The organism is Edaphovirga cremea (assembly GCF_003332275.1).
GTDB classification, from domain to species: domain Bacteria; phylum Pseudomonadota; class Gammaproteobacteria; order Enterobacterales; family Enterobacteriaceae; genus Edaphovirga; species Edaphovirga cremea.
The window spans coordinates 1-57,671 of the sequence record NZ_QOVA01000021.1 but is presented as its reverse complement, the minus strand read 5'-3'; the positions used below and the strand labels follow the sequence as shown (position 1 = coordinate 57,671).

The 57,671-nt window shown below is 52.5% G+C and carries 52 protein-coding genes and 1 pseudogene (1 of these 53 running past the window's edge); 37 read left to right on the top strand and 16 right to left on the bottom strand.

Annotation, left to right across the window (positions count from 1 at the left end; all coding sequences use genetic code 11):
* From mdtG to DRI82_RS19565, 3 genes are all read right to left on the bottom strand, one after another.
* Window positions 1-1,048, bottom strand: the 5' portion of a protein-coding gene (gene mdtG, locus DRI82_RS19575) for a multidrug efflux MFS transporter MdtG (RefSeq protein ID WP_114195593.1). It extends 179 nt beyond the left edge of the window; 1,048 of the gene's 1,227 nt are visible here — the first part of the coding sequence; it begins with the start codon at window positions 1,046-1,048; its stop codon lies beyond the left edge, outside the window.
* A 230-nt stretch (window positions 1,049-1,278) separates the two neighbouring features.
* Window positions 1,279-1,713: a DoxX family protein gene (locus tag DRI82_RS19570; RefSeq protein ID WP_114195592.1), complete on the bottom strand. Its 435-nt coding sequence runs from the start codon at window positions 1,711-1,713 to the stop codon at window positions 1,279-1,281.
* A 296-nt stretch (window positions 1,714-2,009) separates the two neighbouring features.
* On the bottom strand, window positions 2,010-2,930 hold the full coding sequence (locus DRI82_RS19565) for a Kdo(2)-lipid IV(A) acyltransferase (protein WP_114195591.1): 921 nt from the start codon (window positions 2,928-2,930) through the stop codon (window positions 2,010-2,012).
* 457 nt (window positions 2,931-3,387) lie between these two features.
* Between DRI82_RS19565 and trhO the strand changes: the two genes are divergently transcribed.
* The 4 genes and pseudogenes from trhO (at window position 3,388) to DRI82_RS19545 (ending at window position 10,278) form a co-directional block, all read left to right on the top strand.
* Window positions 3,388-4,455: an oxygen-dependent tRNA uridine(34) hydroxylase TrhO gene (trhO, locus tag DRI82_RS19560; RefSeq protein ID WP_114195590.1), complete on the top strand. Its 1,068-nt coding sequence runs from the start codon at window positions 3,388-3,390 to the stop codon at window positions 4,453-4,455.
* 301 nt (window positions 4,456-4,756) lie between these two features.
* On the top strand, window positions 4,757-5,932 hold the full coding sequence (locus DRI82_RS19555) for an efflux RND transporter periplasmic adaptor subunit (protein ID WP_114195604.1): 1,176 nt from the start codon (window positions 4,757-4,759) through the stop codon (window positions 5,930-5,932).
* A gap of 17 nt (window positions 5,933-5,949) precedes the next feature.
* Window positions 5,950-9,048: pseudogene (locus tag DRI82_RS19550) on the top strand (efflux RND transporter permease subunit).
* Between the two features lie 192 nt (window positions 9,049-9,240).
* Window positions 9,241-10,278, top strand: a complete 1,038-nt coding sequence (locus tag DRI82_RS19545; RefSeq protein WP_114195589.1) for an AI-2E family transporter — start codon at window positions 9,241-9,243, stop codon at window positions 10,276-10,278.
* Window positions 10,279-10,325: 47 nt separating this feature from the next.
* Here DRI82_RS19545 and DRI82_RS19540 read toward each other — a convergent pair whose 3' ends face one another.
* The 6 genes from DRI82_RS19540 to pyrC all read right to left on the bottom strand — a co-directional run bounded on the left by DRI82_RS19540 (window position 10,326) and on the right by pyrC (window position 14,772).
* Window positions 10,326-10,451 carry a DUF2770 family protein gene (locus DRI82_RS19540; RefSeq protein ID WP_114195588.1) on the bottom strand — a complete coding sequence of 42 codons (126 nt, stop codon included), beginning with the start codon at window positions 10,449-10,451 and terminating at the stop codon, window positions 10,326-10,328.
* A 148-nt stretch (window positions 10,452-10,599) separates the two neighbouring features.
* Window positions 10,600-11,229, bottom strand: a complete 630-nt coding sequence (locus DRI82_RS19535; protein WP_114195587.1) for a LuxR C-terminal-related transcriptional regulator — start codon at window positions 11,227-11,229, stop codon at window positions 10,600-10,602.
* A 246-nt stretch (window positions 11,230-11,475) separates the two neighbouring features.
* Window positions 11,476-12,591 (bottom strand): N-methyl-L-tryptophan oxidase, encoded by a 1,116-nt coding sequence (gene solA / locus DRI82_RS19530; RefSeq protein WP_114195586.1) that lies wholly within the window; start codon window positions 12,589-12,591, stop codon window positions 11,476-11,478.
* Window positions 12,592-12,793: 202 nt separating this feature from the next.
* A complete protein-coding gene (gene bssS, locus DRI82_RS19525; RefSeq protein WP_114195585.1) occupies window positions 12,794-13,048 on the bottom strand; it encodes a biofilm formation regulator BssS in 255 nt (84 codons plus the stop codon).
* 320 nt (window positions 13,049-13,368) lie between these two features.
* On the bottom strand, window positions 13,369-13,614 hold the full coding sequence (gene dinI, locus DRI82_RS19520; protein WP_114195584.1) for a DNA damage-inducible protein I: 246 nt from the start codon (window positions 13,612-13,614) through the stop codon (window positions 13,369-13,371).
* Window positions 13,615-13,722: 108 nt separating this feature from the next.
* Window positions 13,723-14,772, bottom strand: coding sequence for a dihydroorotase (pyrC, locus tag DRI82_RS19515; protein ID WP_114195583.1), 1,050 nt, complete (start codon window positions 14,770-14,772; stop codon window positions 13,723-13,725).
* Window positions 14,773-14,984: 212 nt separating this feature from the next.
* Between pyrC and DRI82_RS19510 the strand changes: the two genes are divergently transcribed.
* Window positions 14,985-15,272 (top strand): putative quinol monooxygenase, encoded by a 288-nt coding sequence (locus DRI82_RS19510; RefSeq protein ID WP_114195582.1) that lies wholly within the window; start codon window positions 14,985-14,987, stop codon window positions 15,270-15,272.
* Window positions 15,273-15,369: 97 nt separating this feature from the next.
* Here the strand turns inward: DRI82_RS19510 and rne are convergent, their stop codons facing one another.
* Window positions 15,370-18,957: a ribonuclease E gene (rne, locus tag DRI82_RS19505; RefSeq protein ID WP_211317690.1), complete on the bottom strand. Its 3,588-nt coding sequence runs from the start codon at window positions 18,955-18,957 to the stop codon at window positions 15,370-15,372.
* Between the two features lie 572 nt (window positions 18,958-19,529).
* Here rne and rluC point away from each other — a divergent pair.
* Entirely contained in the window at window positions 19,530-20,492 is a 963-nt protein-coding gene (gene rluC / locus DRI82_RS19495; RefSeq protein WP_114195580.1) for a 23S rRNA pseudouridine(955/2504/2580) synthase RluC, read from the top strand.
* A 65-nt stretch (window positions 20,493-20,557) separates the two neighbouring features.
* On the opposite strand, the gene DRI82_RS19490 is transcribed toward rluC, so the two are convergent.
* Window positions 20,558-21,154, bottom strand: a complete 597-nt coding sequence (locus DRI82_RS19490) for a Maf family protein (RefSeq protein ID WP_114195602.1) — start codon at window positions 21,152-21,154, stop codon at window positions 20,558-20,560.
* A 159-nt stretch (window positions 21,155-21,313) separates the two neighbouring features.
* Between DRI82_RS19490 and yceD the strand changes: the two genes are divergently transcribed.
* The 25 genes from yceD to DRI82_RS19365 all read left to right on the top strand — a co-directional run bounded on the left by yceD (window position 21,314) and on the right by DRI82_RS19365 (window position 42,561).
* Window positions 21,314-21,838, top strand: a complete 525-nt coding sequence (gene yceD / locus DRI82_RS19485; protein ID WP_114195579.1) for a 23S rRNA accumulation protein YceD — start codon at window positions 21,314-21,316, stop codon at window positions 21,836-21,838.
* A 12-nt stretch (window positions 21,839-21,850) separates the two neighbouring features.
* Window positions 21,851-22,018 carry a 50S ribosomal protein L32 gene (rpmF, locus tag DRI82_RS19480; RefSeq protein ID WP_114195578.1) on the top strand — a complete coding sequence of 56 codons (168 nt, stop codon included), beginning with the start codon at window positions 21,851-21,853 and terminating at the stop codon, window positions 22,016-22,018.
* A 33-nt stretch (window positions 22,019-22,051) separates the two neighbouring features.
* The gene (plsX, locus tag DRI82_RS19475) at window positions 22,052-23,086 is read left to right on the top strand and encodes a phosphate acyltransferase PlsX (RefSeq protein ID WP_114195577.1); all 1,035 of its coding nucleotides are present in this window, start codon (window positions 22,052-22,054) and stop codon (window positions 23,084-23,086) included.
* 6 nt (window positions 23,087-23,092) lie between these two features.
* Window positions 23,093-24,046 (top strand): beta-ketoacyl-ACP synthase III, encoded by a 954-nt coding sequence (locus DRI82_RS19470; protein ID WP_114195576.1) that lies wholly within the window; start codon window positions 23,093-23,095, stop codon window positions 24,044-24,046.
* 38 nt (window positions 24,047-24,084) lie between these two features.
* Window positions 24,085-25,014 (top strand): ACP S-malonyltransferase, encoded by a 930-nt coding sequence (gene fabD / locus DRI82_RS19465; RefSeq protein WP_114195575.1) that lies wholly within the window; start codon window positions 24,085-24,087, stop codon window positions 25,012-25,014.
* An 11-nt stretch (window positions 25,015-25,025) separates the two neighbouring features.
* Complete coding sequence (fabG, locus tag DRI82_RS19460; protein ID WP_114195574.1) at window positions 25,026-25,760, top strand: 3-oxoacyl-ACP reductase FabG; 735 nt, start codon at window positions 25,026-25,028, stop codon at window positions 25,758-25,760.
* A 153-nt stretch (window positions 25,761-25,913) separates the two neighbouring features.
* The gene (acpP, locus tag DRI82_RS19455) at window positions 25,914-26,159 is read left to right on the top strand and encodes an acyl carrier protein (protein WP_114195573.1); all 246 of its coding nucleotides are present in this window, start codon (window positions 25,914-25,916) and stop codon (window positions 26,157-26,159) included.
* 83 nt (window positions 26,160-26,242) lie between these two features.
* Window positions 26,243-27,484, top strand: a complete 1,242-nt coding sequence (fabF, locus tag DRI82_RS19450; protein ID WP_114195572.1) for a beta-ketoacyl-ACP synthase II — start codon at window positions 26,243-26,245, stop codon at window positions 27,482-27,484.
* Window positions 27,485-27,601: 117 nt separating this feature from the next.
* Entirely contained in the window at window positions 27,602-28,414 is an 813-nt protein-coding gene (gene pabC, locus DRI82_RS19445) for an aminodeoxychorismate lyase (protein WP_114195571.1), read from the top strand.
* A gap of 14 nt (window positions 28,415-28,428) precedes the next feature.
* Window positions 28,429-29,454: an endolytic transglycosylase MltG gene (mltG, locus tag DRI82_RS19440; protein WP_114195570.1), complete on the top strand. Its 1,026-nt coding sequence runs from the start codon at window positions 28,429-28,431 to the stop codon at window positions 29,452-29,454.
* The gene (gene tmk, locus DRI82_RS19435) at window positions 29,444-30,082 is read left to right on the top strand and encodes a dTMP kinase (protein WP_114195569.1); all 639 of its coding nucleotides are present in this window, start codon (window positions 29,444-29,446) and stop codon (window positions 30,080-30,082) included. Before mltG ends, tmk begins: the two co-directional genes overlap by 11 nt.
* Window positions 30,082-31,074, top strand: coding sequence for a DNA polymerase III subunit delta' (gene holB / locus DRI82_RS19430; protein ID WP_114195568.1), 993 nt, complete (start codon window positions 30,082-30,084; stop codon window positions 31,072-31,074). The genes tmk and holB overlap by 1 nt, the downstream gene beginning before the upstream one ends.
* Before the next feature lie 27 nt (window positions 31,075-31,101).
* Window positions 31,102-31,890, top strand: a complete 789-nt coding sequence (locus tag DRI82_RS19425) for a metal-dependent hydrolase (protein WP_114195567.1) — start codon at window positions 31,102-31,104, stop codon at window positions 31,888-31,890.
* A 325-nt stretch (window positions 31,891-32,215) separates the two neighbouring features.
* Entirely contained in the window at window positions 32,216-33,649 is a 1,434-nt protein-coding gene (ptsG, locus tag DRI82_RS19420) for a PTS glucose transporter subunit IIBC (RefSeq protein WP_114195566.1), read from the top strand.
* Window positions 33,650-33,845: 196 nt separating this feature from the next.
* Window positions 33,846-35,234, top strand: coding sequence for a Fic family protein (locus tag DRI82_RS19415; protein WP_114195565.1), 1,389 nt, complete (start codon window positions 33,846-33,848; stop codon window positions 35,232-35,234).
* 112 nt (window positions 35,235-35,346) lie between these two features.
* The gene (locus tag DRI82_RS19410) at window positions 35,347-35,625 is read left to right on the top strand and encodes a type II toxin-antitoxin system RelE/ParE family toxin (protein WP_114195564.1); all 279 of its coding nucleotides are present in this window, start codon (window positions 35,347-35,349) and stop codon (window positions 35,623-35,625) included.
* On the top strand, window positions 35,625-35,927 hold the full coding sequence (locus tag DRI82_RS19405) for a HigA family addiction module antitoxin (protein ID WP_114195563.1): 303 nt from the start codon (window positions 35,625-35,627) through the stop codon (window positions 35,925-35,927). Before DRI82_RS19410 ends, DRI82_RS19405 begins: the two co-directional genes overlap by 1 nt.
* Before the next feature lie 142 nt (window positions 35,928-36,069).
* Window positions 36,070-36,420, top strand: coding sequence for a purine nucleoside phosphoramidase (gene hinT / locus DRI82_RS19400; protein ID WP_114195562.1), 351 nt, complete (start codon window positions 36,070-36,072; stop codon window positions 36,418-36,420).
* 9 nt (window positions 36,421-36,429) lie between these two features.
* The gene (locus tag DRI82_RS19395; RefSeq protein ID WP_114195561.1) at window positions 36,430-36,804 is read left to right on the top strand and encodes a YcfL family putative periplasmic lipoprotein; all 375 of its coding nucleotides are present in this window, start codon (window positions 36,430-36,432) and stop codon (window positions 36,802-36,804) included.
* A 29-nt stretch (window positions 36,805-36,833) separates the two neighbouring features.
* On the top strand, window positions 36,834-37,415 hold the full coding sequence (gene lpoB, locus DRI82_RS19390; protein WP_114195560.1) for a penicillin-binding protein activator LpoB: 582 nt from the start codon (window positions 36,834-36,836) through the stop codon (window positions 37,413-37,415).
* A gap of 22 nt (window positions 37,416-37,437) precedes the next feature.
* The gene (gene thiK, locus DRI82_RS19385) at window positions 37,438-38,253 is read left to right on the top strand and encodes a thiamine kinase (RefSeq protein WP_114195559.1); all 816 of its coding nucleotides are present in this window, start codon (window positions 37,438-37,440) and stop codon (window positions 38,251-38,253) included.
* A 118-nt stretch (window positions 38,254-38,371) separates the two neighbouring features.
* On the top strand, window positions 38,372-39,403 hold the full coding sequence (nagZ, locus tag DRI82_RS19380) for a beta-N-acetylhexosaminidase (protein ID WP_211317689.1): 1,032 nt from the start codon (window positions 38,372-38,374) through the stop codon (window positions 39,401-39,403).
* Between the two features lie 54 nt (window positions 39,404-39,457).
* Window positions 39,458-40,000 carry an alpha/beta hydrolase YcfP gene (gene ycfP, locus DRI82_RS19375; protein WP_114195557.1) on the top strand — a complete coding sequence of 181 codons (543 nt, stop codon included), beginning with the start codon at window positions 39,458-39,460 and terminating at the stop codon, window positions 39,998-40,000.
* A 321-nt stretch (window positions 40,001-40,321) separates the two neighbouring features.
* A complete protein-coding gene (locus tag DRI82_RS19370; RefSeq protein ID WP_114195556.1) occupies window positions 40,322-41,632 on the top strand; it encodes an NAD(P)/FAD-dependent oxidoreductase in 1,311 nt (436 codons plus the stop codon).
* 389 nt (window positions 41,633-42,021) lie between these two features.
* Window positions 42,022-42,561, top strand: coding sequence for a glycine zipper 2TM domain-containing protein (locus tag DRI82_RS19365; RefSeq protein ID WP_114195555.1), 540 nt, complete (start codon window positions 42,022-42,024; stop codon window positions 42,559-42,561).
* A gap of 157 nt (window positions 42,562-42,718) precedes the next feature.
* Here the strand turns inward: DRI82_RS19365 and mfd are convergent, their stop codons facing one another.
* Entirely contained in the window at window positions 42,719-46,162 is a 3,444-nt protein-coding gene (gene mfd, locus DRI82_RS19360; RefSeq protein ID WP_114195554.1) for a transcription-repair coupling factor, read from the bottom strand.
* A 200-nt stretch (window positions 46,163-46,362) separates the two neighbouring features.
* On the opposite strand from mfd, the gene lolC reads away from it, so the two are divergent.
* From lolC to cobB, 5 genes are all read left to right on the top strand, one after another.
* Window positions 46,363-47,565: a lipoprotein-releasing ABC transporter permease subunit LolC gene (lolC, locus tag DRI82_RS19355; RefSeq protein ID WP_114195553.1), complete on the top strand. Its 1,203-nt coding sequence runs from the start codon at window positions 46,363-46,365 to the stop codon at window positions 47,563-47,565.
* Complete coding sequence (gene lolD / locus DRI82_RS19350; protein ID WP_114195552.1) at window positions 47,558-48,262, top strand: lipoprotein-releasing ABC transporter ATP-binding protein LolD; 705 nt, start codon at window positions 47,558-47,560, stop codon at window positions 48,260-48,262. Before lolC ends, lolD begins: the two co-directional genes overlap by 8 nt.
* Window positions 48,262-49,512: a lipoprotein-releasing ABC transporter permease subunit LolE gene (gene lolE / locus DRI82_RS19345; RefSeq protein WP_114195551.1), complete on the top strand. Its 1,251-nt coding sequence runs from the start codon at window positions 48,262-48,264 to the stop codon at window positions 49,510-49,512. The genes lolD and lolE overlap by 1 nt, the downstream gene beginning before the upstream one ends.
* A gap of 83 nt (window positions 49,513-49,595) precedes the next feature.
* Window positions 49,596-50,504, top strand: a complete 909-nt coding sequence (gene nagK, locus DRI82_RS19340; RefSeq protein WP_114195550.1) for an N-acetylglucosamine kinase — start codon at window positions 49,596-49,598, stop codon at window positions 50,502-50,504.
* Between the two features lie 30 nt (window positions 50,505-50,534).
* Entirely contained in the window at window positions 50,535-51,353 is an 819-nt protein-coding gene (gene cobB / locus DRI82_RS19335) for a Sir2 family NAD+-dependent deacetylase (RefSeq protein WP_114195549.1), read from the top strand.
* 116 nt (window positions 51,354-51,469) lie between these two features.
* Here the strand turns inward: cobB and potD are convergent, their stop codons facing one another.
* From potD to potA, 4 genes are read right to left on the bottom strand one after another with little or no spacing between them, the layout of a single operon-like run.
* On the bottom strand, window positions 51,470-52,513 hold the full coding sequence (gene potD, locus DRI82_RS19330; protein ID WP_114195548.1) for a spermidine/putrescine ABC transporter substrate-binding protein PotD: 1,044 nt from the start codon (window positions 52,511-52,513) through the stop codon (window positions 51,470-51,472).
* A gap of 52 nt (window positions 52,514-52,565) precedes the next feature.
* Window positions 52,566-53,342: a spermidine/putrescine ABC transporter permease PotC gene (gene potC / locus DRI82_RS19325; RefSeq protein ID WP_114195547.1), complete on the bottom strand. Its 777-nt coding sequence runs from the start codon at window positions 53,340-53,342 to the stop codon at window positions 52,566-52,568.
* On the bottom strand, window positions 53,339-54,199 hold the full coding sequence (gene potB, locus DRI82_RS19320; protein ID WP_114195546.1) for a spermidine/putrescine ABC transporter permease PotB: 861 nt from the start codon (window positions 54,197-54,199) through the stop codon (window positions 53,339-53,341). Before potB ends, potC begins: the two co-directional genes overlap by 4 nt.
* On the bottom strand, window positions 54,183-55,301 hold the full coding sequence (gene potA / locus DRI82_RS19315) for a spermidine/putrescine ABC transporter ATP-binding protein PotA (protein ID WP_114195545.1): 1,119 nt from the start codon (window positions 55,299-55,301) through the stop codon (window positions 54,183-54,185). Before potA ends, potB begins: the two co-directional genes overlap by 17 nt.
* 985 nt (window positions 55,302-56,286) lie before the next feature.
* Between potA and pepT the strand changes: the two genes are divergently transcribed.
* Entirely contained in the window at window positions 56,287-57,519 is a 1,233-nt protein-coding gene (pepT, locus tag DRI82_RS19310; protein ID WP_114195544.1) for a peptidase T, read from the top strand.
* Window positions 57,520-57,671 lie beyond the last annotated feature (152 nt).

The window sequence follows — 57,671 nt, the reverse complement described above, 5'->3', positions numbered from 1 at the left end:
TATAACTGAAAATCCGCCCTGCAACCTGATTGGTACAGTTGTAAATCAGCAATGTTTGCACGGCGGGTAACAGTGCGCCGTCACAGGCACCGAGCATAAAACGCAATACACCCAACTGGAAGGGTGATTGCACAAAAGCCATCGGGATCAGTACCAGAATCGACAGTGCCATCATCGCAATCAAAATACGTTCCGGCCCTATTCTATCGCCAAGCTTGCCCAGTCGCGGGGCGCTCATCAACGCGGCAACGCCGGGCACGGAAGCAATCATCCCGCTGATAAATGCCAGATTATGGGTAGTTCCCGCCAATTCCCTGACATAGAGCGTCAGAATGGGGGCGATAGATCCGGTGGCAACCTGAATGATCATTGTAGTGACAAACAGACACAGCACCAATTTGGGATTTTTGAGTGAAGCAAACACCTGCCGACCGTTCAGCATGTCTTTCTTCTTGACGGGGACAAACTGTTCCTTGATGAAAAACAGGGTCAGCAGAAAACAGAGGAACAGAACCGTTGCGGTAATAAAAAAGACCGGACGCAAGCCGTAGAGGTCGGCCAGCACGCCACCAATCAGCGGGCCAATCAATGCGCCGCTCACCGCACCCGTTGACAGCGTTCCCAAAGCCCAACCACTTTTGTTTCTGGGGATTTGCGTGGCGATCAACGCGTTGGCGTTGGGGACAAATCCACCCAAAAGTCCGAGTACGGCGCGCAGCCCAAGAAATTGCCAGATATTTTGCGCCATGCCCATCAGGACCATCACGATCGCCATACCCAGCGCTGAACGCAGCAGCATCAATTTACGGCCCTTGCGATCGGCGAGTCCGCCCCAGAACGGTGAGGCGATGGCGGAAAACAGAAAGGTGATACTGAACACCAGTCCAGACCACATATTCAGTTCTTCATGGCCGGTTATACCGAGGACTTCGACGTAAAGCGGCAGAAAAGGCATGACCAGACTAAAAGCAGCACCAGTAAGGAAGCATCCCAGCCAGGTAACTACAAGATTACGTTTCCAGTTAATGGGTTCTGTAGATGAAGTCATAAATTACCGGGAGAAAAGGCATTGGCGCTGGGCAAAATGCATGTCCAAAAAAACAGAGTAGAGTAAACAAACAGTTAGCCTGTTAAGTATGCGCCCGATTGGTCAGGATATCAACAAACAGCCGAGGAATAGGATTAATTTGAAAAGCGGGTTTGAATTTTCCAGAAGGGATGTTGCCTTGACCCCAAGCGGATCAAGGCAGATAAACGATAATCAACGGGAGCAAAACATTACCGATAGGATTCGTTTTTCATTACTGAATAACGACCACTGCCTAACAGCATGATGATCAGACCACCAAAGAAGTAGAGCGCTTCGGTTTCGAGTGCCCAGGCACCGACTTGGGTTAGGGTGTAAAACTTGCCCATTCCGACCAGCAGCGTCGCCACCAGTAAGTTAATGGCGTACACAAAACCGGCTGGGCGGGTGAAAATCCCCAGCAGGATCAGGATTGGGGCAACGATTTCCCCAATGAATACGCCGTAGGCAACAAAACCCGGCACGCCCTGAGCCTGCAACATACCGGAGATCCAGCCAATGCCATGCTCCACTTTTGCGACACCATGAAACAGCATCAAAATGGCAAATGTTGCCCTGAGTAATAATTTCCCGGCGTCTGGATGATCGGTAAGACGTGTGAATGCTCTGTTTGCGATGGCCAACATGATGTGTTCCTTTCTAAAAAGTAAAGTAATTGCCAGATCAATAACAACATTGATAACTACATGAATAACTACATTAATAACGCAGGTAAATTATAGGTTAAGTATGGTCGGCTAGGAGGCAGGTTGTAATTAGATAAGTTTGAAAGAGTTATTCAAAAAAACTGTTGTTGAAATGTTATCAGGACGTTTCAGTCGGCATTGCCGACTGAACACAAGATTCGGCCATAAAAATCCCACCGGCTGCGAGTGGGATTTTTATGCATCGGAATTCGTCGTTGGTCGATACCTTTAAATCATCAATACAACGAAGGCTCTCCCGGCGGACGGGTCTTAAAGCGGCGGTGCAGCCACATATATTGATCCTTGGCCTGCAAGATCTCATGCTCGACAATTTTGTTCATAAAGGCCGCGGCCTCAACCTCATTATCCAGCGGGAAATTCTCTACGGCTGGTTGCATGATCAATTCATAGCCGCGCCCATTTGGCAATCTGCGCGGGGTAAAAGGAATGATGGCCGGTTTGCCCATACGTGCCAGAAGGTAGCTTCCCGTCGTTGTGGCGGCGTTATCGACCGCAAACAGCGGGACAAACACACTGCTGCGCGGGCCATAGTCATGATCCGGGGCATACCAGATGATTTCCCCCTGTTTGAGGCTGCGAACCATGCCTTTCAGATCCTTGCGGTCGAGCATGGATTTGTTGGAGCGCATCCGTCCCCACGTCTGGACCCAATCCATCAGTTTATTGTCGTGTGGCCGATAAACACCAATACCTGGGTTATGGATGCCGAAGATACGGGCACCGAGTTCCAGCGTAAGAAAGTGAACGCCGATCAACAAAATACCCTGGTGGTTATCTTTAGCTTTTTGAATGTGCTCCAGGCCGCGCACGGTAAACCAGCGCTCCACGCGCCAGTCTGGCCAAAACCACGCCATCCCCGTTTCAATCAAACCCATCCCGACCGATTCAAAATTCTGTCGCACCAGAACATCACGCTCTGCTTTGCCCATTTGCGGGAAACACAGCTCCAGATTTCTTTGCGCAATCATCAGCCTGCGCTTGAGAAAACGCATGGAGAAGCGACCCAGCCCCGTGCCCAAACGGTACAGCAGCGGATACGGCAGCAGAACCAGCAAATAGAGAAGGCCCAGACCCAGCCAGGTCGGCCAATAGCGTGGATGTAATAATGAACGGTTGAATGAAGGAACGTGCGTCATTTTTTCTCGGGTTCATAAAGTGGTTTGAGGCAGTACGATCTTTTAGCGCGCATGCCGCGAACAGTGGCGTCATGGCATGGCAGTGTATACGGGTCGATCTCTCTGCTGACTGTTTTGCTATTGTGCCATTTTTCCTGTCCCAGGTGAAAACCGACAGGATTAATAGACAATTATAGCCCGTGAAAAGGTTAATTACCCTGTTTCACGGTTATTTTATACCCAGACATCTGGTTTGAAGGTGGGTGCAAAACATAAAATAACAAGGGATTTGAGGAAAGATGAGCAAATTCTGATGCGACGTCACCGCACCAGTACTGCTTCGGTACTGACGATTTAACGCCCAATTTTGCGGCGGCCTGTGACGAAATGGCATGAAATGTAAAATGAAATAACGCTATGTGATGGGCTTGTTTGCTGTATCATATTGCCGCCTCAAACAGAACCAGGAAAGTACACCATGCCAGTGTTACATAACCGAATTTCAAATGAGGAACTGAAGGCGCGAATGTTGGCCGAGACCGAGCCGCGCACCACAGTTTCTTTCTATAAATATTTCCATATCGATGATCCGCAGACCTTTCGCGATTGTCTGTACACATTATTTGTTGATTTGCAGGTCTTTGGCCGGATTTATGTGGCGAAAGAAGGTATCAACGCGCAAGTCAGCGTACCGCAAAGCCGTTTTGACGAGTTCAGGCAAACGCTGTTCACGAGCCACCCGGCGCTCGATCAGGTGCGGTTGAATATTGCCCTGGAAGATGACGGTAAATCATTCTGGGTTCTGCGCCTCAAAGTGCGCGAGCGGATTGTGGCGGATGGTATCGATGACGACGCGTTCGATGCGTCCAATGTAGGGTATTATCTGCGGGCGGAGGAGGTCAATCAGATGATTGACGATCCGGATACGCTGTTTGTCGATATGCGCAATCATTATGAATATGAAGTCGGGCATTTCGAAAACGCGGTAGAAGTTCCTTCTGATACTTTCCGTGACCAACTGCCGATGGCGGTTGATATGCTGCAACACGATAAAGAAAAAAACATCGTGATGTACTGCACGGGTGGAATTCGCTGCGAAAAAGCCAGTGCGTATATGCTGCACAACGGATTCAAGAATGTTTACCACGTCGAAGGTGGCATCATTGAGTATGCCCGCCGCGCCAAAGAGCAGGGTTTACCGGTTAAATTTATCGGCAAGAATTTCGTTTTTGACGAAAGAATGGGCGAGCGTATTTCTGATGATGTCATTGCCCATTGCCACCAATGCGGAACACCGTGCGATACCCATACCAATTGTCTGAATGATGGATGTCATCTGCTGTTTATCCAATGTCCGGCGTGCGCCGCGAAATTTGCAGGATGCTGTAGTGATATTTGTCAGGAAGAGCTGAAATTACCCGCAGAAGAACAGCGTGCGCGCCGCGCAGGGCGGGAAAATGGCAGTAAAATATTCAATAAATCCAGAGGATTATTGCAAGCAACCCTGCGTATTCCTGCACCGCAGGATCCACAGCAACCCGAGTAGAATTAAACGTGTCAGACGTCTCCCGTGTGGGAACCGTCTGACCTCACCTTCAGTTCCAAAACCTGCCCCTTCATGATTCACCCCGCACGTAAACGAACCCTAAACAAGATTTTGTTAACTCGCCCTCTGCTGCCAAAAACCGATCGCGATCGGTCCAGGTGTATGAAATGAAAATAAAATACCGGAAAAATTCCCAATCGGCTTCTAAGCTCAATTTATGCTCCAGGTTTTCTTACGTTCGTTACAGCATGCGCCGGAAGTAACGCTCGCGGTCAAACATCTTGAGGTTGAAGGCCAGATTATGAGTAAAATACATCGCATCGCACAGATTCTGCGCTTCACCACCGCCATTACGTTAAGCGCCTGGGCATTCACTTCCTATGTTGCTACCTCACAGGCTGCCACCTCGCAGGCCGTCACCGCGAACGCTGCGCCTCGACCGGCCGTGACGGTATCCATCATCGAGCAACAACAGCCGTCACGTGCGCTGCAATATCTGGGGCGAATCGAAGCCATTCAGGCTGTGGATGTCACCACGCGTACCGAAGGATTTATCGCCCATCGCCATTTCACCGAAGGCCAAATGGTGAAAGCGGGCGATCTGCTCTATGAAATCGACCCGGTATTGCATCACGCCACTGTCGCGCAAGCGCAGGCGCAACTGGACAGCGCGCAAGCCACCGCCAGGCATGCGCAAGTCAATCTGAGCCGTTTACAGCAACTGGGCGCGAATCGCTCGGTCAGCAAAGCAGATATCGATGCGGCGCAATCCCAGCGTGATACCGCCCGCGCCGCCGTGGCACAAGCGGAAGCCAGCCTGAAAGTCCAGCAATTGCAACTCGGTTTTACGCGCATCACCGCACCTATTTCCGGGCGAATTGGGCACAGCAATTTTAATACCGGCAGCCTGATCAATCCCGCCAGTGGCGCGTTGGTACATATTGTTCAACTGGATCCTATTCGCGTGACGATAGCGATCAATGAACGTGACTACATTGCCGCCGCTTATCAACAACCGAAGGGGGCGGAGGATCTCTCCGCCAGTCGATTTGTACCGCGTATTCAACTGGCGAACGGCAAACGTTTTTCTGAGGCCGGTACTTTTGAGTCAGTGGATAACCGCATCGACAGCCAGACGGGCACCGTGGCCGTCCGGGCGCGATTTGCCAATCCCCGGCATTTGCTGCTGCCGGGAGGCGTGGTGAATGTTGAATTGATGTCTGAAGAACAGAACGCGGTGATTATGGTGCCGATTGCGGCGCTGCAACAGGATAAGCAAGGTTTCTCGGTGCTGGTGGTGGATGCTGAGGACCGCGTGGTCGTGCGGCCGATTCAGGTCGGCGCGCAGCATCAGCAATATTACGAAGTGAAAGAAGGGTTAAGCGTGGGCGAGCGGGTCATCGTGGCCGGGTTGCAGCGCGTGCAGCCCGGCATGCTGGTCAGCGTGAGCCTGTCGGCTCCGGCTTCGGCGCAATAAAATAAGGGGAAATACCGATGCTGCATTTCTTCATTCGCCGACCGAAATTCGCCATTGTCATTGCTCTGGTGATTACGCTGGTTGGAATAGTCGCGCTGAAAGTGATACCGGTTGAGCAATACCCGGATATCACCCCGCCAGTGGTATCGGTTAGCGCGATTTATCCCGGCGCCAGCGCCCGTGACGTGGCCGAAGCGGTGGCGTCGCCCATCGAAGCGCAGGTCAACGGCGTCAGCCACATGCTGTATATGGAATCCAACAGTTCGAACAATGGCGGATATCAGCTCAATATCACTTTTGCCAGCGGCACCGATCCGGATATGGCGGCGGTCGAGGTACAGAACCGCATCTCGCAGGTCAGCGCCCAGCTTCCGGCGGAGGTGAACAACAATGGCGTGTCGGTGCGCAAACGGGCATCAAACATTCTGCTTGGGGTCAGTATTCTATCGCCGAAAGGCTCGCACAGTAATCTGTTTCTCAGTAACTACACCAGCATTCAACTGCGTGATGCTATCGCCCGTATTGATGGCGTTGGCGACGTTCAAGTATTTGGTGCCCGTGACTTCAGCATGCGCGTTTGGCTCGACCCGCAAAAGATGGAAGCGCTGAATGTCAGCGTGCAAGACCTCGTTCAGGCGTTGCAGCAACAGAACGTGCAGGCCGCCGCAGGGCAGATTGGTTCGCCGCCCAATCCCTCGCAGCAGCAACAAACCTTGACCATCAGCGGTCAGGGGCGATTGCAGGATCCGCGAGAGTTCGCGAATGTGGTGGTGCGAACCAACACTCAGGGCGGTATGGTGCGGATTGGTGATGTGGCGCGGGTGGAACTGGGGGCGCAGAATTATCAGGTCAATTCTACCCTGAACCAGATTGAGTCCGCCTTTTTGGTGGTTTATCCCACGCCGGGCGCCAATGCGCTCAACGTCGCTTCTGCTGTGCGTCAGGAGATGGCGCGCCTGTCGCAATCATTTCCTGAAGACATGGTTTATGAAATCAAATTCGATTCAACCACCTCCGTCACCGCCACGCTGGAAGAAATTACCATTGCGCTGGTATTGACGCTCAGCGTTGTACTGATCGTTGTCTATCTGTTCCTGCAAAGTTTGAGGGCGACATTCATTGTCGCGTTGACCATTCCTGTTGCACTGCTGGGGACGTTCGCGGTGCTGTATGCCTTTGGTTATTCAGCCAATACGCTGAGCCTGTTCGCGATTATTCTCGCATTGACGGTGGTGGTTGATGACGCCATCGTGGTCGTTGAAAACGTCGAGCGGTTGATGTCGCAGGATGAAACGCTGACGCCCGCCGCCGCAACCCGTCAGGCCATTACGCAAATCGCGGGTCCCATTATTGCCACCACGCTGGTATTGATGGCCGTTTTTGTGCCGATTGCGGTACTGCCGGGAATTACCGGGGAGTTATATCGCCAATTTGCCGTCACCCTCTCGGCGGCAGTCATTCTTTCGAGTATCAACGCATTGACCCTGTCGCCCGCACTCTGTGCGGCACTGCTCAAAAGACGCTCATTATCGACGCAGGGATTTTTTGGCCGGTTCAATGGCGGATTGGATCGCCTGCGCGATGGTTATGTCAATGTCACGATGCGTGCCAGCCGACGTGCGATAACCAGCGTTATCGCGCTGCTGCTGGTGGGATTTGTCACCTGGTTCGGATACAGCAAATTGCCGACGGCGTTCCTGCCGGATGAGGATCAGGGATATTTCTTCGTCAATGTGCAACTGCCGGACGGGGCCTCGCTGGACCGCACGCAGCAGGTGATGGATCAAATGAATCAGCAGGTTGCCGCGAATCCAGCGGTAGAGGATGTGATAAAAATTACCGGCTTCAGCCTGTTGAGCGGCGGGAGTTCAACCAACGCCGGGTTTGCGATCGTGCATCTTAAGCCCTGGGGCGAACGTCAGCATGTGGATACGGTTCTGGCCGATGTTCAGGCTCACCTCGCGGCGATCCCGTCGGCGATGATCATGGCGATAAACCCGCCAGCCATCAGCGGCCTGGGCAGCGCCTCCGGCTTTGATTTGCGGATTCAGGCGCTGGAAGGGCAGTCGCCGCAAGCATTGGCGCAAGTGAGTCAGGGGATTATTTTTGCCGCCAACCAAAATCCGCAACTCAGCCGCGTGTTTACCACCTTCAGCGCCTCGGTACCGCAAGTGAGTCTGGTCGTGGACAGGGATCGCGCCGCGCTGTTGCAAGTGCCCGTCAGCCGCATTTTCCAGACCCTGCAAACGTCATTGGGCGGTATGAACGTGGGTGATTTCACCATCAATAACCGGATGTTCAACGTCCAGTTGCAAAACGACATGGACTTCCGCCAACGGGCAGATCAGATTGGCCGGATCAATGTGCGCAGTGAGACGGGGGCGTTGGTGAGTCTGGCGAATCTGGTGACGCTGACGCCGTCAGTGGGCGCGCCGTTTATCGCCAACTTTAACCAGTTCCCGTCCGTGGCGGTGAGCGGTTCCGCGGCAGAGGGCGTGAGTTAGGGGCAGGCGATGCAGTCAATGGAAGCGCTCCTGGCCCAGCATCTGCCGCCGGGATATGGCTATGCCTGGAGCGGGATGTCCTGGCAAGAACAGCAGACGGGGGATCAGGCGCTATTAATTTATGTCGCCGCCCTGGTTTTTGCCTATCTGTTCCTGGTCGCCCAGTACGAAAGCTGGAGCATTCCTCTGGTGGTGATGCTTTCAGTGATCTTCGCCATTGCGGGCGCAGTGGCGGGATTGCACGCCATGGGTTTTGCCAACGATGTGTATGCGCAAATCGGTTTGGTACTGCTGATAGGCTTGGCAGCCAAGAACGCGATACTTATTGTGGAATTCTCCAAGGCGCGCCGTGAAGAGGGCGCAACGATTCTCGATGCGGCGCGGGACGGGGCGAAACAGCGCTTCCGCGCGGTGATGATGACGGCGATCTCCTTCATTCTCGGCGTATTGCCTCTGGTTTTGGCGACGGGAGCGGGGGCGCTGAGTCGGCAAATTATCGGGATTACGGTATTTGGTGGCATATTGATGGCGACAGCGGTGGGCATCGTGTTTATTCCCGCGCTGTATTTCCATATGCAACGGCTGCGCGAGTGGGTGAAAAGACCACGCTAGTGCTGCTGCCGAATATTACGCGCATGGCTGTAGATGTCGTGCGCGTCGTGCGCAGCTCATGTGAATAGCGTAAATAGCGTAAATAGCGTAAATCGTGTCATTGGGCGGGAAACTCGCTACACTGATTACCATGATAAATCATCTCCACTGAATATCTTTTCGGGCGCGTAGCCTGTTGATCAAGGAAAGGAAATGTCAAAACCAATTGTGACGCCGAGTGGCTTTAGGGTCGCCATCATGCTGGGAATGATCGTGGTTATTCTGGCGGGGGTGAAGGCGGCTTCGGAAATACTTGTCCCGTTCATTTTGGCGCTGTTTCTCGCAATTGTCCTTAATCCGCTGATCACTCTGTTAGGCAAACTGCGCGTACCGCGTGGCATCGCAATCACACTGGTTATTGTCCTGATTGTGATGATGATGCTGATGCTGATCACTATGCTTGGCTCCACGCTCAATGATTTTGCCCGCACGTTACCGCAGTATCGCGGCATGATGTTTGAAAAACTGCGCGAATTACAACAATCGGCGGATCGGGTGAATATCGATATTTCCGCAGAAGAACTGGTCAAACTCCTTGATCCCAGCCTCGCAATGAATTTCGTCACGCGTTTGCTCAGTCATCTTTCTGGTGCGCTGATGGGGATATTTATCTTACTGATGACGGTGGTATTCATGCTGTTTGAAGTGCCGCAAATCCCCAATAAACTCCAGCAAACCCTTGAGGAACCAAAAAAAGGGATGTCAGCAATCCAACGGGCGCTGGACAGCGTAACCCAATATCTGGTGATTAAAACGGTGGTGAGTGTCGTTACCGGACTGGTGATCTGGGTGATGCTGGCATTGCTTGGTATCCGCTTCGCCTTTCTCTGGGGAATGCTGGCTTTCGCGCTGAACTATATTCCAAACATAGGATCGGTCATTGCTGCCGTGCCCGCTATTATTCAGGCGCTGTTGTTCAATGGTTTTTCCGAGGGACTTGCGGTGGCGTGTGGTTATATTGCGGTCAATCTGCTGTTTGGGAATATCCTTGAACCGCGCGTCATGGGCCGCGGATTGGGTTTATCGACGCTGGTGGTTTTCATGTCATTGATATTCTGGGGATGGCTGATGGGGCCGATCGGTATGCTGCTGTCGGTGCCACTGACGATTGTCGTGAAGATAGCGCTGGAACAGACGGAGGGGGGCCAAAAATTTGCCATTATTTTAGGCGATGGAAAGATTCGGGTATAAATCGACACTGGCGAGTGCTGCGTCGTAAGGCGCGTGCCAACTTCCGCTTACTCTTGATAGATATAGATATAATACAGATCCAGGATCAATAGAATCACCCACAAGACCAGATAAATAGCCAAATGCATGCGAACGTTATTGATCAATGCGGAGATCAATTTCCTAAAGATCATCCTATAACCTTGGGTTTTGAACGGGAAAGACGATTTTATCTTTAATCACAAGGCTTTGACACCTGTTTTAACAAGCCTGCCCTCGGAGTTGCGTTGACGCCAGAGTTTACTTTTCAGTAAACCTTGGCGTTTTCAACGCGGGGCAGTGTCAGAGGGGCAACAGGCTGAATGAAGGGTTGGTTACGGGTACTGGCAGGAAGTATTTGAGAACATTATATAAGAAGCAAAATTCCAGTCGGTTACGCACCGCCGTTTTCTCAGTGATGTGCCGTTTATGGACATAGACCGTTCGGCCACTGATTGCCAATTTTTTGGCAATACGGTAATTGGGCACTTCATTCATCCATAATGAAATAATGGCCAATTCTTGTAACGTGAAGAGATTATGCTCGATATCGGGAATGTATAATGGAAAGTTGGATGGAACCGTATTGCGTAATTGCGTCAAAACAGCCGGTAACAGATTTTTATTCAAGATAAAAACTCGCTCCGTTAACATAATAGGTTGGTTTGTGATGGGGTAGGGCAAATCAATATAGATATAAAGTCTTGCGCGTTGACTGGCGGTAATGAACTCTTTGAGAACATGACACTCATCAACCTGATGACAGTAATTGCTCAAGTTTAAAAGAATAATATCAGGACAGAATTCTTTTAAAAACGGCTTGGCACTTTCAATGCTAAGCTTATGTTCCATATCTATATTTTTGATATCATTGAGAAAACAACTTGCGCCGAGACAAGTGTAATTGCATTCATCAACCATTAATACACGCATTAGACCTCCTTGTATTAAATTGAATCGATAGCCATATCCCGGAGACTTTCGAATCTGCAAAATAAAAGGTTGCGCTTATGGTGTCAATTCGGAAAAGAAAGGAAAGAAATGTGCGTTTTTACGAATATATATTTACGGTAAATGGTTCTTTATGAAGTATTTAATATGTCGATTTGTTTGTAGCCTGACAATTATCAGGCTACAACTTTTGAGTTAGGGAATAGAGAATGCAGGTGGTAAATAAGATCACTTAAAACGGCTGAGACGGAAAGGGCTCAAATCGAAGCTGCTCTCTTTGTCTTGGGCAAATTGCGTGACGATTTCGCCGAGCACGGTAGAGAATTTAAAACCATGACCACTTAACCCGGTAATAATCAGCGTATTTACCCGCTCCGGAAGGGTATCAATGATAAAATCTTCATCGGAGGTGAGATCGTAAGTGCAGGCTGCGCCACGCAGACATCCGCCTATACCCGGCAGGAAATTGCGCAGGAAATTGAAAACTTCGGTTCCATCACTGGCTACGCGACCAAAGGCTTTGCGTTGTTCAGGCCGTTCAATGGCTTGACCCCCATTGTGTTTGCCCAGTTTCAGGCCGTCTTTCCCAGCCGGAAAACCATAGAATTGATCATCATCAGATGTCTCGGCTGTAAACGCCGGGAAATGGTTTTCCTCACTGTAACGTCCGTCGGCCTGATGCCACGAGAACACTTTGCGCACCGGTTGTACGGGGAGCTCAGGGAAGAGTGCTTTCACCCAGGTTCCGGCAGTGACCGCCACTTTGCGCGCCGTATAGATTCCTTCCGGCGTGGTCACACTGACTTGCGTGCCGTCATCCGTGATATCGGTGACAGCGCAGTTGAACAATTGAGCGCATCCGGCTTCTCTGGCGAGGGTGATCAGTGTCTTGATGGCTTTCTCGCACTGCAAGAAACCGGACTGAGGTTCGAAAATGCCGACAAAATCTTCTGGCAGCGTAAATACCGGCCACTTCTCTTCGACCTGCGCGGCATCCAGAGACTGAACATTCAAGGCAAATTTTTGCGCACTCTCTTGCACGTTACAGATAAACTCTGAATGGCGATGACCAATATTCAGCACGCCACACTGATGGAATAACTGTTCTTCCGTTAGCGCATCAAGTTCATTCCACAGTTGTTGCGCCCGCAGCACCATTGGTACATAACGTTCGCCTTCGCCATACGCGTGACGAATGATTCGGGTTTCGCCGTGGTGACTTGCCGCCTGATGGGGAGGCATGGCGCTGTCGATCATCAATACCCGCAGGCCAGCTTGTGTCGCATAGTATCCTGCCGCAGAGCCTACTGAACCGCTCCCGACAACAATTAAATCATAATCCATCTTTTATTGGCTCCTCGCGGTTTTATCCGGTGATGTATTCATGATAAAGATGATTACCTGCTGATGGCAATCGCTGTCACTGTATCCCCCGCGATTCAGGGGAAATAGTAGGTTAACGGTCGCTAAAAATGTTTTGACGGGCATTAAAAAGCAAAAAGGCACCCGGTGTTAACGGTGCCTTTAAGAGATATAACCGGTGAGCCTAGTGTTTACGTCGATCAAGATCCTGGTACTCGGTTGATTCAATTTTTGCAATGCCAGCTTCTAATATTGAGATAAATTGTCTTGCAACATCAGTAGTCAACCATAGGGTTCTGTCTACCTGCGCCTCTTCCGGCGGTTGATCTGTAGAAGACAGGTAATGAAGACGGATCATCATGGCATCATAGACATCGACAGTGCTGATATCCCAACCTACTAGCGGGTGTGTCTGAATAACTTCATCTTTTCTGTCCATATAGACCCCTTATCTTGCAGTGACTAACGTGAGTGACTTGCTGAGGATCAATGCGGCTCTTTATTTAATGAGCAATTTCAGTATAAGCGTTTTAAAAGTTATTTTTAAAGAGAATCAAAATATTTACACAAAAAAACAATAATTTGTTTAATTATTGTTCAGGGATAGAAGGTTTTCGCGGCAATTACGTATTAAAAGTGCTTAACACTATAATTAGTATGGATATGATGTTTATGGCGATGGCGGCCCTGAACGAACCAAAAGTGTGCAGGGATAAAAAAGCCGGGAAGCGACGCCCGGCAAAAGTTACATCTCAGTGGTTAATCAGTCACAAACCAATCGTCCGCGCTTTCCCACGTTTCTTGTAAGATTTCTTCAATAATATCTTTATCTGTTTTCGCGCCACCCAGGACGGAAAGGTTGTTGGCACCCGCATAGCGGACCTGAACCTGAACAGGAATATCTGGAAACTGTTTAGTGATGCGTTTATTCAGCTCACCGGTAAGGGCTTCAATGGCACCCACGGGAAGAGGCTTGGTTTTATCGATTGTCACTTCAACACGCATGATTGCTCCAGCAATTGTGTATTACTGGATATTTATACAGGTTATTGATGCGCTCTTCAAGAGGCAAATGAAAAGAATGGGAAGGGCGCTTGCGCGCCCAAGACCAAATCAGACTTTACTGACTGACCAGTTCAGTTCCTGACCAGCAAGGAAAGGCACAACCGATTCGTCCCCGATCGCGATTTCTTCAGGCTGCGTGACCGGTTTGCGCACCAATTCGATGAAATCCTCATTGACTGGCAGATCGTAGAAACGCGGGCCGTTAAGGGACGTGAAGGCTTCGAAATGCTGCAACGCATTAAGCTCTTCAAACACGGTTGCATAGGCCGGAATTGCCAGCGGTGCATTGAAAACACCGGCACAACCGCAGCTCGACTCTTTGCGCAGACGCGTATGCGGCGCGGAGTCGGTGCCAAGGAAGAAACGGTCTGAACCACTGGCGACGGCTTCGCGCAGCGCCTGCTGGTGGATATTGCGTTTCAGTATAGGCAGGCAGAACAGGTGCGGACGAACCCCGCCGACCAGCATATGGTTACGGTTGAACATCAAATGCTGCGGGGTAATGGTGGCGGCGAGGTAACGATCGCCACTTTGCACATATTGCGCCGCTTCTTTGGTAGTGACGTGTTCAAAAACGATTTTCAGCTCAGGGAAATGACGGCGAATCGGATCCATCACCTCATCAATAAAACGTGCTTCACGATCGAAAATATCCACCTCTGTGTGGGTGACTTCGCCATGGATCAGCAGCGGCATACCCAGGGTTTGCATCCGCTCGAACAGTGGATAGATAGACGGGACATGCGTTACGCCATGCGTTGAATTGGTGGTCGCATTGGCGGGATAGAGCTTGGCGGCGGTAAATACACCCTCTTCGAAACCACGGGCCAGTTCGTTGACGTCCAGCGAGTCAGTCAGATAGCAGGTCATCAGCGGCGTGAAATTATGCCCGGCGGGTACGGCGGCTAAAATTCGCTCGCGGTAAGCCACGGCCTGCGCCACGGTAGCGATCGGTGGAACCAGGTTTGGCATCACAATCGCCCGGCCAAAAACCTCGCTGGTAAAAGGTACGACCGTTTTCAGCATATCGTCATCACGCAGATGGATATGCCAATCATCAGGTCGGCGGATTCTCAGAACTTGGGCATGTGAGGTCATTAAACAAAACTCCGGCATTGAATGAGAGGGCGGCCTTTATCAACAGGCGTGTTTCTGGCGGGGAGTAAGAATAAGCGTAAAGCACTTTTGATGCATCTGTTTGTTAATCCCAAGTTGAAATTGAGGTGTCGTTAGCGGCATAGTGTGGGCATCAGTTTTTTTGGTCGACGTTTCTTGTCGGCCAGTCACTATCGTTCAATGGGAGTATTATTATGGAAGTTCGTGTTGTAGCCAGTTTGACTGCAAAACCTGAGTTTATCGACGATGTTTCCGCAGCCGTCCACGAAATTATCGAGCCTAGCCGTCTTGAAATGGGGTGTTTGCAATATGATTTGCATCGGGAGAGCGAAACCACGGCGTCGTTTGTGTTCTTTGAGCGCTGGACGTCGACTGAAGCACTGGAGAAGCATAACGCCAGTGAACACTTTGCTCGCTTTGCCAAACAACTGGAAGGCAAACTGGACATACTGGATATCAAGAAACTCAAGCTGATCGCCTGAAAAGAGTTATTTGCACACGTGAGCGTATAACCAACCTTGGTTGAAAGCGATAAAAAACCCGCCGATTTTTGGCGGGTTTTTCAGTGCTGAAGGCAAACTACTCGACAGGATTCGGCTTGGTTGCTGGAGCCGATGCAGTATTCACTGCCGCGTGGCCGCCTGCGGAGCCTTTGCCGTCAAAGTCATACGACGGACGCTGCCAATCGCTTTGAGCCTTGGGTTCAGAAACGTAAACCGGTGCCGGTGCCTTGGTCATCGGGGCCGCTGCATGATGTTTGTACAGTAGGCCAGGCGTAGCAGGTTTCGCATCAATCTCCTGCGCAACGACAGCGTCTTTAGCCACAGCGACGTCTTCTACCGCTTCGGCGGTTTCAACTGCTGCGACTGAATCAGCCGGTACGTCTTCCGCTGCTTCAACCTTGGCTTCTTCCGCTGCTTCAACAGTCTCTGCGACGGTTTCATGGGCATCAGCTTCTGCAATGTCGGCTTGCGTTTGCACGTTAACTTCTTCGTGTTCAACGATTTGCTCAGCCACTTCAGTCTGTTCTACAGGCGTTTCGACCGCCGCTGCTTCTACCGTTGAGGATTCTGCCGCTGCTGGTGTTTCAGCAATGTCAGTTTCAACAACATCAGTTTCGACAACATCAGTTTCAACGACAGTAGCCTCAACAACATCTGCGTTAACAACATCAGTGTTAACAACGTCAGTGTTAATAAAAACAGTCTCAGCGGCAGGTTCTGGCTCAATCGCGGGTTGCGGTTTTACTTCTGCAACGGGCGTTTCTACGGCTGGCGTTTTTGCAACTTCCGCATCTACTGTTTCTACCGATGTCTCTGCTGTTTCAGCAGGGGCAACGGTTTCAGCCGGAGCAGAAGGTTCTGCTGGAGCAAAAACAGTCTCTTCGACCGCAACAGGTTTGGACTGTGCAGCGCTTAACTGCTGCGCAGCGGCCAGTGAGGCGGCGGCCAGTAACTCTTCCTGCTGGGCGATAGTTTCCACGTCGACAAAAGGTTGGTCGTCATGTTGACCGTTCTGCGCAACCGGGTAGCTGATCCACACTTTGCCTGAGGCCATTTCTGGTGACGCAAATGCGCCTGCAAGCTGAACCGGAGACTGTGACGGATAACGCTCATCGCGATAACGACGACGACGCTGACCACTGACACGCAAGTGGCGCGGTGAACGACGTGAGCGGCGAGGCATGCCATTCTCACCGTTAGCGCGCGAATCATCCTCAGGCTGTGCCGGTGCGGCATACTGTGCAGGCTGTTCGACCTGAACGGCAGGCAACGCCACAGCGGTAACCGCTGGCAATGACACTGGCGCGGCAATGGACTGCATTGCGACAGACGGTGCAGAAACAGACGTATTTTCAGTGACCAAATCGTTGGCGCGTTCTTCAGCAGTCAGGCGGACCTTCTTGCTCATAGGACGGCGTTCACGACGGACCATCACCTGATGTTGACGCTCTTCTGCATCACCGTCATCACCAGCGACTTCAAGTACGGCTTCCTGCACTGCCGGTTCTTGCACTTCAGGATTTTTACGCTTCTCTTCCTGACGGCGACGCTGGCGCTCAGCACGCTGTTCACGGCGCTGTTGCTGCTCTTCGCGCAATGCCTTTTCAGCTTCTTCACTGCGAGGCTCTGCTGCAACGTCCTCTACCGGACGCTTATTACGACGCTGATCTTCACGTGGCTCGCGATTTTCACGCGGTTCACGGTTCTCACGTGGCTCACGATTGTCGCGAGGTTCACGGCTTTCGCGCGGCTCACGGTTTTCACGCGGTTCACGATCGTCACGTTGCCTGCGATCGCCATTACGATCCTTGCGGTTGTTGTTCTGGCGGCGTGGATTACGGCGGTCGTTACGACGGGTTTCACTGGCTTCCGGTTTGACTTCAACTTCTTCTGCCGGTTTTGCTTCAGGCTGTGGCTCAGAGGCAAACAGATTTTTCAGGCCACTCAAGAAACGGCTGACCAGACCTGGTCCTGCTGGTGCTTTCTCCTGAACCGGAGGAGCCGCCACGGGCTGAGGTTCGGCATCGGGCTGTTCAAAGGCTGGCGGAGGCGTGTCATCGGACAGCGCAAAGGTGGCAAGAGCCGGTTGCTCAGGGCGCTTGCGTTCTGCAGGTGCATCTTCCGACGGTTGCGCCATCTCAGCTTCATGCAATTGCGGCAGCAGGTAGCTCAGCGTTGGTGTTTCTTCGCCTTTACGCACGCGTAAAACCGAGTAGTGCGGGGTATGCATCTGATCGTTTGGCACGATGATGGCACGCACACCGCCCTGACGTTTTTCAATCGCATTCACCGACTCACGCTTCTCGTTAAGCAGGTACGATGCAATCTGTACCGGCACAATGGCGTGGACTTCTTTGGTGTTCTCTTTCAGCGCTTCTTCTTCAATCAGGCGCAGAATGGAGAGCGACAGGGATTCATTATCACGGATAGTCCCGGTGCCGCCGCAACGCGGACAGACATGGTGACTGGATTCACCCAGTGATGGGCTGAGGCGCTGACGTGACATCTCCAGCAGGCCAAAACGTGAAATCCGGCCAATCTGGATGCGGGCACGGTCCTGACGAACGGCATCGCGAAGACGGTTTTCCACTTCGCGCTGATGGCGAACCGGCGTCATATCGATGTAGTCGATGACAATCAAACCACCCAGGTCGCGCAAGCGCAGTTGGCGAGCGATTTCATCGGCAGCTTCAAGGTTGGTATTGAACGCGGTTTCTTCGATATCACCGCCACGGGTAGCGCGGGCGGAGTTGATATCAATGGCGGTCAACGCTTCTGTGGTATCAATAACGATGGAGCCACCCGACGGCAGGCGCACTTCGCGCTGGAAGGCGGACTCAATCTGGGACTCAATCTGATAGTGGCTGAATAACGGAATTTCGCCGCTATACAGTTTTATTTTACTGCTGAAATCCGGACGGCCCAGCGCAGCAATATGCTCTCTGGCCAGATCGAGGACTTTCGGGTTATCAATCAGAATCTCGCCAATGTCCGGACGCAGATAATCACGGAAAGCACGGACAATCACGTTGCTTTCCTGATGAATCAGGAACGGGGCAGGGCGGCCTTCAGCGGCTTTCTTGATCGCATCCCAGTGCTTGAGGCGGAATGAGAGGTCCCATTGCAGTGCATCGGCAGACTTGCCTACGCCCGCAGTACGGACAATCAAACCCATGCCATCAGGCAATTGAAGTGAGGAAAGCGCTTCTTTCAACTCGGTACGGTCGTCACCTTCAATCCGGCGCGAGATACCGCCAGCGCGCGGGTTGTTGGGCATCAGAACCAGATAGCTCCCCGCCAGACTGATAAATGTAGTGAGTGCAGCACCTTTGTTGCCGCGCTCTTCTTTATCGACCTGGACAATAACTTCCTGACCTTCGCGCAAAACGTCTTTGATGTTCGGGCGACCGTGGGAGGAGTAATTACTGGGGAAATATTCGCGAGCGATTTCTTTGAGGGGGAGGAAACCATGTCTTTCAGCGCCGTAATCAACGAAGGCTGCTTCAAGGCTGGGTTCGATTCGGGTGATTTTACCTTTATAGATATTGGCTTTCTTCTGTTCATGGCCTGGGCTTTCAATATCCAGGTCATACAACCGCTGTCCATCCACAAGGGCGACACGCAACTCTTCCTGCTGAGTTGCGTTAATCAACATTCTTTTCATCTTAACTTACTCGTTATTTTCGCATTATCATTAGAGCTGCGGGCAAAATAACCTCGTGACCGGAGTAACCGTTGGCCCCGAGTCTTCTCGCAAAGTCGTCAACCTCCCGGTTGTCGCCTGCATAGGGGCGCATTATTTCGGTAAGCCTGGTTTTCTTTGTGAAAAACAGCGCTTTTTATAAGGGAATAGCCTCTGAACTACGACGACAGATCACATTCCATTTGCCGGCCAAGCTGCAACCCGCAGCCCGCTAATTACTTGATTTCACATTACGTCTTACGCCATTGCTGCGTTTTTGTGCTATCAGGCAAAGTTTAAAATTCCGCAATTTACCCTGTCTAAATGAGATTAATGCGGAAAGTGAATGCATTATTCCATTGCTGACAGGGTGATAGCAAGGTGACTTTACCCGCGCAGACAAAGAATCTTATGTCTGCAGATTCGTTACTGGCTGAATTGCTGCGATATTAAGCAGAAAGAGCAGGAAAACGATATCTTCTGATAGCTAACATTTAGTTAAGCACATAAAAATCAGTGGCGCGAATCGTGTCTGATATTTAGAATCGCCAGCCATGAAAACAGAGAATCCCACAGTACAAATAGTCGCTATTTCTGCCGATCAGGCGGGTCAGCGCATCGACAACTTTTTGCGTACGCAACTTAAAGGCGTACCAAAAAGCATGATTTATCGCATCGTGCGCAAAGGCGAAGTGCGGGTTAACAAAAAGCGCATTAAGCCGGAATACAAGCTCGAAGAGGGCGATCAGGTGCGTATTCCGCCCGTTCGCGTCGCAGAACGTGAAGATAACGCCGTCTCCGCCAAGCTGGACAAAGTCGCCGCGCTGGAAGCGTATATTCTCTATGAAGATGATTACCTGCTGATTCTGAACAAGCCATCGGGTACCGCGGTTCACGGCGGCAGTGGATTGAGTTTTGGCGTGATTGAGGGGCTGCGTGCGCTGCGCCCGGATGCGCGTTTCCTTGAGCTGGTGCATCGCCTCGATCGCGATACCTCGGGCGTGCTGCTGGTGGCGAAAAAGCGCTCCGCGCTGCGTTCGCTGCATGAGCAACTGCGCCTGAAAGGGATGCAAAAGGATTATCTGGCGCTGGTGCGTGGCCAGTGGCAGTCGCACTGCAAGGTCGTTCAGGCACCGTTGCTGAAAAATATCCTGCAAAGCGGTGAACGTATTGTGCGGGTTAACAGCGAAGGCAAACCGTCAGAAACGCGTTTTAAAGTGGAAGAGCGCTTTGAGCATGCGACGCTGGTGAAGGCCAGTCCGGTGACCGGGCGTACCCATCAGATCCGCGTTCATGCCCAGCACGCGGGCCATCCAATCGCCTTTGACGACCGTTATGGCGATCGCGAGTTCGACCAGCAATTGCGCGGCACCGGCCTGAAGCGTCTGTTCCTGCATGCGGCGGCGCTGCGTTTTGAGCACCCGAATACCGGCGAAACCGTGCGCATCGAGGCACCGTTGGATACCCAATTGCGCTACTGCCTGCAAATGCTGCGCAAAGATGCCAAGCCGCAGTAATCTGTGCGGGCATGAAAAAGAAAAAAGAGGGCGTCTGCGCAAGCCCTCTCCCGATCCCGGCGGGCTTAATCAGCGGCGTTGGCGAGCAGCGGATTGATACCTTCTGCGCGTAGCATCTCCAGCAGGGCAATCAACGGCAAACCGATCAGGGTATTGGGATCGCGCCCGCTGAGTTTGTCGAACAGGGCAATCCCCAGCCCTTCGCACATAAAGCTTCCCGCACAATTCAGCGGTTGTTCAATCCTGATATAGCCGCGGATTTCCTCGTCGGTCAGGGTTCTGAACCACACATCAAAAGACTCACAGATAACGTTGACGCGCTGGTTGGCGCTGTTAAGCAATGCCAGACCGGTATAAAATGTCACGCATTGCCCGCTGGCTTGCTGCAGTTGCCTTACCGCGTTTTCAGTCGTGTGGGGCTTGCCGGTAATCTGCCCGTTGATGACGCAAACCTGATCGGAACCGATAATCAGGTGGTCGGGGAAACGTGCTGCCAGCGCCCTGGCTTTGGCCTCTGCCAGCCGCATCACCAACTGGCGTGCGTCTTCACCCGGTTGGGTTGATTCATCGACTTCGGGAGCCGCATGGCTGAAAGGGATCCCGAGCTTGTCGAGCAAGGCGCGGCGATAGGGTGATGTGGAGGCTAAAACAACTTTGTTCATAAAAACAGCTCTGTTCATATTTTTTTTCACAAACCATGGCGAAAATGAATGCGGCATTTTAAACTGTCCGCCGCTGTGGAAGCGAATATTGGTGAAAGGTGCGGTTTTACGGCCTTTTTCTTTGACTCTATGTCGTTACAAAGTTAATATGCGCGCCCTATGCAAAAGGTAAAATTACCCTTGACCGTTGATGCGGTTCGTACTGCCCAGAAACGTTTGGACTACATTGGAGTCTATACGCCTGATCAGGTTACACGAGTTGCCGAATCCGTGGTCAGTGTGGATAGCGATGTCCAGAGCTCCTTGTCGTTTAATATCGACAACCAGCGACTGGCGGTAATCTCCGGCTCTTCGGACGTCACGGTAACGTTGATGTGCCAGCGCTGTGGGAAAACCTTTGAGCATCAGGTTCACACAACATATTGTTTCAGCCCGGTTGTCAGTGATGAACAGGCTGAGGCATTACCGGAAGCTTACGAACCGGTCGAAGTCGATGGTTTTGGCGAAGTCGATCTGTTGGCAATGATAGAAGACGAAATTATTCTTTCGCTGCCGGTTGTTCCGGTACATGATTCTGAACACTGTGAAGTGTCCGACGCGGACATGGTCTTTGGTAAATTGCCTGAAGAGGCGGAAAAACCAAACCCATTTGCCGTATTAGCCAGTTTAAAGAAAAGTAATTGAGGAGTAAGGTCCATGGCCGTACAACAGAATAAACCAACCCGTTCCAAACGTGGCATGCGTCGTTCTCATGATGCACTGACTACCACCACTCTTTCCGTGGACAAAACTTCTGGTGAAACTCACCGTCGTCACCACATCACTGCCGACGGTTTCTACCGCGGTCGCAAAGTTATCGGCTGAGTAGTATTTGCTAATTTTTAGCAAGGCGATAACTTGGCACATCTAACCCTTGCGTTAGATGCAATGGGCGGGGATTTCGGTCCATCCGTCACAGTGCCTGCTTCATTGCAGGCACTGGCCTCCAATAAAAAACTCACTCTTCTTCTGGTCGGGTTTCCTGACGCCATCCAACCCTTTTTGAACAAAGCCGATCCTTCCCTGTTGGAAAGATTACGGGTGATTCCTGCCGAGTCGGTTATCGCCGGCGACGCCAAACTGTCGCAGGCAATCCGTGCCAGCCGGGGCAGTTCCATGCGCGTTGCGCTGGAGTTGATCAAACAGGGCGACGCACAGGCGTGTGTCAGTGCCGGGAATACCGGTGCGCTGATGGGATTGGCGAAATTGATGCTCAAACCCCTTGAAGGGATTGAGCGGCCCGCGTTGATGACGGTATTGCCGCATCAGCAGCGTGGAAAAACCGTGGTCCTGGATTTGGGGGCGAACGTCGACTGCGACAGTACGATGCTGATTCAGTTTGCCGTCATGGGATCCGTGGTGGCTGAAGAAGTACTGGGTATCAGCAATCCACGTGTTGCTTTGCTGAATATCGGGGAAGAAGAGACCAAGGGCCTCGACACTATCCGCGAAGCTGCCGCCGTACTAAAAAAAACGCCAACGATAAATTATATCGGCTATCTTGAAGGCAATGACCTGTTGACAGGCAAGACCGATGTTATGGTGTGTGACGGCTTCGTGGGTAACGTTACCCTTAAAACCATGGAAGGTGTGATAAGGCTCTTTTTGTCACTGCTGAAACCCTCTGGTGAGGGGAAAAAGCGCTCCTGGTGGATGAAACTTTTGGGGCGATGGCTGCAGAAACGAGTGGCAAAACGGTTCGGCCATCTGAACCCCGACCAGTATAATGGCGCATGTCTGTTAGGATTACGGGGCACCGTTATCAAAAGCCACGGCGCAGCGAACCAACGTGCGTTTGCTGTCGCTATCGAACAGGCTGTGCAGGCGGTGCAGCGGCAGCTCCCTGAAAGGATTGCCGCGCGCCTTGAGGCTGTATTACCCAAGAGTGACTGATCTTACATGTATACTAAGATTCTCGGTACGGGGAGTTATCTGCCCGTACAAGTGCGTACTAACGCCGATCTGGAAAAAATGGTAGAAACTTCGGACGAGTGGATTGTCACCCGGACGGGCATTCGCGAACGCCGAATTGCCGGACCTGACGAAAATGTGGCCACGATGGGCCTGCATGCGGCAGAGAAAGCGCTGGAAATGGCGGGCGTCTCTGTTGAGGAGATTGGTCTGATCATCGTTGCGACCACCTCATCTACCCATGCTTTCCCCAGTTCTGCCTGTCAGATTCAGCAAAAGCTGGGTATCAAAGATTGTGCTGCCTTCGATTTGGCCGCCGCATGCGCCGGATTCACTTACGCGCTGAGCGTGGCCGATCAATACATTAAAAATGGTGCTGTACGTTATGCGTTGGTGATCGGTTCCGATACCCTGGCGCGTACCCTCGATCCTGAAGATCGCGGTACAGTGATTCTGTTTGGCGATGGCTCGGGCGCGGTGGTGCTCGGCGCGTCAGAAGAGCAAGGCATCCTCTCAACCCACCTGCATGCGGATGGCCGCTATGGCGAGCTGCTGACGTTGCCCTATCCCGATCGCCTGGATGCTGAAAAGCCGTCTTATCTCACGATGGCCGGCAACGAAGTGTTTAAAGTGGCGGTGACTGAACTCGCCCACATCGTTGATGAGACCCTGCAAGCCAATAATCTTGACCGTTCCCAGTTGGACTGGCTGGTTCCGCACCAGGCCAACCTGCGCATTATCAGCGCAACGGCTAAAAAATTAGGCATGGGCATGGAAAAAGTGGTGATCACATTGGATCGTCACGGCAATACGTCAGCCGCGTCTGTTCCTGCTGCGTTGGATGAAGCGGTGCGTGATGGCCGTATTCAGCGCGGGCAATTAGTGCTGCTTGAAGCATTTGGCGGCGGTTTTACCTGGGGCTCGGCGCTGGTTCGTTTTTGATTGGACAGGAAAAAACTTTAATTGGACTGGAAAAAACAATGACCCAATTTGCAATGGTTTTCCCTGGGCAAGGTTCCCAGGCGCTGGGAATGCTGGCCGATTTGGCTGCACAGTACCCGATAGTTGAAGAGACATTTGCCGAAGCTTCTGACGCGCTGGGCTATGACTTGTGGGCTCTCGTCCAGCAAGGCCCGGCTGAAGAACTGAACAAGACCTGGCAGACCCAACCGGCCCTTTTGGCCGCTTCTGTGGCGATATGGCGCGTTTGGCAGCAACAGGGCAGCAAAATGCCTGCCATGCTGGCGGGTCACAGTCTGGGTGAGTATTCTGCACTGGTCTGTGCTGGCGTGCTGGATTTCAAGCAAGCCATCAGTCTGGTGGAATTGCGTGGTAAATTGATGCAGGAAGCTGTTCCTGAAGGCACTGGCGCGATGTCCGCGATTATCGGTTTGGATAACGACGCCATCGCCAAAGCCTGTAAAGAGTCTGAGCAAGGGCAGGTGGTTTCTCCCGTGAACTTCAATTCTCCGGGACAGGTGGTTATTGCCGGGAATAAAGAGGCCGTAGAGCGTGCAGGCGCAGCCTGTAAGGCTGCCGGGGCAAAACGGGCGTTACCGTTGCCTGTCAGCGTTCCGTCCCACTGTGCGTTGATGAAACCGGCTGCTGACAAGCTGGCTATGGCACTTGAGAAGATTACATTCAATGCACCGGCGTTGCCGGTAGTGAATAACGTCGACGTAAAAATTGAAACGTCCCCGGAGGCGATCCGCAGTGCGCTGGTGCGCCAGCTTTATAGCCCGGTGCGCTGGACGGAAAGCGTTGAATTCATGGCCGGACAGGGCGTTGCACAGTTATATGAGGTTGGGCCAGGTAAAGTGCTGACCGGCTTGGCCAAACGTATTGTTGACACCATGGCAGCGGCAGCAGTGAATGATTCTGCCAGCCTGTCAGCGGCGCTTGAGCAATAAAGAGGAAAACCATGAGCTTTGAAGGAAAAATCGCACTGGTTACGGGTGCAAGCCGCGGTATAGGACGTGCTATCGCAGAGACATTGGTCGCACGCGGTGCCTTTGTGATTGGTACCGCGACCAGTGAGAAAGGGGCTGAGGCAATCAGTGCTTACCTGGGCGAAAAGGGTAAAGGTTTAATGCTGAACGTGGTAGATTCTGCCTCGATTGAATCAGTTTTAAACTCGATCCGAGCTGAATTTGGCGAAATTGATATTCTGGTCAATAATGCAGGTATCACTCGTGATAACATTCTTATGCGTATGAAGGATGATGAGTGGCAAGACATTATTGACACGAACCTGACTTCGGTATTCCGCCTGTCAAAGGCGGTAATGCGCGCTATGATGAAAAAGCGGTTTGGCCGGATCATCACCATCGGTTCTGTTATCGGAACGATGGGGAATGCAGGACAGGCGAACTACGCGGCGGCTAAAGCTGGCCTGATTGGCTTTAGTAAGTCTTTGGCACGGGAAATTGCTTCCCGTGGCATTACTGTCAACGTCGTGGCTCCTGGCTTTATTGAAACGGACATGACACAGGCGTTGACAGATGATCAACGTGCTGGCATTTTGACGCAAGTTCCAGCCAACCGGCTTGGCACTGCCAAAGAAATCGCCAGTGCCGTTGCTTTTTTAGCCTCAGACGAGGCCGGCTACATTACCGGTGAAACGTTACATGTCAATGGCGGCATGTATATGATTTAAAAATCACGAAACTATTTGCGTTGTTTGAGGTAAAACCCGCAAAATAGAATAAAATCGTGGTTTGACCAGCCGGGATTTAGTTGCATCTTTTTCAACATTTTATACACTACGAAAACCATCGCGAAAGCGAGTTTTGATAGGAAATTTAAGAGTATGAGCACTAGTATCGAAGAACGTGTTAAGAAAATCATCATTGAACAGCTTGGCGTAAGCGAAGAAGAAGTTAAGAACAGCTCTTCTTTTGTTGATGACCTGGGCGCTGATTCTCTTGACACCGTTGAGCTGGTAATGGCTCTGGAAGAAGAGTTTGATACTGAGATTCCAGACGAAGAAGCTGAGAAAATCACTACTGTTCAAATCGCCATTGATTTTATCAATGCGCATCAGAATCAGAAGTAATAAGCGAACATATCTAGGCGGTCATTCGACCGCCTAAGTTTTTTATTCCAGATGTCCTATTTACCCCTCCCTGGAGGACAAACGTGTCTAAGCGTCGAGTTGTTGTGACCGGACTTGGCATGTTGTCTCCTGTCGGCAATACAGTAGAGTCCACTTGGAGCGCTCTTCTTGCCGGTCAGAGTGGCATCAGCCTGATCGACCATTTCGATACTAGTGCCTATGCAACGCGTTTTGCTGGCTTAGTAAAGGATTTTAACTGTGAAGAGTTCATTTCGCGTAAAGATGCTCGCAAAATGGATGCCTTCATACAATATGGAATTGTTGCCGGTATCCAGGCAATGCAGGATTCGGGAATTGAGGTCACTGACGAAAACGCCTGTCGTTTCGGTGCCGCTATCGGTTCCGGCATTGGTGGCCTTGGTCTGATTGAAGAAAACCATAGCTCGCTGGTCAACGGCGGACCACGGAAAATCAGTCCTTTCTTTGTTCCTTCCACCATCGTCAACATGATCGCGGGTCATTTAAGCATCATGTATGGTTTGCGCGGCCCCAGTATTTCAATTGCGACAGCCTGTACATCAGGTGTGCACAATATCGGCCATGCAGCCCGTATTATTGCTTATGATGATGCGGACATTATGTTGGCAGGTGGGGCAGAAAAAGCGAGTACCCCATTGGGCGTCGGTGGCTTCGGTGCTGCCCGGGCGCTCTCAACCCGTAACGATAATCCACAAGCGGCAAGCCGTCCGTGGGACAAAGATCGCGATGGGTTCGTTTTGGGCGACGGTGCCGGTATCATGGTACTTGAAGAGTACGAGCATGCTAAAAAACGCGGTGCAAAAATTTATGCTGAAGTGATCGGTTTCGGCATGAGCAGCGATGCGTACCACATGACATCTCCACCAGAAGATGGTGCTGGTGCCGCATCCGCAATGAAAAATGCGCTGCGTGACGCAGGGCTTTCCGTTGAGCAGATTGGCTACATCAACGCACACGGAACGTCTACGCCAGCGGGTGATAAAGCCGAAACACAGGCCGTGAAGTCTGTCTTTGGCAATTATGCCCAGCGCGTGATGGTCAGTTCAACAAAATCCATGACGGGTCACCTGTTGGGTGCCGCGGGTGCGGTTGAGTCGATCTTCAGCATCCTGGCATTGCGTGATCAGGTGGTCCCTCCTACCATTAATCTGGATAATCCGGATGAAGGGTGCGATCTGGACTTCGTTCCGCATGAAGCGCGCCAGGTGACAGACCTGGAATATACATTGTGTAATTCATTTGGCTTCGGTGGAACCAACGGTTCGTTGGTATTCCGCAGGGTTTAGCTGTCAGCGCGCCAATGCAGAAAATAAAAGGGCCCGGTTCACTCTCCGGGCTTTTTTATTTGCTGAAAATCATCCCCTTGCAGCACTAAAACAGGGTCTTAACGGGATAGCGTGGCGATGCATAAGATCAACAGGTATTGGATAAACGGCGTTGAACAGTCACTGATCGCGGTCAGCGATCGGGCGGTGCAATTTGGTGACGGCTGTTTCACCACCGCGCGGGCGGCGGAAGGAAAAATCCTCAGGTTGGACGATCACCTCCGTCGTTTACACTCGGCTGCGCAGCGCCTGCTGATGCCTGAGATAGCCTGGGCAGAATTATCAAGCGAGATGCAGTTTGCCGCGGAATCAGTTGGTGATGGCGTGGTCAAAGCCACGATCACCCGCGGGAGTGGCGGTCGAGGCTACAGTGCGGCAGGGTGTGATTCGCCCAACCGCATTGTGGCAACATCAGCTTATCCGCAGCACTACCTTGCACTTGCTGAACAGGGTGCCACGCTGGCGTTGAGTCCTATCGCCTTAGCGCGTAATCCTCTGCTGGCGGGCGTAAAGCATCTCAACCGACTGGAGCAAGTGTTGATCCGCCTGCACCTTGACCAGACAACGGCTGACGAGGCGCTGGTGCTTGACACCTCAGGCGTGCTGGTGGAATGCTGTGCGGCTAATTTATTCTGGCGCAAGGGGAAGCAGGTTTTTACACCCGATTTAACGCAGGCGGGCGTTGATGGCATCATGAGGCAGCACATTATCAGGCTGCTGAGGCAATCGGATTACCAGATTGCCGTGGTCGCTGCCGCGCCTGACGCTTTGGCTGATGCAGATGAAGTACTGATCTGCAATGCATTGATGCCAGTATTGCCTGTTATTCGCGCTGCTACATGGACTTATGGCTCAAGGGAGTTGTACGACTTCTTGCGTCAACATTGCTAATAGATGGCTGTTTAATGACAAAAAAAACATTGAAGATCGTTTCGATCCTGATGATTATCGTGCTCGGTGCCCTGCTGTTTGGCTATCAACAGGTAGAGAAATACGCCGATCGTCCCTTGACGATCAAACAGGAAAAAATATTCACGTTGCCAGCGGGAACCGGGCGGGTCGCCCTTGAGACGTTGTTGATAAAAGAGCAGATTATCGATGACAGCTATCTTTTCCCCTGGCTGCTGCGCATCGAACCGGAACTCGCGCAATTCAAGGCCGGGACTTACCGCTTTACGCCGGGCATGACGGTGCAAGAGATGCTGAAGCTGCTGAAAAGTGGCAAAGAGGCGCAATTTTCCATCCGCTTCGTTGAAGGTTCCCGCTTGCGTGACTGGCTTGTGGCATTGCAACAGGCGCAATACATGAAGCACTCGCTGGCCGGAAAGAGTGAGTCAGAGATTGCGGTCGCGCTGGGTCTGGATGAGAAAGCGCCGCTGGAAGGCTGGTTTTATCCAGATACCTATCTCTACACCGCCGGTAACACGGATCTGTCACTGCTGAAGCGCGCTAACCAACGCATGCAAAAAGCCGTTGATCAGATTTGGCAGGGGCGTGCGCCTTCGCTGCCTTACAAGACCGTGGAGGATATGCTGACGATGGCATCGATCATCGAAAAAGAGACGGCGATCAACGACGAACGCAGTAAAGTTGCCTCCGTGTTCATAAATCGATTGAGAATCGGAATGCGTATGCAAACAGATCCTACGGTTATTTATGGCATGGGCGACGCATACATTGGCAATATCAGCAAAAAAGATTTGGAAACGGCCACGCCCTACAACACCTATGTGATATCGGGCCTGCCGCCAACGCCAATTGCCATGCCGGGCCTTGCATCCATTGAGGCCGCAGCGCATCCGGCAAAAACGTCCTATCTCTATTTCGTTGCTGACGGAAAGGGCGGCCACACATTCAGTACCAACCTTGAGAATCACAACAAGGCGGTACGCGCCTACCGTGAGGTTTTGAAAAACAAGAATGAAAAGTAATTTCATCGTTATTGAAGGGCTTGAAGGGGCCGGTAAAACCACCGCACGTGACACTGTGGTGAATACGTTGCGCGATTTCGGGGTGAAAGAGATCGTCTTTACCCGCGAGCCGGGGGGAACGCCGCTGGCGGAGAAACTGCGCGATTTGATTAAGCAGGGCGTTGAGGGCGAGAAACTCACCGACAAAGCGGAAGTGCTGATGCTCTACGCCGCGCGCGTGCAACTGGTCGAGACGATTATCAAACCCGCATTGGCGCGAGGCGCGTGGGTGGTGGGCGATCGTCATGACCTCTCGTCGCAGGCCTATCAGGGCGGAGGCCGGGGAATCGACAGCAAGATGATGATGTCGCTGCGTGATACGGTTCTCGGGGATTTTCGTCCTGACCTGACGTTGTATCTCGATCTTTCGCCAGCAATTGGTTTGCAGCGCGCACGTCAGCGTGGCGAACTGGACCGCATTGAGCAGGAGTCGCTTGCCTTCTTCGAACGCACCCGCGAACGTTATTTGTCGCTGGCCGCCGCCGATAGCCGCATAAAAACGATTGATGCCTCGCAAGATTTGCAAGGTGTCACGGCGGATATCATCTCGACGCTGCAACAGTGGCTGAAGGATAAGGAACCGCGCTGATGAACTGGTACCCGTGGCTCAACGGTCCTTATCGTCAACTGATTGAACAGTATCAGAACGGGCGGGGTCATCACGCCCTGTTGCTGCATGCTAGCGCTGGAAATGGTGATGATGCACTGATTTACGGCCTGAGCCGTTGGTTGCTGTGCCAACAGCCGCAGGGAGAGAAGAGCTGCGGCCAGTGCCATAGCTGTCGGCTGATGTTGGCGGGGAACCATCCCGACTGGCATGTGCTGGCACCGGAAAAAGGCAAAGCCAGCCTGGGTGTTGATGCCGTGCGGCAAGTCGTCGAAAAGCTGTATACCCATGCGCAACAGGGTGGGGCAAAAGTGGTGTGGCTGGCGCAGGCGGAGTTGTTAACCGAAGCGGCTGCCAACGCCCTGCTGAAAACGCTGGAGGAGCCGCCGGAGAAAACCTACTTTCTCATCGGTTGTCAGGAGCCCTCCCGGTTGCTGGCGACGTTGCGCAGCCGGTGTTTTTACTGGCATCTGCACAGCCCGGACGAAGCGCCGACCAGCCAGTGGATTAATCGCCAATTGCCGACGGACACCGGGAGTATACGCACCGCTTTGCGTCTGTCGAATGGCGCACCACTGGCGGCGCTGAAATTACTGCAACCCGAACGCTGGCGCCAGCGTAGCCAGTTGTGCATTCAACTGGGCGAGGCGCTGCGCCAGCAGGATATTCTGTCGCTGTTACCGCAATTGAATCACGATGATGTCGGTGAGCGTCTACACTGGTTGTGCACATTATTGCTCGACGCCATTAAATGGCAGCAGGGGGCGGGGCAATATATGCTCAATCACGACCAGCAACCGCTGATCGCCCATCTGGCGCAGAGCCTGAGCAGTGAAGCGCTGCAATCGGGTATGCAATCCTGGCTGCATTGCCGCCAGAGGCTGTTGTCGATTGTCGGGGTGAACCGGGAACTTATTTTAACGGAGCAGTTGCTGCATTGGGAACAATCCTTCAGCGCTGCCGCCAGTCACTAATTTATCCGCAGTAAGAGTTTATCTATTATGTTGTTAGTCGATTCCCACTGCCACCTTGATGGCCTTGATTACCAGAGCCTGCACACAAGTGTGGACGATGTATTACAGAAAGCCAATGCGCGCGATGTCGGCCTGTTTCTGGCTGTTGCGACCACGCTGCGCGGTTTTGAGGCGATGAATGCCCTGATCGGCCCGCGCGCTGACGTAGTGATGTCCTGCGGGGTTCATCCGCTGAATCTGGAAGGGGGTTATCAGGTTGAGGATTTGCGCCGTCTGGCGAATAACGATCGGGTAGTTGCGCTGGGTGAAACCGGTCTGGATTATTTTTACCAGAAGGATAATATTGCGCAGCAGCAAGAGTCATTCCGCAATCATATCCGTATAGGTCGTGAACTGCATAAGCCGGTCATCGTGCATACCCGTGATGCGCGGGAAGATACGCTGGCGATCCTGCGTGAAGAAAATGCGCAGGAGTGCGGCGGTGTACTGCACTGTTTTACAGAGGATTGCGCAACGGCGGAGAAACTGCTCGATATCGGTTTCTATATCTCCTTTTCCGGGATTGTGACGTTCCGCAACGCCGAACAGTTGCGGGAAGTGGCTCGTTACGTCCCTCTCGACCGGTTACTGGTCGAAACCGATTCTCCCTATCTGGCACCTGTGCCACACCGTGGCAAAGAGAATCAACCGGCCTATGTCCGTGATGTTGCAGAATATATGGCCGTATTGAAAGGTGTCTCGTTGGAGCGTCTCGCCGAGGCCACCACCGCCAATTTTTCACGTTTATTTAATGTTGAAATCGCCCCCCGATCCTGAGTTTCCTCTGATCATCGCAAACTCTTTATTTTTCAGCTCGTAATTAATCGTCAAAACGGGTAATGTTCTCACCCGTTTTCAGACGATGGCGATGCGTTTTTTGTATAAACTTTTACAAAACATTGCATTCACAGGGGCGTTAACTGCTTTTATTCATCGAAACGTGACTGCCATCAAACATTATTGATCGCATTTATTTTACTCTGCGTAAAAATTAAAGGGGTGCTCAGACGCCCCGACCAGCAAGGGTTATTTCTCCCACCTTTGCTGTGCGGTTCGCCGCGAGAAGTACTAAAAGCACTATTACTCAGGAGCACACTCAACTATGTTTAAGAACGCATTTGCAAACCTGCAAAAAGTAGGTAAATCGCTGATGCTGCCGGTCTCCGTACTGCCGATAGCAGGTATTCTGCTCGGTGTCGGTTCCGCCAACTTCAGCTGGCTACCTACCATTGTTTCCCATGTCATGGCCGAAGCAGGGGGCTCTGTTTTTGCCAACATGCCTTTGATTTTCGCTATCGGTGTTGCACTCGGCTTCACCAATAACGATGGCGTATCTGCACTGGCAGCCGTAGTTGCCTACGGCATCATGGTGAAAACCATGGCAGTGGTTGCACCACTGGTTCTGCATCTGCCTGTTGAAGAGATTGCAGCCAAGCACCTGGCCGATACGGGTGTGCTGGGCGGTATCATTTCCGGTGCGATTGCAGCCTACATGTTCAATCGTTTCTACCGCATTCAATTGCCTGAATATCTGGGCTTTTTTGCCGGTAAACGCTTTGTGCCGATTATCTCCGGCCTGGCAGCGATTATTCTGGGTGTGATCCTTTCCTTTATCTGGCCACCGATCGGTACAGCTATTCAAACGTTCTCCCAATGGGCTGCTTACCAGAACCCAGTGGTTGCGTTTGGTATCTACGGCGTGGTTGAGCGGGCACTGGTTCCATTCGGTCTGCATCACATCTGGAACGTACCATTCCAAATGCAGATTGGTGAATACGTGAACGCTGCGGGCCAAACATTCCACGGTGACATTCCGCGCTATATGGCGGGTGACCCAACGGCGGGTATGTTGTCTGGTGGCTTCCTGTTCAAAATGTATGGTCTGCCAGCGGCGGCGATTGCGATTTGGCACTCAGCCAAACCGGAAAACCGTGCAAAAGTGGGCGGTATCATGATCTCCGCTGCATTGACCTCGTTCCTGACCGGTATCACCGAACCTATTGAATTCTCATTCATGTTCGTTGCGCCGATCCTGTACGGGATCCATGCGATTCTGGCTGGTCTGGCATTCCCAATCTGTATTCTGCTCGGTATGCGTGATGGCACCAGCTTCTCGCACGGTCTGATCGACTTTATCGTTCTGAGCGGTAACAGCAGTCGTATCTGGTTGTTCCCGATTGTCGGTGTCATCTACGGCCTGATCTACTACAGCGTGTTCCGTGTACTGATCGCCAAGCTGGATCTGAAAACGCCGGGTCGCGAAGACAGCTCTTCCGATCAGGTTGTTCAGGGCGGCACCGAGATGTCTGCGGCACTGGTACAGGCTTTCGGCGGTAAAGAAAACATCACTAACCTGGATGCATGTATCACTCGTCTGCGCGTCAGCGTTGCCGATGTCGCACGTGTTGACCAGGCGGGCCTGAAGAAACTGGGCGCAGCGGGCGTAGTCGTAGCCGGTTCTGGCGTACAGGCCATCTTCGGTACCAAATCTGACAACCTGAAAACTGATATGGATGAATACATCCGTAACAACTGATTCAGCGTTGGGGAAATATGAGAGGGAGGCGAAAGCTTCCCTTTTTTTGTTTCAGTGATGTAGATCCCGTCAACTCAATTCGAAGCATTCTCATCATAATCCATCCTCACCCCGAACAATCCTCACCATGGACAATGCACCTCATTTGCTCTACATTGCTCTCATATAACGGCAAAAAAAAGAGCTATGCAGAGAGATGAAGAGACCACCGGCCAATAGCGAGCTGTTTGACGCAATGGAACCCTGCGTCATGGCATTGTTTGGCAAAATGAATGCCGAAACCTTGCTGGACGCCGCGCAGATCATGTCTGTGGTGGATGAAAAGGGGCGGTATCTGCATTGGAATGACATTCTCAACAGAACCCAACATGCCGATAAAGCCAAGGCAAAATGGTCGTTGATAAAATTTGCCCGGCGCGTTGTGCTCAAGCCCATTCCCCGGCTGAACAAGGCGCTGGGTAATATCGCCCTGTTTACGCTGCTGCCTTCAATGCAAAAAACCTGTTCGCTGATTGATCGGCACTGTACGGATGCCGGGCTACAGGACCTCATCAATAACATCGGTATTCCGGGTTATTACCTGCATGACTATATCGATGCAGAAAGTATTGCCTCCAGCCAGTTGGAGGGCGCGTCGACGACGCGGGCCGTCGCCAGACAAATGCTGGCGGAAAAAAGGTCGGGACGGACTGAAAGTGAAAAAATGATCCTCGGTAACCAGCGATTAATGTCCCTCGCCTATGAAAGTCGCTATGACACCATGTCGATGGAACTGTTCTTGCAGTTTCACGAAGAGGCGACAAGAGGCATCGATGATGCGAAATATCAGCCCGGCGAAGTGAGAACCACCAACGATGTCTGGGTTGAGGGGCGCGATGGCAACGTTGTTCATACGCCCCCCGGGGCGGAAATTTTGCCCGCTAAACTCGATCAATTTATTGCCTGGTTGAATTACGAGCATGAAGAGGGGCTTTCGCCCAATACTTATCTGCATCCGGTAATAAAAGCCTGCATGCTGCATTTTTGTATCGGTTATCTGCATCCATTCAGGGATGGCAATGGGCGCGTTGCGCGTGCGCTGTGCTATTGGTTTTTATTTAAGCAGGGTTATGAGGCTTTTTTATATATTTCGATTTCCCAGTTACTGAAAGAGGCACCCGTGCAATACGGTGAAGCCTATTTGAAAACAGAAACCGATAATCTGGATGTGACCTACTTTGTCGAGTATCAATGTCAGATTCTGGAGAGAGCCGTAAAAGGTATCATTGAGCACGCCAAAAGCGTTGCGGCGAATCTGCGTGAATTTGATAACTGGGTTTTCGCCAGTGGCATTCGTAAAAAGATGCCGGATATCCAGCAAAAAATCCTGAATATTGCCGTGATGTCACCGGGCGAGAATTTCACCATCAAGGGATTTGCCGATCGCGCCGGGATTTCCGAGTCGGCGGCCAGATTACATATGGAAAAACTGGCAGACGCCGGGATTTTATTGAAATCGGGCGGCGGAGGGAGTAAACCGATCTTTTACAGCCCGAGAACATCGTTCAGCAAAATCAAGACAGCATTGATCGATCTCTATAAATAGCGGATGCACTTTTTTCCCAGCCGTGGGAGATAATGAAGGGTGATGCGTATTGCGCATCACGCGTCATCATTATACAATCTCTCATACACAACGGACTTGTCAGGTAACTAAGATGATTAAGAGCTTCAGACATAAAGGATTAAAGAAATTTTTTGAGTCTGGCTCACTGGTTGGTATCGATGCGAAACAAGCACAAAAAATCGGCCTTCGTCTTAGCGTCATTGATTTAGCAAAAGATGTAAAAGATATCGACCTCCCCGGATTTTTTTTGCATCCGCTCCACGGGAACAAACAAGGAGTTTGGTCAATCACGGTTACTGGCAATTGGCGCATTACATTCGAGTTTATTGATGGTGATGCCTACATTGTTAACTACGAGGATTATCACTGATGGCTACTATGTACAATCCCCCGCATCCGGGAGAGTTAATCAAAGAGACTATGGAAGCGCTTAATATGAGTGCCAGAGCCCTGTCTAAAGCGCTTGATGTCTCTCCGTCAACATTGCAGCGGCTGATAAGTTGTCAGTCTGATATATCGCCTGAAATGGCAATCAGGTTATCTATCGTGATCGGTAGCTCTGAACAGCTTTGGATGAGCATGCAAGATGCGTATGACCTATGGCATGCGCGTCAAAATATCGACACATCACGATTAACGCGCCTGCAACTTTCACCGGTATCGGCACATTAATTTTTAAAAGAAACGCCGATCAAATCGGGGTTTTCTCTGCATGGGTTGTCTATGGCACGCAATATGTCGAATGAGGTTGAAAGAAATGGAAAATGTCACTCATACTGCGTACTCACGTTTTAGCTTATAAAGGATATGGCACATGGCTGAAGAAACGATTTTCAGTAAAATTATTCGTCGCGAGATCCCTGCGGATGTCATTTATCAGGATGAACTGGTCACCGCATTCCGTGACATTTCGCCACAGGCACCGACTCACGTACTGATTATCCCCAATGTCCTGATTCCAACGGTCAATGATGTCACCGTCGAGCACGAACTCGCCCTGGGACGCATGATTACTGCGGCGGCAAAAATCGCCAAGCAGGAAGGGATCGCCGAGGATGGCTACCGTCTGATCATCAACTGCAATCGTCATGCTGGTCAGGAGGTTTATCACATCCATATGCATCTGATCGGTGGCCGCGTGCTTGGGCCGCTGCTTTCACGTTAAGGATCCTTTATGCGTTGTCTGATGGCGCTCGTTTTACCGGCGGTGTTGTTGGCGGGTTGCAGTAGTGCACCGGAACAAATCGCCCTGAACAATCAGCAAACGGTGGTGATGGAATCCCCGGTACTGACTGCGGGCATAACCGCGGACAAACCTGCAATTTCCGCTGCGTCAGGCAGGAAAATTGCCACCTCAATCCTGAGCAATAGCCAGACGACGCCTGTGACGGTTCATTACCGATTCTATTGGTATGATGCACAGGGATTGGATCTCCTGCCGCAGGAAAAACCGCGCACGATCACGGTACCGGCGGACTCAACTGCGCAAATTTATTCGCTGATTGGCAATCTTGATGCGCACAGCGTGCGTTTACATCTTTATCTTTAAATAGCAAATAGCACGACCGGAGAGGGACGATGAAAAAGTATCTGTTTGTCGCGTTGGCGGCGCTGGTGTTGACCGGCTGTCCGCAGCGTCCACCAGAACAACCTGAAGCACCAGTAACCGTGATTCCTACCCCGCCTGTTCCTGAGAAACCGGTACCTGAGCCAGGCGAAACCGTGCCGCAACCGCCCAAGATGCAAAAACCCATTGATTGGGATGCCAGCGTGAATCCGCTGGTGGCGCAAATGCTGAAAGCCGATGGCGTTACACCGGGCAGTGTGTTGCTGCTTGATAGCGTGAAAAACAACACCAACGGTTCATTGCAAACCGCTCAGGCTACGTCGGCACTGCACAATGCCCTGGCCTCGAACAGCACATTTACCGTGGTACCAGACAGCCAATTGGTGACGGCGAAACAGACGCTGGGGCTGTCTGCCGATGACAGTCTGGGATCGCGCAGCAAGGCGATCGGTCTGGCGCGCTACGTGAATGCACAATATGTTCTTTACAGCGATGCGCGTGGCGATGCCAAATCCCCGACGCTGGAAATGCAATTGATGCAGGTGCAAACTGGCGAAATTATCTGGTCGGGCGACGGTGCGATCCAGCGCTGAGGCGTCACTGCGACAGTGCATCATGCAGCAGTTTCCGGCGGTGAAAACCGCCGGTTGCCATTTTGAACCGGTAGCGGGCCTGACGGGAGAAAGTTGGCGCGTCACGTCCGATGGCCTGGATTTGCTGGCGCGGCTACAGTCGACAGACAAAGCCCGCTTGGGTGTCAGCAGGCGGCGTGAGTTTACGCTGTTGCAGCGGATGCGATCGCTGCGCATTGCGCCTGTTCCCTATCATATGGGACGTGAATGGCTATTGGTTGAATGGCTGCCCGGAAAGGTATTGAACGCAGAGCAGTTTACGGCGGAGGCGGGGAACGGGGAACTGGCCGCGTTGGTGGCGTTACTGCATCGTCAGCGGCCCAGTGGTTATCCGCTGGATCTGCGCCAGCAGTTTGAACGCTACTGGCAGGCGATCGATCGTCGACGTCTCAGTCCGCGCTGGTTGCACCTGCAACGCGATTTCTTGCGGCAAAAACCGCCGGTGGCACTCAAGGTCGCGCCACTGCACATGGACATTCATGCGGGAAATCTGTTGTGCAGTCCGCACGGCTTGCAGTTGATTGATTGGGAATATGCCGCTGACGGTGATATCGCCCTTGAACTGACCGCGCTGTTTCGCGGCAATCGCTGGTCTACGCCGCAACAGCAGGCTTTTCTGCGCAATTATTGCCAGAATTCGGCAAATATCTCCCCGGTGACGTTACAACGCCAGATTGCACGTTGGACGCCGTGGGTCGATTACCTGATGCTGTTGTGGTTTGAAGTCCGCTGGCAGCAGACCAAAGAAGCACGTTATACCGAGTGGGCAGCACCGTTACGTCAAACCATGTTCTTGTAGTAACTTATTGTTTATTAATAATTAATTTTTTAATAATTAAAAATTAATTTCGCAATAGCATACAGTCCGCCGCAGAGCCGTGCGGAACAGTAAATCACCATTGAATGAGAGGATTGCCGTGGGTCCGGTAATGTTGGATGTAGCCAGTTATGAACTGGACGCGCAAGAGCGTGAAATTTTGCAGCATCCGCTGGTGGGTGGCTTGATACTGTTCACCCGCAATTTTCATGACGTCGCGCAATTACAGGAGTTGATCCGCCAAATTCGCGCGGCATCGCGGGAACGTCTGGTGTTGGCAGTGGATCAGGAAGGTGGTCGCGTTCAGCGCTTCCGTGAAGGATTTACCCACTTGCCCGCCATGCAGTCTTTTGCCGCGTTGAATGCCGATCGCGAAGCCGGTCGGCTGGCACAGGAAGGCGGATGGTTGATGGCGGCAGAAATGATCGCCATGGATATCGACATCAGTTTTGCTCCGGTGCTGGACATCGGTCATCGCAGCGCGGCGATCGGTGAGCGTTCATTCCATCAGCAGCCGCAAAAGGCGCTTGAGCTGGCCGAATGTTTTATCAAGGGAATGCACAGCGCCGGAATGAAAACCACCGGCAAGCATTTCCCTGGGCACGGTGCAGTCAGCGCAGATTCGCATAAAGAAACGCCGCGCGACGGGCGTCCGCTGGAGGAGATCCGCCAGCATGACATGGCCATTTTCCGTCAACTGATTGACCGTCAATTACTGGATGCCATTATGCCTGCCCACGTCATCTATACTGAAGCTGATGACCGGCCAGCCAGCGGTTCGCCTTACTGGTTGCAGCAGATCCTGCGACAAGAGCTGAATTTCAAGGGCATCATTTTTTCCGACGATCTGTCGATGGAAGGTGCCGCGATTATGGGCAGCTACGCCGAACGTGGACAAGCGTCGCTGGACGCGGGTTGCGACATGATTCTGGTCTGCAACAACCGTGCCGGGGCGGTCAGCGTGTTGGATAACCTGTTTCCGGTCAAAGCAGATCACCTGAACCGGCTATATCATCGTGGAACGTTCACCCGACAGGAACTACTGAACTCGCCCCGCTGGCAACAGGCAAACCGTGAACTGACGGAACTGGATGCGCGCTGGCAGGAGCACAAACAGCGTTCAGCGCAGTAAAGGCCGCCCACCGTCTGCGGGCGGTGACTCAATTTTGTTAAGACGAGGAAAAACATGATCATCTATCTACATGGCTTTGACTCAACCAGCCCTGGCAATCATGAAAAAGTCTTACAGCTCCAGTTCATCGACCCGGATGTCCGTTTCATCAGCTACAGCACGCTTCATCCGCGTCATGACATGCAGCACTTGCTGAAGGAAGTTGATAAGGCTGTGCAGCAGGAAGGGGATGACAAGCCCTTGATCTGCGGCGTTGGTTTGGGTGGATTTTGGGCCGAGCGGATCGGTTTTCTGTGCGGCATCCGGCAGGTGATGTTCAATCCCAATCTGTTCCCGCAGGAGAATATGCCCGGTAAAATCGACCGGCCAGAAGAGTACCTCGACATCGCGACCAAATGCGTCAGTGATTTCCGCGAGAAGAACCGCGATCGCTGTCTGGTGGTGTTGTCGCGCAACGATGGCATTCTGGACAGCCAGCGCAGCGCGGATACTCTGCATCGCTACTACGAAATCGTCTGGGACGAACTGCAAGGTCACAAGTTCAAAAATATCTCCCCGCATCTCCAGCGAATCAAAGCATTCAAAAACCTCGGTTGAGAGTGGTTGAAGGCGCCTTTACCCACATGTTTTAAAAGATATGTGGGTAAATTCTATTTTTTCCTCCGCACCACATCCACTCACCTGAAAAATACTTTCAGCCGAAATATTCGTTAACTGATTGAATCTGCGTCATGAAAAAAACGCGCCGTCTACTCTTTACACGAAAAATATTGATGCATATCAATTTTGGTATGACCAAATGACCTCACATGGTATTCTGCAAGCAGATGCTATTTTATTTTGAGCGAACCCTATGTTATCTAAGGATATTATTTTTTACTCTTAGATAACAATTGGTTCACAATTTAGGGGGTCAAATTGACTACGCCAATGAAAAAAATCGTGATAGTCGGTGGTGGTGCTGGCGGACTTGAACTGGCAACCAGCCTGGGAGATAAACTGGGCCGCAAGAAAAAAGCGGAGATTGTGCTCATCGACCGCAATCACAGCCACTTGTGGAAACCGCTGTTGCATGAAGTCGCGACGGGATCGCTGGATGACGGTGTGGATGCCCTGAGCTATCTGGCGCATGCGCGTAACCATCATTTCAATTTTCAGCTCGGATCACTGACCGACATCGATCGCGACAGCAAAAAACTGCAACTGGCGGAAATCTGCGATCCGCAGGGCGAACGACTGGTTTCAGCGCGGGAAATCCACTACGACATTCTGGTAATGGCGCTCGGCAGTGCGTCGAATGACTTCGGTACGCCGGGCGTGAAAGATCACTGTATCTTCCTGGATAACCCGCATCAGGCGCACCGTTTCCATAATGAAATGCTGAATCTGTTCCTCAAATTCTCCGCCAATCCCGATCGTAAAGAGCGGGTGAATATCGCCATTGTAGGTGGCGGGGCAACCGGCGTTGAACTGTCCGCAGAACTGCATAATGCGGTGAAACAACTGCACAGCTACGGCTTTGAAGGGCTGGACAATAAAGCGCTGAACGTCACGTTGGTGGAAACCGGTGAGCGTATTCTGCCTGCACTGCCTGCGCGTATTTCTGCGGCGGCGCATCAGGAACTGACCAAGCTCGGCGTGCGGGTTCTGACCAAAACCATGGTGACCAGTGCGGACGCCAAAGGGCTGAACACCAAAGACGGCGAATTTATTGAGGCCGATCTGATGGTGTGGGCCGCGGGGATCAAAGCGCCGGACTTTATGAAAGATATCGGCGGGCTGGAGACCAACCGTATTAACCAGTTGGTGGTCGAACCGACGCTGCAAACCACGCGCGACCCTGACATTTACGCGATTGGCGACTGTGCTTCCTGTCCACAACCGGGCGGGGGTTTTGTTCCTCCGCGCGCGCAGTCAGCGCACCAGATGGCCTCGCGTTGCAGCGAAAATATACTGGCGCAACTCAGTGGCCAGGAAAAGAAAATGAAACCCTACATCTATAAAGATCACGGTTCGCTGGTGTCACTGTCCAAGTTCAGTACTGTCGGCAGCCTGATGGGCAACTTGATGCACGGCTCGATGATGGTGGAAGGGCGCATTGCGCGTATCGTCTACATCTCTCTGTACCGTATGCACCAGATTGCTCTGCATGGCTACACCCGCACCGGCCTGATCATGTTGGTGGGCGGTATTAACCGGGTGATTCGCCCACGGTTGAAACTGCACTAATCGAGACGTCAACAGGTCCAGACGTCAACAGGTCCAAGCGTCAACAAGCCCTGGCCTCACTTCCTGAGGCTGGGGCAAGCCATTCATTTCTTTTGCCTTAACGGCTTATTCCCAGCATAAAACCCCGCATAATTCGCGCCTCTAGTTAAGAATCATCCTAAACAGGGTCTGAATACCATCAAAGCAGCATTTCTGGTGTACCTGTCTTATTGCGGGTATCCGCGGCATGGTGCAAACTTTAAAACGAAACAAGGTGGCGATTCACGCACGCCTAAACCTTAAGCTCGCAATAGGGGGCTGTTGCCAGATTTATTACCCGGGGGGGTAATGCGTACTTCGGTACAGGATTGGGCACAGTATGCGTGGTAACACTTTCAGGAGGATTTCCTGTGAACAAGTCAATGTTAGCTGGCGTCGGGATTGGTATAGCTGCAGCGTTGGGCATCGCTGCTGTAGCTGGCATGGATGTCTTCTCCTCTGGCCCGAAATACGCTCAGGTCATGAGTGCGACGCCAATCAAAGAAACAGTAAAAACGCCGCGTCAGGAATGCCGCAATGTCACTGTCACGCACCGTAAGCCGGTGCAGGATGAGCATCAGATTACCGGTTCTGTTCTGGGTGCCGTCGCCGGAGGTGTGTTGGGGCACCAATTCGGTGGTGGACGCGGGAAAGATGTGGCGACCGTTGCCGGTGCCCTGGCCGGTGGTTATGCAGGTAATCGAACGCAGAGCAGTTTGCAGGAAAACGATACCTATACCACCCAGCAACAACGCTGCCAGACCGTCTATGACAAGTCGCAAAAAACGCTAGGGTATGACGTAACCTACAAAATTGGCGATCAGCAGGGAAAAATTCGCATGGAACATGATCCAGGCACACAAATTCCCCTGGATAAAAATGGACAATTGGTACTGAACAACAAGGCTTGATGGCGTGAATGCCAGAAGCGTAAATGCTGTAAGAAATTACACCCCGCGTACAGTGTTAGTTCTGATCGCTTAATCGGGCGGTTAAGCGAGCGGCGATAACATTGGCGCGGGTTTTTATTTGCCATACTTCAAGTCGCAAAAAGGGCGTTGGCTGCGATTAGATCATATGCTCTGAAAACGCCTTAAGCATATCGCTCAAAAACGTCAGGCGTTTGACGCGGTCGCTGAGATCCAATGAAAACTTCAGTTTGCTCGGGCCATCAAGGCGGTAGGTCTTGAAGTCTTTTTGCAGCAGGCCAATCAGGTAACCCGGATCGACCCGGTTCTTTTCGCTGAATTCGATAAACCCGCCACGATCGTTGCCCTCGATCCTTTTGATGCCCAACGCCTGTGCATGTAAACGCATCGCCGCGATGCTCAGCAGATTGCGTGCCGCGTCGGGTAACAGACCAAAACGATCGATCAATTCCACCTTCAACTCATCCAGTTCACCTTGGTCGCGGGCGCTGGCAATACGTTTGTAGAATGAAAGTCGGGTATTCACATCAGGAATAAAATCATCGGGGAGCAGCGACGGCATGCGTAATTCCACTTCCGTCTGATTGTTGGTGAGGTCTTCCAGCGATGGCTCGCGGCCCTCTTTCAGCGCGTCGACGGCACTTTCCAAAAGTTCCATATACAGCGTGAAACCGATGCTTGCCATCTGACCGCTTTGCCCCTCGCCCAGCAATTCGCCCGCACCACGGATCTCGAGATCGTGCGTCGCCAGTGCAAAACCAGCACCTAGATCTTCCAGTGAAGCGATCGCTTCCAGACGTTTTTGCGCGTCGACGGTCATGGCTTTTGGCGGTGGCGTCAGCAAATAGGCATAAGCCTGATGGTGCGAACGACCGACGCGGCCACGCAGTTGGTGGAGCTGCGCCAGGCCGAGATGATCGGCGCGTTCGATGATAATGGTATTGGCGCTAGGAATATCAATCCCGGTTTCAATAATCGTGGTACAGACCAAGACATTGAATCGCTGGTGGTGGAAATCGTTCATCACCCGTTCCAGATCGCGCTCGCGCATCTGTCCGTGGCCGATGGCAATACGCGCTTCCGGTACCAGTTCGGCCAGCCGCTGCGCCGTTTTATCAATATTCTCAACGTCATTGAAAAGATAGTAAACCTGACCACCGCGCAGCACTTCACGCAGAATGGCTTCACGCACCACCAGACTGTCATACTCACGGACAAAGGTTTTCACGGCCAGACGGCGAGCCGGTGGGGTGGCGATAATCGACAGATCGCGCATGCCACTCATCGCCATATTCAGCGTGCGTGGGATTGGCGTGGCGGTCAGCGTCAGGATATCCACATCGGCACGCATCGCCTTGATGCGTTCTTTGTGGCGCACGCCAAAGCGATGCTCTTCATCCACGACGAGCAGACCCAGATCTTTCCAGCGTAAATCACTCATCAGCAATTTATGGGTGCCGATGATGATATCAACTTTACCTTCACTCGCCTGCTCCAGCACCACTTGCTGCTCCTTGGCACTGCGGAAGCGGGACATCAATTCAATTCGCACCGGCCAATTGGCAAACCGGTCGCGGAAATTGTCGAAGTGCTGCTGGGCGAGCAGGGTGGTGGGCACCAGAACTGCCACCTGCTTATTATTTTCAATGGCGAGGAATGCCGCGCGCATCGCCACTTCCGTTTTGCCGAAACCGACGTCGCCGCACACCAGTCGATCCATCGCCAGCGGCTGGCACATATCACTCAGTACGGCGTTAATGGCCTGTTCCTGATCCGGCGTGGTTTCAAACGGGAATGACTGGCAAAACAATTGATACTGTTCGCGATCGTGTTTAAAGGCAAAACCGGTTTTCACCGCGCGTTGGGCGTAAATATCGAGCAATTCGGCGGCCACGTCACGCACGCGCTCTGCGGCTTTCTGACGCGCCCGCGACCAGGCTTCACCGCCCAGTTTATGCAGCGGCGCATTTTCATCGGCACCACCGGCATAACGGCTGATCAGGTGCAGCGACGAGACCGGCACGTAGAGCTTATCTTCACCGGCGTAGGTCAGAATCAGGTATTCGGCTTTGATGCCGCCCGCTTCCAGCGTGGTCAAACCGACGTAGCGGCCCACGCCGTGCTCAAGATGAACCACCGGCTGACCTGGGCGTAATTCAGCCAGGTTACGGATCAGCGTATCAGTATTGATGGTGCGCCGATTATCCTGACGCCGACGGCTGACGCGCTCACCGAGCATGTCGCTTTCACACACCAGCGCCAGTTGGTGACTATTGTCGAGGAAACCGCGTTCTGAAGAGCCGATCATCAGATAAAAACCGGGTTTCTGCGCTTCATCCAGTTGCTTGATTAGTGTGGGGTTGATCTTAACCCGCCCCAGCAACTCCTGTAACGTTTCGCGCCGCCCCTCGCTTTCGACAGAAAACACCACGCTGCCGCCGAATGTTTCACAGAAACGGCGCAGGTTATCGAGTGGGGATTTTTGCTGGGGCTGAACAGAAACGTCGGGCAGTGGCTGATAACCCAGATTGGTATTGGCCGCTTTTTCCGGCAACGTCTCGGTTTTCAACTGAATACGCGGCCACCGTTTCAGTTCGGCAAACAGGCTATCGACGCGCAGCCACAGGTTTTCCGGCTCCAGCAGCGGACGCATCGGATCGACACGGCGATTTTCATAGCGCTGGTTCACGTCCTGCCAAAAACGATCGGCGGAAAGCTCCAGATCGCCGGTATTCACCAGCAGGGTGTTTTCCGGCAAATAACTGAACAGCGTCGGCAGTTGCTGACTGAAAAACAGCGGCTGCCAATATTCAATCCCGGCGGGCCAGGTGCCTTTGCTGACCTGCTGATAAATGTGTTCTGCGTCGCGGCGCACCTCGAACTTTTCGCGCCACTGGCTGCGGAACAGCTCGATCGCGGTTTTGTCGGTAGGAAATTCGTGCGCAGGCAGCAGATTGATGTATTCGACTTCACTGAGCGTGCGCTGGGTATCGACGTCGAAAACCCGCAGGCTGTCGATCTCATCGTCAAAAAAATCGATACGGTAGGGCTCTTCGCTGCCCATCGGATAGAGATCCAGCAACGCGCCACGGGTGGCGAATTCACCGTGCTCCATCACCTGATCCACGCTGCGGTACCCCGCTTGTTCCAACTGACTGCGCAATTTGTCCCGTGACAGGTGCTGGCCTTTTTTCATCACCAGCGCATGGCCATGCAAAAACTCATGGGGGCAAACCCGCTGCATCAACGTATTTACCGGCAGAATAATCACACCGCGAGCCATGGTAGGCAGATGGTAAAGGCTGGAGAGTCGGGCGGAGATAATCTCCTGATGCGGCGAGAAACTGTCGTAAGGCAAGGTTTCCCAGTCGGCCAACGTGCTGACCAGATGTGGCGTAAACTGCTGGATTTCATCCCGCAGCCGCAATGCATTCTGCATGTCAGGCGCAATCAGCATGACCGGGCCATCGTGACGCTCGATGATTTCGGCACATTCTACCGCGCAGGCGGAACCGGTCAGTTGACCGAGTAAACGGACATCGCCACGACGTCCGGGCAGAGAATAGCGGTATTGTTGGGACATAGGCAGTTATACAGTCTCTTGGTTCAGCAGCTTGTTGCGCACGTAAGGCAAGCAGCATCTTGCGATGCGATTCTGCTGTGGGTCAACACTTTTTCCGCAATAAAACCCCAGTCTCTGGGCGGTTAGTGGTTCCCTAAAGCGGTAGTACCCTTTATTATCCTTGATCACTTTGCATAAGCAACATCATCTGAACGGATTTCATGTATCAACCTGTCGCGTTATTTATTGGCCTGCGTTACATGCGTGGGCGAGCTACGGACCGCTTTGGGCGATTTGTCTCCTGGCTGTCCACTATCGGTATTACGCTCGGCGTAATGGCTCTGGTCACTGTCCTTTCTGTGATGAATGGATTTCAGCGGGATCTGGAACGCAATATTCTGGGGCTGATGCCGCAGGCGTTGATTACGACGCCGGAAGGTTCGCTGAATCCGCAGAATATCCCCCCGTCAGCCGTGAGTGGTTTGCAGGGCGTGGCGAGAGTGCAACCGCTGACGACGGGTGACGTCGTGTTGCAGAGCGCCCGCAGCGTCGCGGTGGGCGTGATGCTCGGCATCAATCCGGACGATCCCGATCCGCTGGCGGATTATCTGGTGGCCGTGCGCCAGCAGGATCTGCAACCGGGCCAATACAACGCTATTCTTGGCAGCCAGCTTGCCAATCAGTTAGGGGTGAAGCGCGGCGATCAACTGCGTCTGATGGTCACCAGCGCCAGCCAGTTTACGCCGATGGGACGCATTCCCAGCCAGCGCCTGTTCAACGTGATTGGCACCTTTTCCGCCAACAGCGAAGTCGACGGCTATCAACTGCTGGTCAATCAGCAGGATGCCTCGCGCTTGATGCGTTATCCCGCAGGCAACATCACCGGCTGGCGTCTGACCTTGCAACAGCCGTTGCAGGTCGACACGCTCAGTTCTCAGGCGCTGCCTGATGGCACGGTCTGGAAAGATTGGCGTGACCGTAAAGGCGAGCTTTTCCAGGCGGTGCGCATGGAGAAAAATATGATGGGGCTGTTGCTCAGCCTGATCATTGCCGTCGCCGCGTTCAATATCATCACGTCACTGGGTCTGCTGGTGATGGAGAAACAGGGTGAAGTGGCGATCCTGCAAACGCTCGGGCTGACGCGCCGTCAGGTGATGGCCGTATTCATGGTACAAGGCGCGAGCGCCGGTATTATTGGTGCGCTGCTGGGAGCCGGTTTGGGCGCGCTGCTCGCCAGCCAACTGAATAATCTGCTGCCGATTCTGGGTTCATTGATTGCCGGGGCGTCATTGCCGGTCGAGATCGATTCGGTCCAGGTGGTGGTAATCGCCGCCGTCGCCATGTCAATTGCCCTGCTTTCGACGATTTATCCTTCCTGGCGCGCTGCCGCCGTTCAACCCGCTGAGGCTTTACGTTATGAGTAACCAACTTTTGTTGCAGTGTGACAACCTGTGCAAGACCTATCAGGAAGGCAAGCTGCATACCGACGTATTGCGTAATGTCACGTTTGCCATGCAGCCGGGTGAGATGATGGCGATTGTGGGCAGTTCGGGTTCGGGGAAAAGTACGTTGCTGCATCTGCTCGGCGGTCTGGATACCCCGACCTCCGGCGAAGTGATTTTCAAAGGCACGTCGCTTAACGGCATGTCATCGGCTGCCAAGGCTGAACTGCGCAACAGCCAGCTCGGATTTATCTATCAGTTCCACCATCTGTTGCCGGACTTCAGCGCGCTGGAAAACGTCGCGATGCCGCTGCTGATCGGCGGTGGCAAGAGTGCCGACATTCAGGAGAAAGCGCGGGCGATGCTGACGGCGGTGGGGCTGGAGAAACGCGCCCATCACCGCCCTTCAGAGCTGTCCGGCGGCGAACGCCAGCGCGTGGCGATAGCCCGTGCGCTGGTCAATAATCCGTCGCTGGTTCTGGCGGATGAACCTACCGGCAATCTCGATCAGCGCACCGCCGACAGCATTTTTGATCTGCTTGGCGAGCTCAATGTCCGCCAGGGCACCGCTTTCCTGGTGGTGACGCACGCCTTGCAACTCGCCCAGCGCCTGAGCCGTCAACTGGAAATGCGCGATGGTCAATTGCAGCCGGATTCCACCCTGCTGGGAGCGCTGTAATGTCAGGGATGCCACTTTCGTTACTTTTGGGCCTGCGTTTCAGTCGCGGACGCCGCCGCAGTGGCATGGTGTCGCTGATCTCGGTGATTTCAACGGTAGGGATTGCGCTGGGCGTGGCGGTGCTGATCGTCGGCTTGAGTGCGATGAACGGCTTCGAACGCGAGTTGAAAGGCCGCATTCTGGCGGTGGTGCCGCACGGGGAAATTGAGCCGGTCAAACAGCCGTTCTCCGGCTGGCAGGATATTTTGCCGCGCATTGAAAAAGTGGCGGGCATTGACGCCGCCGCGCCGTACATCAATTTTACCGGCCTGATGGAGAGCGGTGCCAAACTGCTGGCCGTACAGGTGAAAGGGGTGGATCCTGAGCAGGAGAGCCACCTCAGCGCCTTGCCGCATTTTGTACAAAACAACGCCTGGCAGCGCTTCAAGCCGGGCGAGCAGCAGGTGATCCTCGGGAAAGGCGTCGCTGATACCCTGAATGTGCAAGAGGGTGATTGGGTGACGGTGATGATCCCCAATAGCGATCCGCAGATGAAACTGCTGCAGCCGAAACGCATCCGTTTGCTGGTCAGCGGTATCATTGCGTTGAGTGGTCAGCTCGATCACAGTCTGGCGATGGTGCCACTGGCGGATGCCCAGCACTATCTCGATATGGGCGACAGCGTGACCGGTATTGCGATCAAAGTGAACGATGTCTTTGCCGCCAACAAACTGGTGCGTGACGCCGGTGAAGTGACCCAATCCTACGTCTATATCCGCAGTTGGATCGGTACCTACGGCTACATGTTCCGCGATATCCAGATGGTTCGCGCCATCATGTATCTGGCGATGGCGCTGGTGATTAGCGTCGCCTGTTTCAATATTGTCTCCACGCTGGTGATGGCGGTGAAAGACAAGAGCACCGATATCGCCGTGCTGCGTACCCTGGGGGCGAAGGATCGGCTGATCCGCGCCATCTTTATTTGGTATGGCCTGCTGGCGGGATTGGCGGGCAGCGTGACCGGGGTGATCGTCGGGGTGATTGCCGCGCTGCAATTGACGCCTATTATCAAAGGGCTGGAAACGCTGATCGGGCACCAGTTCCTGTCGGGTGATATCTATTTTATTGATTTCCTGCCGTCGGAACTGCATTGGTCGGATGTCGGCATTGTGTTGTTTACCGCCATCGCGTTGAGTTTGCTGGCCAGTTGGTATCCTGCACGACGCGCCAGCCGCATCGATCCGGCCAGGGTGTTGAGCGGCGGGCAGTAATTACGGCCAACAATTGCAGCCAATAATTGCGGCCAGACCGAACCGGGCCTGAGACGACAAAATAGGCAACAGGGGCGTCAGCGATGTACTACGGTTTTGACATGGGCGGCACAAAAATCGAGCTGGGTGTGTTTGATGCCCAACTGCAACGCGTCTGGCAAAAACGCGTCGCGACGCCGCGTGAGGACTATACTGCACTGCTGAACACGCTGGTGGCATTAACCCTTGAGGCTGACGCGCATTTTGGCGTGCAGGGCAGAATCGGCATTGGCATCCCCGGTTTGCCGAACGAGGACGGAACGCTGTTTACAGCCAATGTCCCGGCGGCAATGGGTAAACCGCTGCAAGGCGATTTGGCGCGGTTGCTTGCGCGTGAAGTGCGCATTGATAATGACGCCAACTGTTTTGCCCTGTCTGAAGCCTGGGACGAAGAGTTCCGGCGCTATCCCAGCGTGTTGGGGATCATTCTGGGTACCGGCCTCGGTGGCGGATTGGTGATCGACGGCAAGGTTTTTTCCGGCAAAAACTTCATTACCGGGGAATTTGGTCATTTTCGCCTGCCGGTCGATGCGCTTGAGGTGCTGGGGCGTGATATTCCTCGCGTTCCCTGCGGTTGTGGAAATCACGGTTGCATAGAAAATTACATATCAGGCCGAGGTTTTGAATGGCTCTATCAGCACTTTAACGGACAGCACTTGCCTGCGCAGACGATCATTGCGCATTATCGTGCGGGTGAACCAGCGGCGACGGCACATGTAGAACGTTTTTTTGATGTTCTGGCGATTTGCCTGGGTAATTTACTGACCATTATTGATCCCCATTTAGTGGTGATAGGTGGCGGTTTATCGAATTTTGATGAAATCTACCAGGCGTTACCGGCACGTTTGCCCGCTCACTTACTGAAAGTGGCAAAGCTACCGCGCATTGAAAAAGCGCGTTATGGCGATGCAGGCGGTGTGCGTGGTGCAGCTTTTCTAAACCTGGCAGGGTAACTCTTCTGAGTTGAGTAAGGAGCAGTGGTTATGCGCACACGCCATCGGCTGTGTCGGTTTCGCAAGAATAAGCGCTTGCGTCATCAACGTTTTCGTTCACGCATTTTCCATAGGGACAGCATGGCAGCGACAGAGATGAAAAAACCGTTCGTGGTGGTACTGACCGGCGCAGGGATATCCGCTGAATCAGGTATTCGTACTTTCCGCGCCGCTGACGGCCTGTGGGAAGAACACAACGTAGAGGATGTGGCGACGCCGGAAGGATTCCAGCGAAATCCCCAGTTGGTGCAGCAGTTCTATAATGAACGCCGCCGCCAACTGCAACAGCCTGAAATTGCACCGAATGCGGCGCACGTGGCGCTGGCCGAGCTGGAGTCCGTGCTCGGCGACAATTTTGTGCTGGTAACGCAGAACATCGACAATTTGCACGAGCGGGCCGGCAATCGCCGCATAATTCATATGCACGGTGAATTACTTAAAGTCCGCTGTTCGAAATCGGGGCAGGTGCTTGATTGGCCGGGGGATCTGAACGAAGACGATCGCTGTCACTGCTGCCAGTTCCCGGCACCGTTGCGTCCGCATGTGGTCTGGTTTGGTGAAATGCCGCTGGGGATGGATGATATCTATCACGCGCTGGCAAAGGCTGATTTCTTTATTGCCATTGGTACGTCGGGGCATGTCTATCCGGCGGCGGGGTTTGTGCATGAAGCGCGGCTCGGTGGCGCGCATACGGTTGAACTGAATCTTGAGCCAAGTCAGATTGAGAGCCAGTTTACCGAGAAGCATTACGGCCCGGCGAGTGAGGTTGTGCCTGAGTTTGTCAGTAGTTTTAAGCACAACAAACACTAGCGACCAGCCTGTTGTTTGCAACAAGCATCCGTTGCAAACAACGGCAACAAGCATCCGTTGCAAACCCGATCTCTTACCCGCCGGGCAGAGTCACGCTCTGCCCGGCGGCGTCACGATTAATGACCGGCTTTCAATTTCTGGTACAAGGTTTCATACAGTTCGCTGGCACTGCCGACATCATTCTGCCACTCGCCTTTTTCAATGATATCGGCGTCTGGATAGAGTGATTTATCTTCCGTCACCTCTTTTGGCAACAGCTTCCTGGCTGGCAGATTTGGCGTTGGATAACCAATGGTTTCCGCCACTTGCGCCGCGATTTCAGGACGCAGCAGGAAGTCGATCAGCTTGTGCGCGCCCTCGACGTTTTTGGCATTTGCCGGGATGGCCAGGCTGTCCATCCAGAAAATTCCGCCCTCTTCAGGCCAGACGATCACCAGCGGCGTACCGGCCTGACGGGCGACATACGCGGAGCCATTCCACACCATACCCAAATTCACTTCACCTTCCATGAACGGATTGGCGGGGTTGTCCGAGTTAAAGGCCAGCACGTTTGGCATCAGCTTTTTCAACTCGTTATAGGCTTCTTCAATTTGTTTGGGATCGGTGGTATTGCCGGAATAACCGAGTTTGCGCAGCGCAACCTGAAAGACTTCGCGCGCGTCATCGGTCAGCAGCAAACTGCCCTTGTACTCTGGTTTCCACAGATCGACCCAACGGGTGACGGTGGACGGATCAATCTTGTCGGCATTGACGCCGATCGCCGTCGCGCCCCAGATGTAAGGAATGGAGTAGTCATTGTTGGGGTCGAACGGTTTGTTCAGCAGATTGGGATCGAGGACGGAAAAATGCGCAAGCTTGCTCTTGTCGATCTTTTGCAGCATGCCTTCATTACGCATTTTGGCGATAAAGTAGGTCGACGGCACCACCAAATCATAGGCGCCATCTTTGTAGGTCTTGAGTTTGGCATACATGGTTTCGTTGGATTCATAGGTGGAATAGATCACCTTGATTCCCGTTTCTTTGGTGAACTGCTCCAGCAACCCCGGCGGAACATATTCAGTCCAATTGTAGAAATAGAGGGTTTTATTATCTGCGGCGCTCGCGGCACCTACGCATAGCGTGATTAATCCAGCAGCAAGCTGCGATACCCATTTCTTCATCTTACAGTCCCCATAATGAAAGCGAGGGGCGCTTGCGACCCCCCAGGTGAATTTAAATCTTGGTTCGATCCCGCAAAATGAGTTGGCTGGCAATCACCAGCAACAACGACAGGATCAGCAAAATAGTAGCCAGCGCATTCACTTCGGGAGAGACACCGACTTTAACCATCGAATAAATTTTCAACGGCAGAATTTCATAACTTGGCCCTGTCACGAATGACGACACCACGACATCGTCCATGGACAAGGTAAAACTCAGCAGCCAGCCTGCCGCCACCGCGGGCATTGCCAGCGGCAGAATGATTTTGCGCAGGATGGTGATTTCACTGGCACCCAAATCCCGTGCGGCCTCAAGCATCTTGACGTCAAACCCCTTCAGCCGGGAATACACCGTGACCACCACAAACGGCAGGCAGAAGGTGATATGTGAAAACAGCAGTGACCAGAAGCCCAGCGAGATCCCCAGCAGCATGAACAGCACCAGCAGCGAAATCGCCATCACAATATCCGGCGACATCATCACCACAAACAGCATTCCGCTGACAAAGGGTTTGCCGCGGAAACGATAGCGATAGAGCGCGACCGCCGTTAAGGAACCAATCAGCGTCGCAAAGCTGGCGGAAAGTACCGCCATGGTCACCGAATGGTTGGCGGCCTGCAACAGGCTGTCATTATTCATCAGCATGCTGTACCAGTTGGTGGTGAAACCTTGCCAACTGAAACCAAAACGCGATGAATTGAACGAGTTGGCGATCAGAATAATGATCGGAATATAGAGATAAGCGTAGATGATGGTCATGAAACCACCGCGTAACAGGCGTCCGGTCATTCCAGGTCCACCCTTTTATTCAGCAGTTTCGCTGCGCGATAGTAGATGAACAGCATCAGCCCCATCAGCAATGTCAGGCAAATACTGGTCGCCGCACCAAAAGGCCAGTCGCGGATATTCAGGAACTGGCTCTTGATGACGTTGCCGATCAGCAGATTTTTCGCGCCGCCCATCAGATCCGAAACGTAAAAAAGCCCCATCGCAGGGAGAAGCACCAGCAGACAACCCGCCACAATCCCCGGCATCGTCAGCGGAATGACAATGCGCATGAAGGTCTGAAACTTGCTGGCACCCAGATCGCGTGCTGCCTCCAGACAGGATTTATCCAGTTTCTCAATACTCGAATAGAGTGGCATCACCATAAACGGCAGCAAAATGTAGATCAGCCCCAGAATCACCGCTTCAGGGGTATACATAATGCGCAACGGCTTATCAATCAGGCCAATCCACAACAGGAACTCATTGAGATAACCGCGACTGCTGAGGAATATTTTCAGGCCATAAATGCGGATCAGCGAGTTGGTCCAAAAGGGAACAATCAACAAAAACAGCAGCAAAGGACGAACTTTGGCCGGTAGCCGCGCCAAAATGAAGGCGAACGGATAACCAATCAACAGGCAGCAGAACGTGGCGATCAGCGCCATATTCAGCGAGTGGAGCAGAACCTGCGCATAAAGCGGATCGAGCAGACGGCTATAATTGTCCAGGGTGAAAACCATCTGCACCAGATTGGCATCGTCACGCGTCAGGAAACTGGTGACAATAATCATCAGATTGGGCAGAAAAACAAACAGGGCCAGCCAGCCGACAACGGTGGTAATCACCACCTTTTGGAAGCGTTTACGCGATTTCTTCATCGGCCAGCACCACCTCCCAGCTTTCGACCCAGGTGACGGCCATTTTCTGATTGAGCGAATGATCCACATCCGGATCGTCTTCATTGAAGAACTCGCTGACCATCACCATTTTGCCATTTTCCAGCTCAACGGTGGATTCCAGCGTCATTCCTTTATAGTTGCGTTCGCGCACGTAGCCGATAAACCCTTCGCTTTGCGTCGTGCCGTCAATCTCCTCGACCCGCAGATCTTCGGGGCGCAGCAACACTTTCAGCTTTTGGCCGGGCGTCACGGACAGCGTATTGACGTAGATGTCGCACTCGCGGCCTTCAACGTTGGCGCGCACGCGCTGATTGTCCAACGGGTGGATGACCTCGGCCTCAAAGATATTGATTTCACCAATGAAACTGGCGACAAACAGGTTTTTCGGCTCCTCGTAGATTTCACGCGGCGTGCCGTCCTGCTCAATTTTCCCATCGCGCATGACCACAATGCGATCGGACATGCTCAGGGCTTCTTCCTGATCGTGGGTGACAAAGACAAAGGTAATGCCAAGCTTGCGTTGCAGCGCCTTGAGTTCATTCTGCATCTGCTTGCGCAATTTGTAATCCAGCGCAGAGAGGGATTCGTCGAGCAGCAACACCTTGGGTTTGTTCACCACGGCGCGGGCGATGGCGACGCGCTGTTGCTGACCGCCAGAAAGCTGGTGCGGGCGGCGCTGGGCAAAGGTCTCCAACTGAACCATGCGCAGGGCGTCTTCAACGCGCGGCGTCAATTGGTGTTCGGGTGTTTTCTGCATCCGCAGGCCGAAAGCGACGTTTTCGAATACCGTCATGTGGGGGAAAAGCGCGTAGCTTTGGAACACGGTATTTACGTGGCGATGTTCGGCAGGAATGTCGGTGATGTCCTGCTGATCAAGGATGACCCGGCCAGCGTCGGCCTGCTCCAATCCGGCAATCAGTCGTAAAATGGTGGTTTTACCGCAGCCGGAGGGGCCAAGCAAAGTAACAAATTCGCCGTGATTGATGGTGAGATTCAAGTCGCTGATAATCTCTTTGCCATCAAACGCCTTGCCGATTCCTGTCAGCGTGACCAGCGGCGTCAGTGAGATTTTCCCAGTCATTCCAGTAATATTCTATCCCGTAGTAAAGCGAGCCATGAGTCAATAAAACGTGAGATAACAAACTGTTAACTTCACGTCGGTTCCAAAACTCAGGGAGATGGAGCAGGAATTCTACGGTAATCTTGCTCCAGCGCCAAATTTAAAGGTGATAGTAATTAATATTCACCTACTCAATCATAGAGCACGAAGTGGAAATCACCTTGCGGGTTACCCCCGGTGAGACTGATTAACCCACCCGCACCACTATTCAGGGGATGAAACGCATGAGATAAAAATAAGCGTATTAATAAAGAGCACGACGCGCAGAATAATAAATAACCTCACCTCTTTCAGCGAATCAACCAAAATAGCCTCCAGGTAAATAATATAGGCACAGTAGAACCGATCGTTATTTTCGTTGCCCTGCGTATTCAACACCCGGACATTATGGCGAATAAAGAAGAGGGCCAGCCCTATGAATATTGTATTCAGCGAGCGGTCGAAAAACCGTGCCAGATAACGCCCAAAGGAGCCGCAGCTTTAATTTTTTCCGTCGTGCGACTCGCCTCTGGAATAGGCGGTAGGGCGCTGGGAATTGGCGGAAGTGTTTGTAACAGTAAATGTGCCAGCGCAGACGTTTCTGACGGTCTCTGCCAGTCACGTTGCCCTTCACACGACAACCGCGTGTCAGTGTGGCGATCGTCACTAACCAGCAGATTTGTCAGCCGTTCTTCCGCTGCTGCGCCGTACTTTTTATTATCGACGGCGTACCAGCAGGAATCCGCCCCCGTTTTCGCGGGGAAAAGTGTCAGGTTGATTTTTATACTGAAATGTCCTAATTATAAGAATTATCTTACAGTAACCTGAAGATACTTTGATAAAAGAATGTGACTTAAATTGTTCAATTGAATATGTGAGGAAATAACTTCGGCTAAAAATGACCTGACGCAATATTTAACCGGTCATGCTTGCCCATAATGAAGTGCGCAAATCAGAGGACATGAGCATGGATAAACTACTCGATCGTTTTTTACACTACATTTCCTTCGATACCCAATCCAAGGCGAATGTTCGGCAAGTGCCAAGTACCGATGGACAGATGAAGCTGGCCCGTGAATTGCAAAAAGAGATGTGGGAACTGGGGTTTGAAAGGGTCACCCTAAGCGATCATGGTTGCGTAATGGGAACGCTTCCGGGCAATGTTGCCTGGCCAGTGCCTACGATTGGATTCATTTCCCATCTTGATACCTCACCTGATTTTTCTGGCAAACATGTCAGTCCACAGATTGTTGAGGATTACCGTGGCGGGGATATTGCGCTGGGAATTGGTGACGAAGTGCTGTCTCCGGTCATGTTCCCGATTCTGCATCAGATGCTGGGGCAGACGCTCATCACCACCGATGGCAAAACCTTGCTGGGTGCTGACGATAAAGCGGGCATCGCTGAAATCATGACCGCCATTGTGCGGCTTAAAAACAGCAAAAAACTGTACGGTGACATCCGCGTTGCCTTTACGCCAGACGAAGAAGTCGGCAAAGGCGCGCAGCATTTTGACGTCAGGGCATTCAATGCCGATTGGGCGTATACCGTGGACGGCGGCGGTGTCGGTGAATTGGAGTGTGAGAATTTCAATGCGGCGTCGGCGACGGTCAAAATCGTCGGTAACAACGTCCATCCGGGCACGGCGAAAGGGGTCATGGTCAACGCCCTGTCGTTGGCAACGCGCTTCCACCAGGAGCTGCCTGCTGATGAAACCCCAGAGAAAACCGAGGGTTATCAGGGTTTTTACCATCTGAATTCGCTGAAAGGGTCGGTTGACCGCGTTGATATGCATTACATTATACGTGATTTCAACCGGGATAATTTTGAAACGCGTAAACGCTATCTGATTGATGTTGCGAAGAAAGTGGGCAAGGGTCTGCATCGTGACTGCTATATTGAAGTGACGATTGAAGACAGCTACTACAACATGCGTGAACTGGTGGCCGAGCATCCGCATATTATCGAGATTGCCAGTCAGGCAATGAAAGATAATGACATTGAGCCGATTATGAAACCGATTCGCGGCGGCACCGACGGCGCGCAATTGTCATTCAAAGGCTTGCCGTGCCCGAATATCTTTACTGGCGGCTATAACTTCCATGGAAAACATGAGTTCGTGACGCTGGAAGGGATGGAAAAATCGGTCTCCGTTATTATGCGCATTGCAGAACTGACCGCGTTGCGCGCCAAGAGATAGCGATTTCCTGGCCGTTTTCACCCAGGAATAAATAAATATCCTCCGGCATAGCCGGAGGTTTTTCATATGCGCCTATAAGGCTCTCTTGCCAGCCGCGCCCTAACAGGCGCATCGCGATCTGACATTTGCATCTATGGATTACTTACGGCCCG

Coding starts and splice junctions, on each gene's coding strand:
- lolD (WP_114195552.1), top strand. CDS start 47,558: ATGAGTAACCAACTTTTGTTGCAGTGTGACAACCTGTGCAAGACCTAT.
- lolC (WP_114195553.1), top strand. CDS start 46,363: ATGTATCAACCTGTCGCGTTATTTATTGGCCTGCGTTACATGCGTGGG.
- acpP (WP_114195573.1), top strand. CDS start 25,914: ATGAGCACTAGTATCGAAGAACGTGTTAAGAAAATCATCATTGAACAG.
- cobB (WP_114195549.1), top strand. CDS start 50,535: ATGCGCACACGCCATCGGCTGTGTCGGTTTCGCAAGAATAAGCGCTTG.
- rluC (WP_114195580.1), top strand. CDS start 19,530: ATGAAAACAGAGAATCCCACAGTACAAATAGTCGCTATTTCTGCCGAT.
- potC (WP_114195547.1), bottom strand. CDS start 53,342: ATGACCGGACGCCTGTTACGCGGTGGTTTCATGACCATCATCTACGCT.
- fabD (WP_114195575.1), top strand. CDS start 24,085: ATGACCCAATTTGCAATGGTTTTCCCTGGGCAAGGTTCCCAGGCGCTG.
- fabG (WP_114195574.1), top strand. CDS start 25,026: ATGAGCTTTGAAGGAAAAATCGCACTGGTTACGGGTGCAAGCCGCGGT.
- solA (WP_114195586.1), bottom strand. CDS start 12,591: ATGGATTATGATTTAATTGTTGTCGGGAGCGGTTCAGTAGGCTCTGCG.
- hinT (WP_114195562.1), top strand. CDS start 36,070: ATGGCTGAAGAAACGATTTTCAGTAAAATTATTCGTCGCGAGATCCCT.
- tmk (WP_114195569.1), top strand. CDS start 29,444: ATGAAAAGTAATTTCATCGTTATTGAAGGGCTTGAAGGGGCCGGTAAA.
- thiK (WP_114195559.1), top strand. CDS start 37,438: ATGCAGCAGTTTCCGGCGGTGAAAACCGCCGGTTGCCATTTTGAACCG.
- ptsG (WP_114195566.1), top strand. CDS start 32,216: ATGTTTAAGAACGCATTTGCAAACCTGCAAAAAGTAGGTAAATCGCTG.
- pyrC (WP_114195583.1), bottom strand. CDS start 14,772: ATGACCTCACATGCCCAAGTTCTGAGAATCCGCCGACCTGATGATTGG.
- DRI82_RS19565 (WP_114195591.1), bottom strand. CDS start 2,930: ATGACGCACGTTCCTTCATTCAACCGTTCATTATTACATCCACGCTAT.
- nagK (WP_114195550.1), top strand. CDS start 49,596: ATGTACTACGGTTTTGACATGGGCGGCACAAAAATCGAGCTGGGTGTG.
- lpoB (WP_114195560.1), top strand. CDS start 36,834: ATGAAAAAGTATCTGTTTGTCGCGTTGGCGGCGCTGGTGTTGACCGGC.
- mltG (WP_114195570.1), top strand. CDS start 28,429: ATGACAAAAAAAACATTGAAGATCGTTTCGATCCTGATGATTATCGTG.
- holB (WP_114195568.1), top strand. CDS start 30,082: ATGAACTGGTACCCGTGGCTCAACGGTCCTTATCGTCAACTGATTGAA.
- DRI82_RS19535 (WP_114195587.1), bottom strand. CDS start 11,229: ATGCGTGTATTAATGGTTGATGAATGCAATTACACTTGTCTCGGCGCA.
- lolE (WP_114195551.1), top strand. CDS start 48,262: ATGTCAGGGATGCCACTTTCGTTACTTTTGGGCCTGCGTTTCAGTCGC.
- DRI82_RS19490 (WP_114195602.1), bottom strand. CDS start 21,154: ATGAACAAAGTTGTTTTAGCCTCCACATCACCCTATCGCCGCGCCTTG.
- DRI82_RS19540 (WP_114195588.1), bottom strand. CDS start 10,451: ATGATCTTTAGGAAATTGATCTCCGCATTGATCAATAACGTTCGCATG.
- pepT (WP_114195544.1), top strand. CDS start 56,287: ATGGATAAACTACTCGATCGTTTTTTACACTACATTTCCTTCGATACC.
- DRI82_RS19470 (WP_114195576.1), top strand. CDS start 23,093: ATGTATACTAAGATTCTCGGTACGGGGAGTTATCTGCCCGTACAAGTG.
- potB (WP_114195546.1), bottom strand. CDS start 54,199: ATGAAGAAATCGCGTAAACGCTTCCAAAAGGTGGTGATTACCACCGTT.
- DRI82_RS19410 (WP_114195564.1), top strand. CDS start 35,347: ATGATTAAGAGCTTCAGACATAAAGGATTAAAGAAATTTTTTGAGTCT.
- DRI82_RS19415 (WP_114195565.1), top strand. CDS start 33,846: ATGAAGAGACCACCGGCCAATAGCGAGCTGTTTGACGCAATGGAACCC.
- mfd (WP_114195554.1), bottom strand. CDS start 46,162: ATGTCCCAACAATACCGCTATTCTCTGCCCGGACGTCGTGGCGATGTC.
- potA (WP_114195545.1), bottom strand. CDS start 55,301: ATGACTGGGAAAATCTCACTGACGCCGCTGGTCACGCTGACAGGAATC.
- DRI82_RS19555 (WP_114195604.1), top strand. CDS start 4,757: ATGAGTAAAATACATCGCATCGCACAGATTCTGCGCTTCACCACCGCC.
- pabC (WP_114195571.1), top strand. CDS start 27,602: ATGCATAAGATCAACAGGTATTGGATAAACGGCGTTGAACAGTCACTG.
- rpmF (WP_114195578.1), top strand. CDS start 21,851: ATGGCCGTACAACAGAATAAACCAACCCGTTCCAAACGTGGCATGCGT.
- DRI82_RS19545 (WP_114195589.1), top strand. CDS start 9,241: ATGTCAAAACCAATTGTGACGCCGAGTGGCTTTAGGGTCGCCATCATG.
- DRI82_RS19405 (WP_114195563.1), top strand. CDS start 35,625: ATGGCTACTATGTACAATCCCCCGCATCCGGGAGAGTTAATCAAAGAG.
- rne (WP_211317690.1), bottom strand. CDS start 18,957: ATGAAAAGAATGTTGATTAACGCAACTCAGCAGGAAGAGTTGCGTGTC.
- bssS (WP_114195585.1), bottom strand. CDS start 13,048: ATGGACAGAAAAGATGAAGTTATTCAGACACACCCGCTAGTAGGTTGG.
- ycfP (WP_114195557.1), top strand. CDS start 39,458: ATGATCATCTATCTACATGGCTTTGACTCAACCAGCCCTGGCAATCAT.
- DRI82_RS19510 (WP_114195582.1), top strand. CDS start 14,985: ATGGAAGTTCGTGTTGTAGCCAGTTTGACTGCAAAACCTGAGTTTATC.
- trhO (WP_114195590.1), top strand. CDS start 3,388: ATGCCAGTGTTACATAACCGAATTTCAAATGAGGAACTGAAGGCGCGA.
- yceD (WP_114195579.1), top strand. CDS start 21,314: ATGCAAAAGGTAAAATTACCCTTGACCGTTGATGCGGTTCGTACTGCC.
- DRI82_RS19425 (WP_114195567.1), top strand. CDS start 31,102: ATGTTGTTAGTCGATTCCCACTGCCACCTTGATGGCCTTGATTACCAG.
- DRI82_RS19395 (WP_114195561.1), top strand. CDS start 36,430: ATGCGTTGTCTGATGGCGCTCGTTTTACCGGCGGTGTTGTTGGCGGGT.
- potD (WP_114195548.1), bottom strand. CDS start 52,513: ATGAAGAAATGGGTATCGCAGCTTGCTGCTGGATTAATCACGCTATGC.
- dinI (WP_114195584.1), bottom strand. CDS start 13,614: ATGCGTGTTGAAGTGACAATCGATAAAACCAAGCCTCTTCCCGTGGGT.
- DRI82_RS19570 (WP_114195592.1), bottom strand. CDS start 1,713: ATGTTGGCCATCGCAAACAGAGCATTCACACGTCTTACCGATCATCCA.